42 protein-coding genes and 2 tRNA genes are annotated in these 56,763 nt (G+C 72.0%); 15 read left to right on the forward strand and 29 right to left on the reverse strand.

Annotation, left to right across the window (positions count from 1 at the left end; all coding sequences use genetic code 11):
• From IBX62_02205 to IBX62_02240, 8 genes are all read right to left on the reverse strand, one after another.
• Positions 1 to 399, reverse strand: a 399-nt coding sequence (locus IBX62_02205) for a hypothetical protein (protein ID MBE0475894.1), incomplete at its 3' end; no start/stop codon positions are given.
• 21 nt (positions 400 to 420) lie between these two features.
• A complete protein-coding gene (locus tag IBX62_02210; protein MBE0475895.1) occupies positions 421 to 978 on the reverse strand; it encodes a VanZ family protein in 558 nt (185 codons plus the stop codon).
• Positions 979 to 1,015: 37 nt separating this feature from the next.
• Positions 1,016 to 7,984 (reverse strand): RHS repeat protein, encoded by a 6,969-nt coding sequence (locus IBX62_02215; GenBank protein ID MBE0475896.1) that lies wholly within the window; start codon positions 7,982 to 7,984, stop codon positions 1,016 to 1,018.
• 107 nt (positions 7,985 to 8,091) lie between these two features.
• A complete protein-coding gene (locus tag IBX62_02220) occupies positions 8,092 to 9,024 on the reverse strand; it encodes an amidohydrolase family protein (protein ID MBE0475897.1) in 933 nt (310 codons plus the stop codon).
• Positions 9,025 to 9,036: 12 nt separating this feature from the next.
• Positions 9,037 to 9,387 carry a PspC domain-containing protein gene (locus IBX62_02225; protein ID MBE0475898.1) on the reverse strand — a complete coding sequence of 117 codons (351 nt, stop codon included), beginning with the start codon at positions 9,385 to 9,387 and terminating at the stop codon, positions 9,037 to 9,039.
• A gap of 187 nt (positions 9,388 to 9,574) precedes the next feature.
• A complete protein-coding gene (locus tag IBX62_02230) occupies positions 9,575 to 10,504 on the reverse strand; it encodes a hypothetical protein (protein ID MBE0475899.1) in 930 nt (309 codons plus the stop codon).
• Positions 10,505 to 10,509: 5 nt separating this feature from the next.
• A complete protein-coding gene (locus tag IBX62_02235; GenBank protein MBE0475900.1) occupies positions 10,510 to 11,031 on the reverse strand; it encodes a PspC domain-containing protein in 522 nt (173 codons plus the stop codon).
• Positions 11,032 to 11,099: 68 nt separating this feature from the next.
• Positions 11,100 to 12,443 carry an HlyC/CorC family transporter gene (locus IBX62_02240; protein ID MBE0475901.1) on the reverse strand — a complete coding sequence of 448 codons (1,344 nt, stop codon included), beginning with the start codon at positions 12,441 to 12,443 and terminating at the stop codon, positions 11,100 to 11,102.
• A 151-nt stretch (positions 12,444 to 12,594) separates the two neighbouring features.
• On the opposite strand from IBX62_02240, the gene IBX62_02245 reads away from it, so the two are divergent.
• Complete coding sequence (locus tag IBX62_02245; protein MBE0475902.1) at positions 12,595 to 14,565, forward strand: HEAT repeat domain-containing protein; 1,971 nt, start codon at positions 12,595 to 12,597, stop codon at positions 14,563 to 14,565.
• Positions 14,562 to 15,881: an HD domain-containing protein gene (locus tag IBX62_02250; GenBank protein MBE0475903.1), complete on the forward strand. Its 1,320-nt coding sequence runs from the start codon at positions 14,562 to 14,564 to the stop codon at positions 15,879 to 15,881. Before IBX62_02245 ends, IBX62_02250 begins: the two co-directional genes overlap by 4 nt.
• A gap of 3 nt (positions 15,882 to 15,884) precedes the next feature.
• On the opposite strand, the gene IBX62_02255 is transcribed toward IBX62_02250, so the two are convergent.
• From IBX62_02255 to IBX62_02295, 9 genes are all read right to left on the reverse strand, one after another.
• Positions 15,885 to 16,700 carry a glycosyltransferase family 2 protein gene (locus IBX62_02255; protein MBE0475904.1) on the reverse strand — a complete coding sequence of 272 codons (816 nt, stop codon included), beginning with the start codon at positions 16,698 to 16,700 and terminating at the stop codon, positions 15,885 to 15,887.
• Entirely contained in the window at positions 16,697 to 18,310 is a 1,614-nt protein-coding gene (locus tag IBX62_02260) for a bifunctional heptose 7-phosphate kinase/heptose 1-phosphate adenyltransferase (protein MBE0475905.1), read from the reverse strand. The genes IBX62_02255 and IBX62_02260 overlap by 4 nt, the downstream gene beginning before the upstream one ends.
• Before the next feature lie 27 nt (positions 18,311 to 18,337).
• Positions 18,338 to 19,048: an SDR family oxidoreductase gene (locus IBX62_02265; protein ID MBE0475906.1), complete on the reverse strand. Its 711-nt coding sequence runs from the start codon at positions 19,046 to 19,048 to the stop codon at positions 18,338 to 18,340.
• Positions 19,049 to 19,089: 41 nt separating this feature from the next.
• The gene (locus IBX62_02270) at positions 19,090 to 20,082 is read right to left on the reverse strand and encodes a glycosyltransferase family 4 protein (GenBank protein ID MBE0475907.1); all 993 of its coding nucleotides are present in this window, start codon (positions 20,080 to 20,082) and stop codon (positions 19,090 to 19,092) included.
• Between the two features lie 71 nt (positions 20,083 to 20,153).
• Positions 20,154 to 21,269, reverse strand: coding sequence for a glycosyltransferase family 9 protein (locus IBX62_02275; GenBank protein ID MBE0475908.1), 1,116 nt, complete (start codon positions 21,267 to 21,269; stop codon positions 20,154 to 20,156).
• Entirely contained in the window at positions 21,259 to 22,380 is a 1,122-nt protein-coding gene (locus tag IBX62_02280; protein ID MBE0475909.1) for a glycosyltransferase family 9 protein, read from the reverse strand. Before IBX62_02280 ends, IBX62_02275 begins: the two co-directional genes overlap by 11 nt.
• A gap of 195 nt (positions 22,381 to 22,575) precedes the next feature.
• Positions 22,576 to 22,932: a hypothetical protein gene (locus tag IBX62_02285; protein MBE0475910.1), complete on the reverse strand. Its 357-nt coding sequence runs from the start codon at positions 22,930 to 22,932 to the stop codon at positions 22,576 to 22,578.
• Between the two features lie 305 nt (positions 22,933 to 23,237).
• Positions 23,238 to 23,651 carry a hypothetical protein gene (locus tag IBX62_02290; protein ID MBE0475911.1) on the reverse strand — a complete coding sequence of 138 codons (414 nt, stop codon included), beginning with the start codon at positions 23,649 to 23,651 and terminating at the stop codon, positions 23,238 to 23,240.
• A gap of 106 nt (positions 23,652 to 23,757) precedes the next feature.
• The gene (locus IBX62_02295; protein MBE0475912.1) at positions 23,758 to 24,465 is read right to left on the reverse strand and encodes an FAD-dependent oxidoreductase; all 708 of its coding nucleotides are present in this window, start codon (positions 24,463 to 24,465) and stop codon (positions 23,758 to 23,760) included.
• Between the two features lie 267 nt (positions 24,466 to 24,732).
• On the opposite strand from IBX62_02295, the gene IBX62_02300 reads away from it, so the two are divergent.
• From IBX62_02300 to IBX62_02320, 5 genes are all read left to right on the forward strand, one after another.
• Positions 24,733 to 26,043 (forward strand): alkyl hydroperoxide reductase, encoded by a 1,311-nt coding sequence (locus IBX62_02300; GenBank protein MBE0475913.1) that lies wholly within the window; start codon positions 24,733 to 24,735, stop codon positions 26,041 to 26,043.
• A 151-nt stretch (positions 26,044 to 26,194) separates the two neighbouring features.
• Entirely contained in the window at positions 26,195 to 28,144 is a 1,950-nt protein-coding gene (locus IBX62_02305; protein ID MBE0475914.1) for a glycosyltransferase, read from the forward strand.
• Complete coding sequence (locus tag IBX62_02310) at positions 28,125 to 28,691, forward strand: HAD family hydrolase (GenBank protein MBE0475915.1); 567 nt, start codon at positions 28,125 to 28,127, stop codon at positions 28,689 to 28,691. The genes IBX62_02305 and IBX62_02310 overlap by 20 nt, the downstream gene beginning before the upstream one ends.
• Positions 28,684 to 30,168, forward strand: a complete 1,485-nt coding sequence (gene rfaE2 / locus IBX62_02315; GenBank protein MBE0475916.1) for a D-glycero-beta-D-manno-heptose 1-phosphate adenylyltransferase — start codon at positions 28,684 to 28,686, stop codon at positions 30,166 to 30,168. The genes IBX62_02310 and rfaE2 overlap by 8 nt, the downstream gene beginning before the upstream one ends.
• Positions 30,169 to 30,198: 30 nt before the next feature.
• Positions 30,199 to 31,311 (forward strand): glycosyltransferase family 9 protein, encoded by a 1,113-nt coding sequence (locus IBX62_02320; protein MBE0475917.1) that lies wholly within the window; start codon positions 30,199 to 30,201, stop codon positions 31,309 to 31,311.
• 42 nt (positions 31,312 to 31,353) lie between these two features.
• Here the strand turns inward: IBX62_02320 and IBX62_02325 are convergent, their stop codons facing one another.
• Complete coding sequence (locus tag IBX62_02325; protein ID MBE0475918.1) at positions 31,354 to 32,784, reverse strand: cell wall-binding repeat-containing protein; 1,431 nt, start codon at positions 32,782 to 32,784, stop codon at positions 31,354 to 31,356.
• Between the two features lie 158 nt (positions 32,785 to 32,942).
• Entirely contained in the window at positions 32,943 to 33,950 is a 1,008-nt protein-coding gene (locus IBX62_02330; protein MBE0475919.1) for a hypothetical protein, read from the reverse strand.
• Positions 33,951 to 34,140: 190 nt separating this feature from the next.
• Here IBX62_02330 and IBX62_02335 point away from each other — a divergent pair, with 190 nt between their 5' ends.
• Positions 34,141 to 36,411: a cell wall-binding repeat-containing protein gene (locus IBX62_02335; GenBank protein MBE0475920.1), complete on the forward strand. Its 2,271-nt coding sequence runs from the start codon at positions 34,141 to 34,143 to the stop codon at positions 36,409 to 36,411.
• A gap of 43 nt (positions 36,412 to 36,454) precedes the next feature.
• On the opposite strand, the gene IBX62_02340 is transcribed toward IBX62_02335, so the two are convergent.
• Positions 36,455 to 36,832, reverse strand: a complete 378-nt coding sequence (locus IBX62_02340) for a tautomerase family protein (GenBank protein MBE0475921.1) — start codon at positions 36,830 to 36,832, stop codon at positions 36,455 to 36,457.
• Positions 36,833 to 36,946: 114 nt separating this feature from the next.
• Here IBX62_02340 and IBX62_02345 point away from each other — a divergent pair, with 114 nt between their 5' ends.
• Entirely contained in the window at positions 36,947 to 37,228 is a 282-nt protein-coding gene (locus IBX62_02345) for an acylphosphatase (GenBank protein MBE0475922.1), read from the forward strand.
• Between the two features lie 86 nt (positions 37,229 to 37,314).
• A complete protein-coding gene (locus IBX62_02350; GenBank protein ID MBE0475923.1) occupies positions 37,315 to 37,980 on the forward strand; it encodes a hemolysin III family protein in 666 nt (221 codons plus the stop codon).
• A 51-nt stretch (positions 37,981 to 38,031) separates the two neighbouring features.
• Here IBX62_02350 and IBX62_02355 read toward each other — a convergent pair whose 3' ends face one another.
• From IBX62_02355 to IBX62_02380, 6 genes are all read right to left on the reverse strand, one after another.
• The gene (locus IBX62_02355; protein ID MBE0475924.1) at positions 38,032 to 39,138 is read right to left on the reverse strand and encodes a CapA family protein; all 1,107 of its coding nucleotides are present in this window, start codon (positions 39,136 to 39,138) and stop codon (positions 38,032 to 38,034) included.
• A gap of 64 nt (positions 39,139 to 39,202) precedes the next feature.
• A complete protein-coding gene (locus IBX62_02360) occupies positions 39,203 to 40,006 on the reverse strand; it encodes an ABC transporter permease subunit (GenBank protein MBE0475925.1) in 804 nt (267 codons plus the stop codon).
• On the reverse strand, positions 40,006 to 40,914 hold the full coding sequence (locus tag IBX62_02365; GenBank protein MBE0475926.1) for an ABC transporter ATP-binding protein: 909 nt from the start codon (positions 40,912 to 40,914) through the stop codon (positions 40,006 to 40,008). The genes IBX62_02360 and IBX62_02365 overlap by 1 nt, the downstream gene beginning before the upstream one ends.
• 117 nt (positions 40,915 to 41,031) lie before the next feature.
• Positions 41,032 to 41,107, reverse strand: a tRNA-Ala gene (locus IBX62_02370).
• A gap of 565 nt (positions 41,108 to 41,672) precedes the next feature.
• A complete protein-coding gene (locus IBX62_02375) occupies positions 41,673 to 41,888 on the reverse strand; it encodes a thioredoxin family protein (GenBank protein ID MBE0475927.1) in 216 nt (71 codons plus the stop codon).
• 27 nt (positions 41,889 to 41,915) lie between these two features.
• On the reverse strand, positions 41,916 to 42,380 hold the full coding sequence (locus tag IBX62_02380; protein MBE0475928.1) for a rhodanese-like domain-containing protein: 465 nt from the start codon (positions 42,378 to 42,380) through the stop codon (positions 41,916 to 41,918).
• 263 nt (positions 42,381 to 42,643) lie between these two features.
• On the opposite strand from IBX62_02380, the gene IBX62_02385 reads away from it, so the two are divergent.
• From IBX62_02385 to IBX62_02400, 4 genes are all read left to right on the forward strand, one after another.
• Positions 42,644 to 51,463: a hypothetical protein gene (locus IBX62_02385; GenBank protein ID MBE0475929.1), complete on the forward strand. Its 8,820-nt coding sequence runs from the start codon at positions 42,644 to 42,646 to the stop codon at positions 51,461 to 51,463.
• Positions 51,464 to 51,538: 75 nt separating this feature from the next.
• Positions 51,539 to 52,699 carry an RtcB family protein gene (locus tag IBX62_02390; GenBank protein MBE0475930.1) on the forward strand — a complete coding sequence of 387 codons (1,161 nt, stop codon included), beginning with the start codon at positions 51,539 to 51,541 and terminating at the stop codon, positions 52,697 to 52,699.
• A gap of 194 nt (positions 52,700 to 52,893) precedes the next feature.
• On the forward strand, positions 52,894 to 54,150 hold the full coding sequence (locus IBX62_02395; GenBank protein ID MBE0475931.1) for a DEAD/DEAH box helicase: 1,257 nt from the start codon (positions 52,894 to 52,896) through the stop codon (positions 54,148 to 54,150).
• Positions 54,151 to 54,275: 125 nt separating this feature from the next.
• The gene (locus IBX62_02400) at positions 54,276 to 54,467 is read left to right on the forward strand and encodes a hypothetical protein (protein ID MBE0475932.1); all 192 of its coding nucleotides are present in this window, start codon (positions 54,276 to 54,278) and stop codon (positions 54,465 to 54,467) included.
• Between the two features lie 58 nt (positions 54,468 to 54,525).
• On the opposite strand, the gene IBX62_02405 is transcribed toward IBX62_02400, so the two are convergent.
• A tRNA-Ile gene (locus tag IBX62_02405) sits at positions 54,526 to 54,602 on the reverse strand.
• 70 nt (positions 54,603 to 54,672) lie between these two features.
• Positions 54,673 to 55,068: a YjbQ family protein gene (locus tag IBX62_02410; protein ID MBE0475933.1), complete on the reverse strand. Its 396-nt coding sequence runs from the start codon at positions 55,066 to 55,068 to the stop codon at positions 54,673 to 54,675.
• Between the two features lie 91 nt (positions 55,069 to 55,159).
• Between IBX62_02410 and IBX62_02415 the strand changes: the two genes are divergently transcribed.
• On the forward strand, positions 55,160 to 55,669 hold the full coding sequence (locus tag IBX62_02415) for a bifunctional nuclease family protein (protein ID MBE0475934.1): 510 nt from the start codon (positions 55,160 to 55,162) through the stop codon (positions 55,667 to 55,669).
• Between the two features lie 45 nt (positions 55,670 to 55,714).
• Here the strand turns inward: IBX62_02415 and IBX62_02420 are convergent.
• Positions 55,715 to 56,763: ABC transporter permease (locus IBX62_02420; protein ID MBE0475935.1), on the reverse strand; the 1,049-nt coding region annotated here is incomplete at its 5' end.

The raw sequence follows: 56,763 nt of genomic DNA on the forward strand, positions 1-56,763 counted from the left end.
TCCGTCGTCGGTGTAGGTGTAGGTGCCCTCAAGCGTGCTGCTCGGGTAGGCCAGGGGCAGTGACTCGGCCGTCTTGTTCCCCGAGTCCCCGTACGTGTAGAGCGCACCATCGCCTGACCACCCGAGACCTGTCTGCGTGGCCATCCGTCCGGCCGCGTCGTAGGTCGTGCCGGCGCTGGGAAGCCGTGAGATGGTGGTGCTGAGCGGTCGGCCTTGCGCGTCACGGCTGCCCGTGACCCTACTGAAGCCCAGCGTCCCTGCGCTTACCTGCCTGCTCGTCTCAAGATTGCGGACGTCGTAGTCGATCTGGCTTGAGGTGCCGAAGTAGGAGATGTTGGCCTGCTGGAGTCGCTCCGTGTTTCCTGCAGTCTCCGAACGGAAGACCAGGTGCTTGCTCACCACCCCGACAGTCTCCGAGGTCTAGCTAGTCGGCTCATTCCCTCCAGCTCGCAAAGGACCCAGCCTCAACCACACCACAAAGCCGAGCGCGATGCCGGCGAGTCCGAGCACAACATCGTCAACGTCAGCACCCTTCCCATACGTTCGCCCACCAATCAGCAAGACGTACTGCGTCACTTCTGCTCCTATCACGCATGCGGCACCGATGGTCAAGACACGCGGCCACGTGACACTATCACGCGAAGTAGCTGGTAGCAGCAATCCCAACGGGAAGAACAGCAGCAGCTTCTTCGCAAGAAGCGTAAGCGATGGCGCGGACGGAGGTAGGTCCTGAAGGAGAGCCGCTATCGTGTGCAGCGGAATCAAGTTCGGGTCTGTCGGCTCTCCTTGGAACAGGCTATGTGCGGTTAGGGCAAGAGGCGTGAACACGATGCCGAGGAGGACCAGTATGTAGACAACGAGCAGCTGCCCCAGCAGGAATGACCGCCAGTCGTGGCGTCGTGCCAGGCCTAGGACAAGGAATGGAGAATACACCAGCGCATAGAGGAATGGTGATTCCCAGGGAGGTGTGAGTGTCATGCGCTCTCCATCCGTGCAACGACGCTGTCAGGAGCAATCACCGTTTGCTACCGAACTCAACATCCATTCTGACTGAGTACTTGCCCACACTCTTACCACCATTGTAATAGTAACCCCAGCTGGTGGAATACCGGAAGCGATACGTTCCACCGCCAACATTATTCCACTGCAGATAGTGCCTCGAGCCTCCACCAGCAGGTATACGATTGAATCCACCCATGGATTGGGCACCCCACCATCGCTTCTTCTCCAGCATAACGCTGAAGTCGCGAGCGTACGTGCGCACATTTGTAATACGCATGTAAACGTGTGGCCCGGAGTACTTGCGCCAAGCACCCACAGTTGACGTGAAACTGAAGCCCTTCTGTGAGTACAACCCAGTGGGATCGACCCCCCCTACCGGATTCCCGCCGCAGTACTGGTAGGCGCTCTCCTCGCCGTCGTCTTTCGCCGGGTCCTTGCTCAGGAACTGGTAGGTCGCCGGGTCGTAGTAGCGGGCCGAGAGGTAGTACAGCCCCGTGCCGCCATCGTAGCAGTAGCCCGCGTAGCGAAGGACCTGCCGAAACGCTATCGCGGCAGCAAGTGCGGCCGAGGTGATCTCAGTGGTCGTGCGCGTCCGCGTCCCGGCCGCAATCGGGTTGCCCCAAGCGTCGTAGCGGTACGTCGCGAAGGGCGCTCCGTTCGAATCGAGCAGCTCGACGACGTCTCCTCGGTCGGTGGTGATCAGGTAGAAGAGCGTGGGAGCGGCGTCGCTGGCCTCGTAGATGCCGGCGATCGGCCTGGCGGCCTCGTCGTAGAAGTAGGTCAGCGAGTACGTGCTCTCGTCCGAGCGCGCCGCGTCGAGCCGCAGCAGCGACAGGCCGTCGTAGGTGTAGCGAAGCGTCGTGGTGAGGCTACCTTCCGTCACGACCGCCGAGATCCGCTGACCTTGCGCGTCGTAGGCATACGTCGCCTCCATTGCGCGGTTCGGGTCGCTGTAGTGCCGAAGCCGATCTGCGCCCGTGAACGTGAAGGTCACACTCGTCTCGCCGCTTGCGCGCTGGGATGTCCTCACACCGGTGGCCCGGTCGTAGCCGAAGGTCGTCGTGCCCGTCTGGGAGAGCCTGCCGGCCGCATCGTAGGCAAGCGTCGTCGTGGCCTCGCCGGCCCTTCGGTACTGAGAGAGCGAGCCGGAGGCGTCATGCGCATACGTCGTCGTCGCCCCGTCGATGGTCGCCGAGTTGAGCCGGCCCTCGCCGGTGTAGCCGTACGCGCCCGTGAAGGTGGTGTCGGGATACGCGAGCACAAGCGACTCGGCGGTCTTGCGCCCGGCCGCGCCGTACGTGTAGAGCGCCCCTGCACCCGCCCAGCCCAGCCCGGTCTGGGCGGTCATCCTGCCCGCAGCGTCGTAGGCAGTGCTGGCAGCCGGCAGGCCGGCGATCGTCGTTCGTGTCGGGCGGCCCTGCGCATCGCGGATGCCGACGGTGCACGTGAAGCCGAGAGTCCCGCTACTCACCTGGCGGTTCGCCTCGAGCCCGCGGGTGCTGTAGGCGATCTCACTACTCGCCCCGAAGTACGAGATGCTCGCGTGCTGGAGTCGCTCGGTGTTGCCGGAGGACTCCGAGCGGTAGACCAGGTGCTTGGCAACGGCGCCTACGGTCTCGGAGGTCTCGAGCACCCGCGAGTACTCGTCGTAGCGCGTGCGGACGTCCTTGATGATCTCCTGGCCTCGCGTGTGCCACGTGCGGGTGGCCCGCAAGAAGGCGTCGTAGTCGTGATGGGCGGCCCCGTCCGGTCCCGTCTGGGTCGTCAGGCGGCCGGCGCCGTCATAGTCGAACTCCGTCACCTTGCCGGCGACGTCGGTTCGCGTCGTACGCCCCGCGCCGTCATAGGCAGTCTTCGTGGTGAGCCCGTCGGCATCCGTTCGCGAGAGCTCCCAGCCGGCTGTGTTGAGCACACGCGTCGAGCCGCCTGCCCCGCCGATGCCCGCTGCGACCTGGTGTCCCGCCAGGTCGTACGTGTACGTCGTGGCAGCGCCCTTCTCGTCGACCGACTCGACCAGGCGCCCGCCGAGGTCGTAGATGAAGCGCTTGGTCACCTCGCCGTCGCCCGCAGGGCGCGTCTCAGAGATCCGGTTGCCGTCTGCGTCGTAGGCATACGTCACCCACGTCCCGTCCGGCTCGTCGACGCGCAACACGTCTCCGGTCGGCGAGTAGGTCGTGGATGTGCCGACGGTGTTCCCCGGCTCGATCCGCAGTGTCTCGCGGCCCTCGGCATCGTAGGTCAGCCGCAGCTTGTTCTGCTCGATGTGGTCCAGGTCGCGGCTGCGCGAGGAGGTGAGGCGCCCCGAGTAGTCGTAGGTGAAGCGCTCGTTGGCATCCTCCCAGCTGGCCCTGTCGTCACGGTAGTAGGTGATGCGCCACGGATTCCCGGAGGGGTAGGTGTCGACCTGCTCCATGGGCCCGATGTCGCCTTGCGCGTCGAGGACTCCCTGATAGAAGGTCCGCCCCCTAGCGTCGCGTACCGCCCAGGTGCGGTTCGCGACCTCGCTCCCCGCGGTCGTGCTCGTCTCGTACGTCCAGCCCGCACGATAGTAGGAGTGGTGCATGACCGTGCCGGTCACGACCTCCGAGGAGCGCAGTCGTCCGGAGATCGTGTAGACGCTGCGCTTGGTCACCCAGCGCCCCGAGGCATCCTTCTCCGAGAGCTGGTTGCCGAACGCGTCATAGCTCCTCGCGCTCACCAGGTCCGTCACCGGCCCGCCGACAGAGAGCTCGACGTCTCGGTGGGTGGTGGTCTGCGCTTCCCCGTTCAGGGCGAAGTCGGAGTAGTCGGTCACCGCCCAGGTGGTCGGGTCGATCTTGACGCGCTGCTGGGTCACCGTCCCCGACGCGTTGTGGCTGTACTCCGTGACCGCACGATCGCCGGCCGCGTTGAGCACGCGCTCTTCGCGAATGAGGTTGCCGGATGTGTACGTGTAGTAGGTCTTGGCGCCGCGCGGCGAGGTCTCTTCGACCACGCGGTCGTTCTCGTAGCCGTAGCGTGTCGTCCTGCCTTGCCCGTCGGTCTCGGCGAGCACGTTGCCCCGAGCATCGTAGGTGCGGGAGAGAACGTTGCCCTCCGGCCAGCGCTCACCCACGACGTTGCCGGAGGAATCGTAGGTATACGTCCAGGTCCCGGTGTTCTCAGGGTTCGTGCGCGATGCCACGGTCCCGGTCGGGTTCCAGGTGTAGCGCGCGCCGTCTTCTGGCGGGTTGGCCCCGTTCTGCCCGTCGATGTAGAAGACGGCCGACCGCCCCGAGTACGAGACCCAGCCGTCCGCCCCCGGCGAGAAGAAGCCGTAGTAGCTCGGCGGAACCCAGGAGCGCAGCTGGCCCGTCCAGTAGTAGTCGAGCCCCCAGGTGGCCGCCAGGCTCTGACCGATGTTGAAGTAGTCGAAGTGCGGCTGCGCGTCTCCGACGTAGTCCGGCATGGTGATGAGTCGCAGCCGGCCTGCATCGCCTTCTCCCGATCCGTACGTGTAGACGATCTCGTGGTCGTCTTCGGTGCCGGGGAAGTAGTGGGCGGTCGCTGTGGCCGGGGCGTAGGAGTACGTGACGGTGCGCGTGCCATCGGACGTAGCGTAGGTGGCGGAAGCGATCCTCTCCCCGTCGAAGACCACGACGATCCGCTGGCCGTTGGCTGCCCAGATGGAAAGCTCGCCTGAGACTGATCTGTCGTAGACGACAGTGTTGCCGTTGTGGTCGGAGTCGGCCACGAGTCGCCCGGCGGCATCGAAGAGCACCGAATCGCCACCCTTGAAGCTGAGGCGGTAGCCCAGCTCGGCCCCGACGAACTCGCGGGTGAGGTCGGCTACGAAGCCGTCGGGCCCGTGGTAGGTGCCGTCTCGCAGGTAGAACCGGTGCCGCTCCCCGCGCTCGTCGACGAAGGTCGTCGTCGAGGTCTCGATGGCCTGCTCGAAGTTGAAGCGCCACCCGGGGCCGAAGGTGCTCGCGGCAAGGGCGGTCGAGTCGTAGAAGCGGCTGAGTGCGGCGGGAGGACCCCAGGAGGCGATCGAGAGGTCCGTGATCGAAAGGGTCGCCGCCGCCCGGTTGAGAACCGCTTCGGCGTGGTGGCCGAGCATGTCGTCGACCATCGTGGCGGTCACGAGCCGCTGCTCGTCGTTCACGCCGATCGTGCGGTCGTCCAGACGCACGAGCGCCTCAGGCGCACCCGCGACAGCCGCTTCCCCGAACTCGTTGTAGGGCACGACGCGAAACGCGTAGGCGGCTGTCGCGTCCATGCTCTCGCCCGCGGTCTTGGCGTAGAGTGGCCGAGGATCGTCGCGCAGGCCCACGCCGTCACCGCTCCTGAACGGGTTCGCCGTGGTGCCGTCGGCCAGAGCGGCGATCTGCGTATCCGTCGGGAAGAAGTGCGCGCCGGCGCTCGACCAGGACTGAGAGTCGGTGTCGCCGACCTTTCGGTATGTGTTGCCATCGAAGAGGTAGACGCTGTAGCCATCCGCTCCGGCGCACGGGTCCCAGGCGAGATCGACGTGGCCCCTGCCTTCGCTGGCGCTGTCGTTCTTCACGTCGTTGAGGCCGTCGCCGTTCGTGTCGGCTTCGCTGAACCAGTCATCCCCTGCCGTTGCGGTAGCCAGGACCGCCGGGGGGGGCGACGGGAGCGTGGGCGTGAAGCTCCCGGATGCGGACCACGTGCTCCACACTGTCGCCCCGAAGGGGCTGCTCCCGGCTCGGACCCGGACGTGGTAGGTCGTGCCGGAGACCCAGCCGCCCGGGGGAGTAGGCAGACTGCACTCTGTTGCCGTGCCCGTGCCGGAAGTCGTTGTAATCGGGGTTCCGCCGGCCGTGAGCGCGACTTCGGCCTGGTATGCGACTTGTGCATCCGGGCCGGAGTACGTCCAGCTGGCGCCCGGCAGCGCCGTGACGGAACCGCTGGTTGGCGAGGTGAGCGTCACGACCGGCTGTGTGAGACGGAAGCTGCCCCAGGACGTCCAGGACGACCACACCGGGGATGTGGCGAACGTCCCGGTGTGATCGCCCGCCGCCCTCATCCGCGCGTAGTAGGTGGTGGCGACCTCCCAGCCGGAAGGGGGTGCAGGGAGATTGCACTGAGTGGCGGTACCTGTGCCCGAGCTAGTCGCGATCGGCGCGCCGCCGGGAGAGAGCGCAACCTCGATCTGGTACTGCAGTTGCGGCAGGGAGCTGGAGTACGTCCAGGCCGCATTCGGCAGGGAAGTCACGTCGCCGCTCGTCGGCGAGGTGCGCGTCACCGTGGGCGGCGGCGGCAGCGCCGGCGTGAAGTCGCCGGCCGACGTCCAGGCCGACCACAGGCGCGGCACCTGGGTGGACGGAGAGCTGGCGGCGCGCATGCGCACGTAGTAGGTCGTGCCGACCACCCAGCCTCCCGATGGGGTCGGCAGGTTGCACTCTGTTGCCGTGCCCGTGCCGGAGGTCGTCGCGACCGGGGCGCCGCCGGGAGAGAGCGCGACTTCGACCTGGTATTCGACTTGAGGGTTGCCCTGGGCCTCTGAGTAGGTCCAGCGTGCCTTCGGGAGGCTCGTCACGTTCCCGCTCGTGGGGGAGGTACGGGTAACGACCGGTGTCGGCGCGTAGTCGATCGCGAACGAGGGGCGACCGCTGCTGTAGTTGTCGGAGCGGAAGGAGACGTGACCTCCGTCCGTTATCGCCAGGTGGACCGTGCAGTAGCTCGCGGAGAGGGAGTTGTCCTGCCAGTAGCGAACGATCTCCGTTACGTCGAATTGCTTCCAGCCCGTGCCGCAGTACTCGTACGGGCTCGCACCGGTGTTCGTGAAGTTCGGGCGGGTGTTCCACGTCACCGTGCCGATGTTGACCGACGTGGTGCATCGCCGTGCGAGGACATAGCCGGCCCCCTTGACGCTGTAGACCAAGTACCTCAAGCGCGAGGCGACCACCTTGTAGCCGTCTGCCTTCTTTGCGGCCATGTCAGAGACCAGCGTGGAGCCGGGTTGCACGAGCCCGTACTCGGTCCAGTACTCGGCCGGGTCGTGGTTGTTCGTCCACACGTAGATGTGGCTCGAGTAGTTGGTGTTCTGGTAGCCGCCGCGGCTGGACACGTAGGTGTCGAGCGGTGTTGCCGACTCCGTCACGACAGAGGGGTCGATCATGACCGGATAGACGCGCTCTGGAGCGGAGAGCCACTCCTTGTCACAGACGACATCGAGCTGCCAGACAGGTGCCGAGCCCGAGAGCTCGTAGCGGACCGGGCCGAAGTCGGGCATCCCGCCCTCGGTCGTCTCGGACGAGTCGTACATGTAGGGAGCCGGGATGGTGAAGACAGGCGTCGTCTCGGCAGAGGCGAGAAGCGAGATCGAGCCGTCGGCCTCAGAGCGCGGCGTGAGTCCCTCGAGACGCAGGTCGAAGCCGAAGACGCTGCCGGAGTCGGGCTCGTGCACCACGATCGTCTCTTTGAGGCCGTCGGCGCGCGACTCGTAGGCCAGATCCGCACCCGCGAAGGCGTTCGGATAGACGCGCTCGGTCGCTTCGGTCGAGCGGGCGACCACTGTGGCGGTGGCCGGTTCCGCCTCCCCCGCCCGGCCGGCCGGCGCCGGGCGCAGGGACACCTTCGCGCGCCCCTTCTCGATGCTCACCCAATCGCCGGTGAGCACGTCGGGCAGCTGGACGGAGAAGCTGTTCGCCTTGTTCGTCGCGACGCGCCGCCCGGCGACCCTGGCGCCGGCAAGCGTCGCATCGACCGGCTCGAACTCGCCGGTGGCGGGGTTGCGGTAGTGGATGGGGGCCGCGAAGTACTCGGCGCGGATCATCCCGTTGTCGAGCAGGAACTCGCGGCTGGTCTCGGTGCGGTTCTCGACGAGCTCGCGGAGGACCTCAGGCTCCGCTGCTGCCGCGCTCGAACCGCCTTCGCCGGCGCCGCTTTCGGCCCGAGAAGCAAGGGCCGGTGCCGCGTTCGCGAACACCGGCCCCAGCGCGAGAACGGCCGAGAGCATGAACCGTAACGTGGATGTTGCGAGAGTCCTCCCCCTCATCGTCCCCTCCCCCGTCGATCCCTTCCCCAGGGTCACTATGAACAGGGGGGGGATGTCAAGACCTGACATCCACCCATCCCCGCCGCCGACCCCTCCGCCGCGCGCCCCTACGGCACGAGCGGCTCGTCCAGGCGGAAGATGCGCACGGCGTTACCCCGCAGCACGAGGTCCAGGCCGCGCGCCGGCAGGCCGAGCTCCTGCAGCGTGCGGACCTGCTGGTGCTTGATCCAGGCGCGGTAGGGCCGCATGGTCCCCGAGTCGGTGCCGAAGAGCACGCGCTCCGGACCGAGGGCCGTGAGCGTGCGGCGGAAGACGTCCGCCAGCGTCAGCTCCTCCGGGACGAAGTCCATCCAGTTGTTCGTGCCCGAGGAGTCCACGCAGACGTTGCGGCACTGGTAGGCCAGCCGGAGAACGTCGTCCAGCCAGCCCGCGCCGAAGTGCGCGATCACGAACGTGATCTCGGGGAAGTCGCGCGCTACCGGCGAGAGGTCCAGCGGACTGGCGTAGCGAAGGTCGCCGCTGGGGTCGACGGTCACGCCGTAGTGGATCGTGACGGCGGCTCCCAGCTCGGCGGCTCGCTCGAAGAACGGGCGGCACGCGGGGTCGGACAGGTGGTAGCAGCGGTTGACGGGCAGCAGCTTGACGCCGCGGAAACCGGCCGCCGTCTCGCGCTCCAGCAGCCCAGGGGCCTCCGGCGAGCGGGGGTCGAGGTTGGCCAGCGCGTGCACGTGGCCGCGCGCCGCGACGAGGAAGTCGCGCGTCCACTGCGAGTCCGGCACGACGGACACGACCACGGCCTTGGCGACGCCCGCGCCGGACAGCCGCCGGACGAAGTCCTCGGCCATCTCCCCGGGCGTGAGCCCGGGCAGACTGTCCCCGCGCCGCCCGAACCTGCGCTCGCGCACGGCACGCGTGAAGCGCGGGTCCACGTCGGGGTGCTTCTCGACGTACTCCTCGAAGAGCCCCTGCGCGAAGAGGTGGACATGACCGTCGACGACGTCGCCGGGGCGCGTCGCAGGAGCCGGCGTGATCCGGGTCATCCTCCGTCCGCCCTATCCCGGCGGGCGTGTCGGGGGCGCGGCGGGCGCCCGCGGCGCTCCGGCCTCCGGTTCGAGCGGCACGATGATCGCCGCCACGATGTAGGCCAGCACGACGGGCAGGGGCGTGAAGATCGCGACCGCCACCGTGACGAGGCGCAACACCGTGGGGTCCGTGCCGAGGTAGGATGCGAGGCCGCCCATGACTCCCGCGACCATCTTCTGGTCGCGGGAGCGGTAGAGCCGCTGCCCCCGGGCAGGCGCGCGAAAGCCGCCGCGACGGGAGTAGTAGAGGATGGCCGCGCCCAGGATGATCAGGGCGATCGGCCCGGAGATCTCGCGGCCGACGCTCCATACGCGGCGCATCGGCCCGAGCCAAGGCAGGAACGTGACGTTCGTCAGCGCCGCCAGCCCCAGCGCCACGAGCACCAGCCCGACGATGAGCCCCACCTTGTCCTCTGTCTTGCGCTCCTCTCCCAACGCCTCCTCCTCTCGCTCGCGCGGCCTGCCCGAGCCCGTCGCGGCCTCAGTCGTGCCCGCGGGCGTCGCGGCCTCAGTACGTCTCGACCCTCAGGCTCCCGATGCCCGACTCCACCACGATGTCCCACGAACGCACGGCCCCGTCGTAACCGGGAGTCGCCCACGTCCCGTCGCCGGCCCGCTCGAAGCGCCCGGGCAGGTCCCTGCTGCCGATACCGCTGCTGATCCGCACGCGTCCCTCGGCTCCTCTCGGGACTCGCAGGGTCAGCGACGCGATGCCCGACCCCGCCCTCACGCGCGAGCCGCGCGCCACCGGCTCGCCGAGCGTGATCGTGCCGTTGCCGACGCCCGATTCGACCTCGAACCCCTCGAGGGCGAGGTCCGACAGGTCGGCCTCCAGCTCGCCGACCCCCGCATCGACCTTCACCGTCCAGGTGACCTCCTCGCTGAGCAGCAGGTCGAACCGCGCCCCCCTGCCGGGGCCGAGGAAGACCCTCGGCCCCCTCGCCGCGCGCACGGTCACCACCGCGCTCGAGCCCTCCTCGGAGACATCCACCGTGGTCTCGCCGTACGGCGAGCGCCCGTCCCAGGAGACCAGCCGGCCGGCGCGGCCGGAGCCGATCGTGAAACGGCCGACCGGCGCCTCGACGCGCGCCTCGGCCGAGACGAGCCCTTCGGCCGTGCCCGCCGAGCCGGAGGACTCGACCGCCTCGCGCCCGGCGAGGTCGACCCCGAAGGTGCCGGGCCAGCCGTCGGCGGGCATGAGGAAGACCGCGTAGGCCAGCCCGCCGATGAACACCACGCTGGAGAGCACCCGCACCCACGTGCTGCCGAGGCTCTTGCCGACGAGGTCGATCCCCGCTGCCACCAGCAGCAGCGGCCAGAGCGAGATGATGTTCAGCCACACCGACCACGGCAGGGCGCCGGTGGTGTTGGCGAGGAAGACGAGGCCCACCGCCACCAGCGAGAGGCCGTCGAAGACCTGCTTGACCCTCGGCTCCACGGCCGCTACCTCCTCCGCCGGAACATGATCCAGATGCCGGCGGCTATCAGGATGAGCGGCCACAGCCCGAGGATGTCGAAGCCGATGAAGCGCTGGAGCAGGAAGACGACGCCCAGCGCGATGAGCACGAGGCCGGCCGTGGTCCCTCCCCGTCTCGTTGGGCCTTCCGGCTGCGGTCCCTGCGAGCCGCGGGGTGGCGGCGCCGGCGGGGGCGCGCTCTTGAACGGGTCGGGGGCCGGCGGCCGCCCGAAGTCGCCCGGCTCGGGCATGTCGCCCGGGCCCATCCTCTCCTCGGCCATGCGGACCTCCGTCTCCGCGCCCGCGGGGCGCTCGCCTGCGGCGGGCTCCTCGGGCACCACGATGGCCATGACGATGTACGCCGCGACCACGGCGAGGTTGCCGACCAGCGCCAGCAGGACGATGCCGACGCGGATCAGCACCGGGTCCACCCCCAGGTACTCGCCGAGGCCGCCCGCCACCCCGGCGATCACCCTGTCGCCGCGGCTCCGGTAAAGCGTCCGATCCATGCGCGTCCTCCTCGTATCTTCCCCGGCTGCCGGGCCCCGGCGGCCGGTCCGCCCCGTCCGCAGCGCCCCTAGCCGGGCGAGGGCGCCTCGGCGCCGCCCCCCCGGCGCGGAGGCGGCTCCGGTCCTACCCGTCGCACGCGCAGCCGCGAGATGCGCCGCCTCCGGACGGACTGCACCTCGAAGAGGAAGTCGCCGGCACGGACGGACTCCCCGGGCACCGGGATGTGACCGAGCTCGGCGAGCACCCAACCGGCGACCGTCTCGTACTCCTCGGACTCCGGCACCGGCAGTCCGAGGCTCTCGCCGGCCTCCTCCACGGACAGGCGCGCGTCGATCACCCATTCCTCGGTGCCGAGCTGGGTGATGACGCGGCGCTCGATGTCGAACTCGTCGGCGATCTCGCCGATGACCTCCTCCACGATGTCCTCGATCGTCAACAGCCCCGCGGTGCCGCCGTACTCGTCGACCACGATGGCCATGTGGTTGCGCAGCGTCTGCATGTCGGACAGGAGCTCGAGGATCCGCTTGGTCTCGGGGACGAACAGCGGCGGCCGGACGTGCGAGGCGGCCGGCTCGTCCATCTCGCCCGCCGCCACCGGTCCCACGAGGTCCTTCAGCAGCACGACGCCGACGATGGTGTCCTGGTCCTCGTGGAAGACGGGCAGCCGCGAGAAGCCCGAGGCGCGGAAGGCATCCACCGCCTCGGCGACGGTGGTCGTGTCCTCGAGCATCATCATGTCGACGCGCGGGACCATGATCTCGCGCGCCACGGTGTCGCCGAGCTCGAAGATCTCGTGGATCATCCGCTTCTCTTCCTCGAGCAGCGTGCCCTGCTCGGTGACGAGCAGCTTGATCTCCTCCTCGGAGACGCCGGGTCTGCCTTCCCCGGGTGTGACGCCGAGGAGGCGCGCGACGACGTCGGTCGAGCGGGCCAGCAGCCAGGTGAGGGGCGCCGCGACGCGCGAGACCAGGTCGATGGAGCGGGCGACGCGCTGCGCGACGGCGTCGGCCTTCTGGAGCCCGAGGCGCTTCGGCGCCAGCTCGCCGAGCACGAGCGTGAGGTACGAGATGAGCAGGGTGACCAGCACGACGGCCAGACCGCCCGCGATGTCGCTGACGTACGGGATGCCCAGCGCCCGCAGCCGGCCGGCGAGCGGGCGCGCCAGGCTGACCGCTGCGGTCGCCGATGCCAGGAAGCCCACCAGCGTGATGCCGATCTGGATCGACGCGAGCATCTTGGACGGGTCCTCGGTCAGCCCCAGAGCGACGCCCGCGCCGCGCGAGCCCTTGGACGCGGCGTCTTTCAGCTGCGCGCGCCGCGCGCTGATGAGCGCGATCTCCGCTGCCGCGAAGTAGCCGTTCAGAACGATCAGGCCCAGGATGAGCAGGACCTCGCCGACGTATGCGCTCATGCCACTAGATTACCAGTACGCGCGACGCGTAACCCGTGGCGGCGCGCGCCCTCCGAACCGCAGGTAGGGCTTCAGCCCCACGGCCGGGGCGGCCGATACACCTATTCGGAGCGTCCACGCGCCTCGCCCTGGCGCGCCCGTTGGGAGGGACATGACGGACTTCGACGCCGCGCGCGGGCTGGAGGCGATCGTCAGGACCGTGGCGACGGCCGCCAAGACATTGCGCCTCTACCCCCCGTCGAGCCCGATGCCGCGCCAGTCGGCCGAGGGCGCCGCGACCGCGCTGGCGGCGTTCCTCGCCGGAGAGCCGGTGCTCTCGCTCGCGGTGGCCCGCGACGGCCTCACCCGCGCGGGCGAGGCCGTGGCGCCGGGCTCCACGGGGACGGCCGACTTCGCCGACCTGCTCCGCTCACACGGCATCGCCGAGATCGACTTCCTGCCCGGCTGCAGCACCGAGGAGCTGCTCGCCTTCCTCACCGCCGTGACGCGGGCCCCCGAGGAGCTGCGCGCGGAGGGCGGGCTGGCCGCGGTGATGACGGCCGAGGGCGTGGAGGGCGTGCGCGTCACCGACGTCGCCCTCACCGTCGCCGAGGACGTCTCGCCCGAGGAGGTCGGGGACGTGGACGAGTTCCTCCGGCAGCTCGCCTCGGACCCCGACAAGCTGACGGCGTGGATCTCCGCGGCCGCGAAGGGCGACCCCGCGGCGCTCGCGGAGGGGCTCGCCGAGCTGTACGAGACGGCCGGCGGGGAGAGCGGAGCGCTGCCCGAGGCCCTGGCGCGCGCCTTCTCGAAGCTGGACGCCGAAGGCAAGGACGCGCTGCTCGGCGTCGCCATGGGGGAGGGCGTGGTGCGCCGGCTCGCCGAGCGCGCGTTCGGCCTCGTCGGCACGGAGGAGATCGCCGGGGCGCTGTGCTCCGGCCTCTTCGGCCAGAACATGCTCTCGCTGTCCAGCGCGTTGACCCGCTTGCCGCTCGCCGACCGGATGCGATCGGTCTTCGCCGAGGTCCAGCAGGCGCTGGAGGCCTACGGCCGCGGGGGCAAGGAGGCCGCCTTCCTGGAGCATATGGTGCAGGTGCGGACCGACCAGACGCCCGAGCCGCCGCTGGCGGACGCGGAAGCGTACCGCGAGACCATCCGTCGCGCGGACGTGGCATCCGAGGAGCTGGGCCGCGTCCGGGGCGAGGCCGCGGACGGCCGAGAGGTCACGAGACGCTCCGTCACCACGATGCTGACCCTCCTCGACCAGCAGCGCGATTTCGAGCTGTTCTGCCGGGCGGCCGACGCGCTCGCGCTCACGGTGCCGACCCTGCTCGGACAGGGGGACCTCCGGACCGCCTCGCGCGTGCTCGGCGAGATGGTCAAGCGCCAGTCCGCCGAAGTGCAGCCGTGGCCCGGCCTGGACGAGCGGCTGCGAGCCTCCATCGCCAAGGCGTTCACCGGCCCGGCGATGCGCGGTCTGCTCGAGACCGTCGCCGCCTCGCCGGAGCTCGCCGCCGACGCGGCTGAGCTCGTCCGCCTCGGGGGCGACGCCTCGGCGGAGCGGATCGGCGAGGAGGGCGTGGGCCTCAAGGAGGAGGGGCTGGCCGCTGCCGAGACGCTCATCGGCCGGCGTCTCGTGGACCAGCTCGTCGCGATCGCGCCGCGTGCCCAGTGGTATCAGGTGGGGCCGGTCGTCCGCCGCCTCGCGCAGGAGCCCGACGGGCGGGCCCGCGACGCGCTTCTCGCGCTCATGAGGCGCCCCGACGAGCAGTCGCGCCGCGAGGCAGCCGGCGGGCTGGCCGGAGCGGGACCCGACGCGGCGGGACTGCTGGCCGAGATGCTCTCGGACGCGAGCCTCGAAGTCGCGATGGCCGCGGCCCGCTCGCTGGCCAAGTGCGGCGGAGCGGCGGCGGTCCGCTCGCTCGAGACGCGCCTCGCCGCGCTCGACGTCGACGGCAAGGACTTCCTGCTCGCACGGGAGCTGATCGCGGCGCTGGCGCGCATCCCCGGCGGGGAAGCCGCCTCGGCGCTGCGCAAGCTCGCGTCGCGCAAGGCGCTCATCAAGCGCGGGCATTTCGCCGAGGTCCGGCAGCTCGCCGCCCAGGCGATCGAGCTGCAGGCCAAGACGGGAGGTGCCGCGTGAGCGAGCACGCCGTGCGGGTCGTCTCCGCCCTGTCGGCCGCCAGGCGGGCCGTGCAGCTGTACCCCCCGTCGCACCCCAAGTTCGCCGAGGCGACCGCCGGCCTCGTCGGCGTCGTCCGCGACGCGACGTCCTCGGGCCCGTTCGTGCTCAACCTCCACCAGGGCCGACTCTACGTGCGGAGCGTCGTGCTGCCCGACGACGGCCCGGCGGTCTCCTCCATGGCCGAGGCGTTCGAGGCGCGCGAGCTCGAGAGCCTCACCCTGCACCCGGGCTTCGGCGAGCCCGACGCGCTCGCGCTCACCGAGGTGCTCTCCCTGCGCCCCGCCCCCGAGCTGGACCTGGAGGCCGAGCTGGCCTCGCGCGGCGCGGCGAACGTGAGCGTGGCCAGGCTCGCGGACGAGGACGCCGAGGCGCGGGAGGAGCGCGACCGGCTGCGCCGGCAGGACCGGGCCCTCTACCGGCAGCTCGTCGGCGTCCTGCGCACGGTCTCCGCCGAGCTCGGCCGGGGAGCCTCGCCCGACCTCGCCAATGCCGGCATGCTCGTCTCGAACATCCTCGGGAGGCTTTCCGAGGACGAGGCCGCCGTCCTCGCCCTCGCGACGATGAACGGGCACGGCGAGACCGATCTCTTCCACTCGGTGAACGTGATGATCTACGCCCTCACGCTGGGCGGCGCCCTGGGCCTTCCCGACGAGGGGCTGACCTCGCTGGGGATCAGCGCGCTGCTGCACGACATCGGCAAGGCGGCCTTCGACCGCACCGACCCCGAGCAGGCCGCCCGGAGCCGGCTGCTGCACCCCGGCGTCGGCGCGGAGGTCCTCGCGCGCATGCCCGAGGAGGACAAGGCGCCGATGCTCGTGGCCTACGAGCACCACATGGCTCCCGACGGCTCCGGCTGGCCGGATCGCGGGGCCGGCTACGTCCCGCACCCCTTCAGCCGCATGGTCGCCGTCGCCGACCGCTACGAGCACCTCACGAAGCCGAACGGAGGCACGGAGGCCGTGACGCCGGACCGTGCGGTCATGCAGCTCATCGCGGAAGCGGGGCACACCGTGGACTCGCTCTTCGCGCGCCTGTTCGTCCGGGCGCTGGGGATCTTCCCCGTGGGGTGCCTGGTGCGCCTATCCGATCACTCGGCCGGCGTCGTGTGCGGAGCCGGGCCCGATCCGCTCAACCCGAGGGTCCGGCTCCTGTTCGACCCCGACGGAGCGCAGCTTGCCGAGCCGCCCGAGGTCGAGCTCGCCGAGGAGGACCGCACGATCGTGGAGGTCGTGCATCCGGACAGCCTCGACCTGAACGTATCGGAGCATCTGTAGCGCTCAGGCCTCCAGGCCCAGCGCGTGCGGCGCGTCGACGTCGCGCCTGGGGATCGTCGTGGGAAGCTCCTGGTGGTAGACGCCCGAGGGCATCAGCCCGCAGCCGCCGTACCGCTCCATCACGCGCATCTGGGCCAGCACGTCCTCCCCCGCGTGATGCCTCGGCAGCTCCCTCCAGAACGAGAAGCCGCCGACGGTCTCGAGCTTGGCGCGGTCGTACAGGACGCATCCGCCCACCCACGCTACGCGGTAGAGCCGCGGCTGCTCGAACGTCACCCCGAGCCGCCGCTGCACGTGGTAGAGGTTGGCGGCGTTGTGCAGGAGGTGCCGCCGCCACGCGCGGGTGCTGGGATCCACCCGTTCGGGCCGGACGGGGCCGTCCCAGAACTCGACCTCCTGCTCGTGCGGGCGCTCGTCGCCGCGGTGGCTGAGCCCGATCACCGCGCAGCCGACGAAACCGCATCCCTCCTCGGCCAGCGCGGAGGACATGGCGGCGACCACCTCCGGCTCCAGCAGCACGTCGTCGTCGAGGAACAGCACCGCCGGCGCGCCGGCGCGCGAGAGCAGGAAGTCGCGCTGCTCGGCCACGCCGAGGCGCGGCCTGTGGGCGTGCGTCTCGACCTCGTGCCCCCGCGCGTGCAGGACCCGCAGGGCCGTGGCGCACTCGCCGTGCGAGAAGACCTCGTCGTCCTCGCTCTGGTCCGCGACGACGACGCGGAAGCCGCCTGCGGTCTGCCCCACGAGGCTCGTCAGCGCGACCGCCAGGGCCGCCGGGCGTCCGACGGTCGGGATCAGCACGTCGAGCCCATGACCGCTCACGGCCGGCCCTCCTTCCGTGAGGAGTCCACGATCCGCTCGATGAGGCCACTCGTCGAGCGGTCGTCGACCAGCGGCAGGATCACGAGCTCTATCCCGAGCGCATGGGCCACGGCGGCCTCCGGCACCGTCTCGGCCAGGTAGTCGCCGCCCTTGGCGAACACGTCGGGCCGCAGCTCGGCCAGCAGCGCGTCGGCGGTGTCCTCCCCGAACGGGACGACCGCGTCCACCGAGGAGAGCGCGGAGAGCACGTGCACGCGCTCGGGCAGGGGGTTGACCGGCCGGGACGGCCCCTTGATGCGGCAGACCGACTCGTCGGTGTTCACGCCCACGACGAGCACGTCCCCCAGGCGCCTGGCCTGGTCGAGGTACGCGATATGACCGCCGTGCAGGATGTCGAAGCAGCCGTTGGTGAACACCACGCGACGGCCGCGCTCGCGCTCGGCGGCGAGCCTGGCCGCCAGCCGGGCCGGATCGGGCTCGTACTTCTCGCTGCCCGCGAGCGCGTCGCGGAGCTCCTCGGCCGTGCACGGGGCCGTGCCGGGCTTGCGGACGGCGACCCCGGCCGCCGCGCCGGCCAGCCGGGCGGCGCTCGAGACGTCCCCGCCGGCGGCGCAGCTCAGCGTCGCGGCCGCGAGGAACGTGTCGCCGGCGCCCGAGGGATGGGCGTGGTCCACCGCCACCGGCGGCAGCTCGAGCACGGCGCCGTCCCGCTGCAGCAGCAGCGCGCCCTCCGAATCCAGCGTCACGACGACCGCCTCGGCCCCGGTGCGCGCCAGGAGCACGGGCGCCAGGGGCGCCAGGGCGGCGGCCCGGTGGCCGGGACGCGCGCTCACGTGCTCGCCCGCCCGCTCCAGCCGCTCGACCGCCTCGGCCCCGGTGCGCGCCAGGAGCACGGGCGCCAGGGGCGCCAGGGCGGCGGCGCGGCGGCCGGGACGCGCGCTCACGTGCTCGCCCGCCCGCTCCAGCAGCGCGACCGCCTCCTCGAAGTTGGGCTTCGCCAGGGTCGGCGCGAGAGAAGCGTGCGCGTCGGGCCGCTTGGCGTCCACGGCCAGCACCGGTCGCGCGCGCCCCTCCTCGGCGCGCAGGCGGGCCAGCATCCGCGCGACGCCGGCGGAGACCACGCCGCAGGCGTAGTCGGAAACGACGACGGCCGCGCACCGGCTGTACGCGCCCTCGAGCCGCTCCGCGACCGCGCGTTGCGCCTCGCCGTCGGGGGCGGAGGTCGTCCCCTGGTCGATGCGCGCGAGCATCTGGCCGTCGGCCATCAGCCGCCGCTTGGCCGGCGTGGCGCGCCCGCGATCCACGACGAGGCCATGCGACGGCACGCCCGCCGCGTCGAGACAGCGACGCAGCGCGCCCGCGGCGTCGTCCTCGCCGACGACGGACAGCAGCGTCACCCTCGCCCCGAGCGCCGCGAGGTTGGCCGCCGCGTTGGCCGCGCCACCGGGCGCGTCCGCCTCGCCCGTGAGCGCCACGACCGGCACCGGCGCCTCACGGCACAGGCGCTCGGTACGCCCCTTCAGGTAGCCGTCGAGGATCACGTCGCCGACGACGACGACCTCCAGGCCCTCGAACTCCTCGAGGAGACCCAGCGCGTCCCTGCGCCACATGACGGCCCTCCCTCGTCGCGCCTTCGCCTACGGCCAGGACGTCTCCGTGCGCGGCATCACCATCAGCTCGGGCACGCAGCACTCCTCGGGCTGGGTGAGCACGAAGCGCACCGCGGCGGCCACGTTCTCCGGGTCCTGGAGGGTCGCCAGCGGGATGTCCGGGAACCTCTCGAGCAGGAACGGGGTGCGCATCCCGCCCGACACGATGGCGCTCACCTTGATGTTGTCCCCGCGTCCCTCCGCGTGCAGGGAGTGCGACAGGCCCAGCAGGCCCCATTTGGTCGCATGGTAGGCGCACGCGTTGGCCCAGCACCGCTTCGACGCCGTGGACGCGATGTTGACGATGTCGCCGCCACCTCGCGCGCGCATCAGCGGGAACGCCGCCTTGGACGCCGCGAACGGGGCGCGCAGGTTCACCGCGAGCACGGCGTCGAACTCCGCCTGCGACAGCTCGTCGATGGGCTTGGTGACGTCGACCGCCGCGTCGTTGACGAGGATGTCGAGGCCGCCGCGCTCGTCGGCCACCTGCCGCAGGCCCGCGGCGACGGCGCCGGCGTCCCTCACGTCCAGCGGCAGGGTCGTCACCCCCGGCCGGGCGGGATCGCCGGCGGCACGGGAGTGCAGCTTGTCCGCCGAGACGACGTCGCAACCCTCCTCGGCGAGCATCCGGCAGATCGCGTCGCCCAGCCCGCGCGCTCCGCCGGTCACCACGGCCACCTTGCCTGCCATCTCCCTCATCGGTCCTCCTTCCCGCACGACGGCGGAGCCGGCTCCGTCCGTCACACGGCCACCGGCCGCCGCTCGGCCACCTCGCTCAGCAGCTCGCCCCACTCCCGCGCGAACCGCTCGATCCCCCAGCGCCGGCACGCCGCACGCCGGGCCCCCTCGCCGAGGCGCCGCGCGTACAGCGGGTCGTCGATCAGGCCCCGCATCCGGGAGACGAGGCGCGAGACGTCCGTGTCCACGTACCCCGACACGCCGTTGCGTACCGCCACCGCCATCTCGGTGGTGGCCAGCCCGACGACGGGCACGCCGCACTGCATCGCCTCCAGCACCGCCAACCCGAGGCTCGTGTAGCGGATGGGGTTGAACAGGAAGCGGTAGTGAGCCATGAGGCGCGGCAGCTCCTCGTGTGAGACCTCCCCGAGGCCCCCCAGAGGCACCGATCCCATGCCGGCGAGGTCCAGCGGCACCTCGGCGCGCACGCGGTCCAGGACGTCGGCGCCGAGCCTGCGCCCCCGGGAGGCTATGTCGTTCACCACGACCAGGCCGCGGGGGATCTCGCCGGTGTAGCGGACGGCGGGCGGGACCTTGACGCCGTGCTCGACCACGCGGGTCCGGCACTCGCCGCAGTCCCACATCAGGTCGTTGAAGTGGGTCACGTGGACGACGAGCACCTCGGGATCGTCCACCCAGTGCCGCGTGTCCGTGGGGTGCTCCCTGGGCGGATCGTGCTCGAGGTAGACGCCCGGCAGGCGGCGCTGCTGGGGCGAGAGGATCTCGTACCGGTCCTCGGTCCAGTTGCGCCTCGACTGGTACAGCACGCAGTCCAGCTCCAGGGAGGGCGCCTCCTCGGCCGGAACCTCGTGCACGTTGTCCGGCCAGGGAAGCCCGTCCGAGCGCCCTCCGTACCCCTCGGGCCGCCCGGGCTTCACGGGGACGTGGAACTCGGCGGGCGCATGCGCCAGGTAGTACAGGTAGCTGCCGTGCACGTGCCAGGTGAGCACGTGCGGGCGGTAGGCCCGCCGTCGTCCGAAGCGCGTCGCCGTCATGCCGTTCCCTCCGTTCGAGGCGCCCTTACGGCGCCGTCGGTCCGTCACTGTGCCGTCGCCCTTCGCGCCGCTCAGACGGTCGTCGCGGCCGCGGCGTCCTCCCTCGGTGCCCGCCCGGTCGCCCGGCCTCTCGCTTCGCCGGCGGCCGCCAGCCGCGCGGCCTCCTCGGCGACCTCCGCCGGCGGGATCGCCAGGCACGCCTTGTCCCGGGGGCACTCGTAGGCGTAGCACGGCGAGCAGGCCGTCTCGCGGGTGAGCACGGCCGAGGGGACCGAGCGGGGCGCCCACTGCCCCGGCAGGTCGGTCCCCGAGAACACCGCGACCACGGGCGTGCCCACGGCGTCCGCCAGGTGCAGCGCGGCCGAGTCGTTCGCCACCACCGCCGACGCCTCGGCGAGCAGGGCCGCGAGCTCGGGGACGCCCGTCTCGCCCGCGACCGGCGCGGCGCCCGGCGTCGCGCCGGCGACCTTCCCGACGAGCTCACTCTCCCGCTCGCTCCCCACCACCGCCACGCCGCGCCCGCCTGCGGCGATCAGCCGAACGGCCTCTGCGAAGGACGTGGCGGGGTAGCGGCGCGCCGAGCAGCCGGCGCCGGGCGCCGCCGCCACGAAGCCGCCCCCGATGCCGCGCTCGTCCAGGAGCGCGCGCGCACGCCTCCGGGCCTCGGGCGGGACACGTACCTCGAGCGGGCGGCTCGGCGCCGCGAGACCGAGCCCGCGCAAGAGATCCAGGTTGCGCTCCACCTGGTGCGTCTCGTCGGCAGGGGGCGTCACGGGGTGCGTGACGACCGCGCCGGCGAACTCCCGCGAGTGCGCCGCCCGCACCGGGATCCCCGCGAGGTAGCACGCGTACGCCGGCGGGAGCGGGGATTGCGAGAAGCTGGTGAAGACGATCGCGGCGTCGTAGCGCCCCGCCGAGACGTGCCTGATGAGCCGCTTGTCGCCGGACGCGTCGTCCGCGAGCCGGCCGGACACATCCTGCCAGGAGACCCTGGCGACGAGCACGTCGTCGACCCAGGGCAGCAGGGGCGCCGCCTGCGCGCCGGCGGGCGAGCACAGCAGCGTCAGGTGTGCGGCGCCCGCGGCCTTCACCGCCCGCAGCGCGGGCCCGAGCATCACCACGTCGCCGATGTTGTCCAGCCGCACGGCGAGCACGCGGCGCGCGGCCGAGAACGGTTCACGCCACATGTGGCCTCCCGCGCGGCCGGTCCGACAGCGCGTCACGCACCTCGGCGAGGACGGCCCGAACGGGTACCCGGCCCGGCGGCCGCGGCCGGTCCGCGAGGATCGGACAAGGCAGCCCTCCACACGCGGCGGGCAGCTCCGGGTCTCGCTCCGGGACGGTCTCGTCCCGCGGTCGGGCCTCGTCCCGCGGGAGCACCGCGCGAACGGAGCCCGCGGGTGCCCACCTGCGCGGGTCCGAGGCCCCTGTGTACACGACGACCGTGGGCGCTTCGACGGCGGCGGCGAGATGCGCGACGCCGGTGTCGTTGCACACGACGAGGCGTGCCCCCTGCAGCACGGCGGCCAGCACGCCCAGCGAGGTGGACGCGCACAGGTCGGCCACGGGTACGCGTGCCGCCCCGACGACGGCTTCGCACGCGGGTGCCTCCTCCGCGGTGCCCGTGAGCGCGACACCCACGCCCGCTGCGACGACCTCCTCGGCCACGCGCACGAAGCCCTCCGGCGCCCACCTGCGCTCCGCCGCCGCCGCGCCGGGGTGCAGGCACGCGTACCCGCCCGGACCCAAGCCCGCGGCCTCGAGCAGCCGCCTCGCCTCTTCGCGGTCGGATCGCGCCACGGGGTACCGCACGCGCTCTCCGGTCCCGCCCTCCGCGCCGCTCACGAGCCGGACCCAGCGGCTCACCTCGGGGAGCCCGGGGTCGTACGGCGCCAGGCCGGGATGCGCCGGCGCGCAGGGCATGCGATACCCCAGCACCTCCCTCGCCCCGAGCTCCAGAAGGAACCCGTTCATCGCGCTGCCGTTCCCGTGCATCTGCACCGCGAGGTCGAACCGCCGCTCGCGCGCGTCGCGCAGGAACCGCTCCAGGTCCTCCCGGTTCAGCGGGACCTCGGGGATCCCGGGGTAGCCGGGGAACGGGAGCAGCTCGTCGATCAGGGGCGCGAACGCCTCCACCAGGCCTGAGACCGACGGCAGCCCGATCAGCGTCAGGCGGGCGCCGGGCGCCGCCCGGCGCAGCGCGCGCAGCGCGGGGACGGCGCACAGGAAGTCCCCGACGCCGGGCAGCGCGCGCACGACCACCACCGAGCGCGGTTCCGCTCCGCGGACGCCATCCACCGTCGTCCCCCCCGCCCCGGCGGTCACCGCCGGTCCGGCTCGGCCAGAGCAGGGGTCTTCCTACCCCCGCCTCCGGCGTCGCTAAACGGCGCGGGGAAGACGCTCGACGGCGCGCCGCGCAGGCCCTGCGGTGCGGCGGCGGCGGGTGCGCGAGGACGTGGCGGCCACCGCCCGGAGGCGGCGGACGCGGCGCGGTCAGGCGTTCGTGCTCGGGTTGATCTTGTGCAGCACCAGCGCGATGAGCGCGAGCCTGCGGCCGCGCTCCTGACACGCCTCGACGAACTGGGCGATGGTCTCCTTCATCTCCGCCGACGGACGGTACTTCACCAGACCGCCGGCGCACTGGAGGATCTTCGCCGCGCACAGCGCCTCGACCTCGGGGTCGAGCTCCTCCACGCGGCGGCCGAGACGGGACGCCAATCCCTCGAGGTCGAGGACCGCATCCGGATTGCGGTGGTAGAAGACCAGTATGTCCCAGGTCAGCAGCGACCGGACGTACCGGTCGACGAATCGCATGACCGAGGGTCCTAGGACACCCTCCAGGTCGTACACCCTAGACCCTTCCCCATCGGAGACCTGATCCACGGGCAGTTCCCGACCCGTACGCGGAACGCCGAGGCAGGGAGGCCCGTTCCCGCCGAGTCCGCCGCCGCGGCTGCAATGAGTTTAGCCTACCAGCATCTTCCTCTACGCGCGTGTAGCGCCCGGCGGCCGCGTCTCGTGCGCGAACGGTCGCACGCCCTGACGACCGGGCGCCATCCTGCGTTCGGCGGCAAGACCCCCACGACGCAGTCTTGCCTATTCCGCCCTTTGCCGGGGCGATACGTGCGCGTTCCCAGACGGGGCGCTCCTCCGGGTCACCGGACCGGAGCGCCCTCTTGCAGACCGCAGATCACCTGCATGCGCGAGGCCAGCATGAACAGCAGCGCGGCGACCAGCATCGGGCCGATCAGCACGGCCAGCACGGTGATCCACACGCCCGTCTCCCATCCGGCGACGAGACCCCACCCCACCACGACGGCCGCGCCCAGCGCCAGCAACAGGGCGGCGAGGCGTTCGTAGAACCAGCCGACGAGGAACGCCCCGACCGTGACGGCCAGCGGCAGCAGCGCCGTCCCCACCGCTTCGACGATGCCCCCGCCCTCGTACGCCCACGTGGCGCCGAACGTGGCGACCACCCAGAACGCCCCGCCCCCCAGGATGAAGAGGCGCGCCAGCACGCGCTCCACGTTCATTCGGTCGTAGCTGCAGGTCCTGGCGAGAAGCTGCATCCGTCCCCTCCTTCGCGCGGACAGCGCAGCCGCGGGGCGGCGGCGATCCCTGGCCTGTATATACCCTGGAAGGGCTGTCCAGCGGTCCCTTCCGCCCGCCGCGGCCTCAGTACCCGCTGAACCGCTCGACCAGCCGGCGGTCCTCGGGCACGGCGAGCTCGTCGAGCACCGCCGTCATCGCGTCCGCCATCGCCGGCGGCCCCGCGACCACGAAGCGCAGGCCGTCGTCCATCCGGACGTGCCGTCGGACCATTGCGGCGGTGATGAACCCGCTCTCGCCGGCCCACCCCGACGGAGGCCGCTCGTACGCGAGCACCAGACGGCACCAGCCCTCGCCGGCCATCCCCTCGAGCTCCTCCAGGAAGGGCACGCAGACGTCGTCCACGTTGCCGTAGAGGAGGACCGCGTCCAGCCCCCCTCCCCCTCGCGAGGCCGCGTCGCGCAGGATGCTGCGGGCGGGCGTCACGCCCACGCCTCCGACCAGGAAGGCGACGCGCCGGGTGCCTTCCGGCAGGACCGTACTCCCCCGTGCCCCCGAGACCTCCGCCGGATCCCCGGCCGCCATCGAAGCCAGGGCCCGCTTGAACGGCGACCCGCTGAGCCGCGTCGTGACCTCCAGGTAAGGGTCGGCGGGGGCCTGTGAGAGCGTGAACGGCTTGCTCTGCGGTCCCTCGGCCGTTCGCAGCCTCAGGAGCGCGTACTGCCCCGGAGCGAACGCGTACCCGGGAGGCTTGGCGAACCGGAACGACGCCACCCGCTCGCCGCACGACGACGAATCCAGCAGTGCGGTACCGGACCATGCTCTCGGCTCCAAGCCGGGCTCCTCCCCACGCCGCGGCACCCGCCGCGCAACGGGAAGATACCCGGCGACCTGCGGGAGGGGCCACGGGCGGGCGGCGGACCGCCGCCGGGCGAAGGCTGGGGGTCGCGATGCGTCTGGGGACCGAGCCGGTGAGGGCGACGGACTTCCCCGAAGGGCTCGACTGGCTGGGGGTACGGAGGCCGATCGCGCTGGCGGACCTCGCCGGCCGCTTCGCGCTGCTGGACTTCTGGACCTTCGGTTGAATCAACTGCATGCAACGTGCTCCCGCGGGTACGGGAGCTGCACGAGCGCTTCCCCGGGATCCTGACCGTGATCGGCGTGCACGCCGGTAAGTTCCGCGCGGAGCGCGCCACGCCGCTGATCGAGACAGCCCGCCGACGCCTGGGCGTGGAGCACCCGGTGGTGAACGACCGCCGCTTCCGCATCTGGCGCGCCTACGGGGTGACGGCATGGCCGACGGTGGCGGTCGTCGGCCCGGACGGCCGGCTCCTGGGCAGGATCGCCGGCGAGTTCGACGTCGGCGCGCTCGCCGAGGAGATCTCCGGCGCCGCGGACGCGTACCGCGCCGACGGCCTGCTGCGCCCGGGACCCGAGCCGTTCGAGACGGTGCCGTCGCCGGCCGAGGAAGGCGCGCTGCGCTTCCCGTCGCGTGCGCTGGTCTCCGGCGGCCGGCTCTTCGTGTCCGACGCCGGGCACCGCCGCGTCCTCGAGGCGGAGGCGCGGCGGGGACCGGGCCGGCTCGCGGCGCGCGTCGTGCGCGTATGGGGCGACGGGCGGCGCGGCTTCGCCGACGGCGCGGCCGGCGAGGCGCGCTTCGCCGAGCCGCAGGGGCTCGCGGCCACGGACGGGGCGGTGTTCGTGGCCGACAGGGCGAACCACGCGATCCGGCGGCTCGACCTCGCCTCCGGAGAGGTCCGCACCGTCGCGGGGACGGGAGCGCTCGCGGCGGGACGGCTCGAGGAAGGCGACGCGCGGACGCCGCTCCGCTCCCCCTGGGGGCTGCTCGCCGAGGACGGGACGCTGCTGTGCTCGATGGCCGGCAGCCACCAGCTGTGCCGCCTCCGCCCGCACGCCGGCGCGTGGTCGCTCTCCGTCGAGGCGGGCACCGGCGCCGAGGACATCCGCGACGGCCCGGCGCGGCTGGCCGCTCTCGCGCAACCGACCGGGCTGGCGGCGGGGACCGGCGGGGAGGTCCACGTCGCGGACTGCGAGTCCTCCTCGGTCCGCGCCCTCGGGGGCGGCGGTGTGCGGACGCTCGTCGGCACCGGGCTGTTCGACTTCGGCGACAGGGACGGGCCGGCCGGCGAGGCGCTGCTCCAGCATGCGGAGGACGTGGCGTTCCATCGGGGGGCGGTCGTCGCCGCCGACACCTACAACGACAAGCTCAAGCGGATCGATCCGGCGAGCGGGGAGACGCGCAGCCTCCCGGGCGAGGTCGCGGGCGGCTTGAGCGGGCCACGCGGGGTCGCGTCGCTGGGCGAGACGCTCCTCGTGACCGACACCGACGCCCACCGCCTCGTCGAGGTCGCGCCCGACGGCTCTCTCGCCGGCGTGCCGATCGAGCTGTGAGCACGGATGTGCGGCCGAGCGGGCCTCGCGCCGGTCCCAGTGTTTGGTGTTCTTCTGCGCCTGGGAAGGAATCCGAACGCTCCGGGGGCAGCCTGCCCCGGGTGTCGGCCTCGTCCGGGCCGTGGGCACCGGAGGGGCCTGGGGAGGACTCATGCGAAAGGTCGCGCTGGTCAGCGAGCACGCCTCTCCGCTCGGAGCACTGGGCGGGGTCGACAGCGGCGGACAGAACGTCTACGTCGCCCAGCTCGCCGCGCATCTCGCCCGCCTGGGGTGGACCGTCGACGTGTTCACCAGGGCGGACGCCGTCGGGCTGCCGGAGACCACGGAAGCCGCGCCCGGCGTGCGCGTCGTCCACGTCCCCGCCGGCCCGGCCCGGTTCGTGCGCAAGGAGGACATGCTGCCCTACATGGGCGAGTTCTCCGACTTCTTCGAGGGCTACGCGCGGCGGGAGCGCTACGCTCTGCTGCACGCGAACTTCTTCATGTCCGCCCTGGTCGCGGCCGAGGTCAAGCGGCGCACCGCGACGCCGTTCGTCGTGACCTTCCACGCCCTGGGCGAGGTCCGCCGGATGCACCAGGGCAACGCCGACGGCTTCCCCGAGGAACGTCTGGCGATCGAGCGTCGCGCCGTCGCCGAAGCCGACCGCGTGATCGCGGAGTGCCCGCAGGACCTCGAGGACCTCGTCGGGCTCTACGGCGCCGATCCCTCTCGGACGCCCGTCGTGCCCTGCGGCTTCGATCCGGGAGAGCTGTGGCCGGTCGACAGGGTGGAGGCGAGGCTGCGGCTGGGCCTGGACAGCGATCGCGCGATGGTGCTCCAGCTCGGCCGGATGGTGCCGAGGAAGGGCGTGGACACCGTCGTCCGGGCGCTGGCGCACCTGCGCGGCGCCCACGGTGTCGAGGCGGACCTGGTCGTCGTCGGCGGGGAGTCCTCCGAGCCCGACCCGCGCGTCACCCCGGAGATCGGGAGGCTGCTGGGGATCGCGGACGAGTGCGGGGTGGGCGACCTCGTGCGTTTCGCCGGCTCCAAGCCTCGCGACGAGCTGCGCTACTTCTACGGGGCGGCGGACGTCTTCGTCACCGTCCCTTGGTACGAGCCGTTCGGCATAACGCCGCTGGAGGCCATGGCGTGCGCCAAGCCGGTCGTGGGCTCGGCGGTCGGAGGGATCAAGCACACCGTGGTCGACGGCGAGACCGGCTTCCTCGTGCCGCCGAAGGAGCCAGAAGCCCTCGCCGCGCGGCTGGCGGCCCTGCTCGCCGAGCCCCGGGTCGCCAGGCGCTTCGGCGAGGCAGGGCGCAAGCGGGCGCTCCGGCTGTTCACATGGGAAGTGGCGGCGCGGCAGCTCGACGAGGTCTACCGGGAGGTGGCCGAGTCCGCCGCCGCGGTCCCGCTGGCGGCGCCGAAGACCGCCGACCCTCGCGACGCAGTGGCCCGCTCCATCGACGGGGCGCTGGCGGCGCTGGACGCCTCGCGCGGCGCGGCGACCGAGGACGCTGCCCGAGTCGCCGGCGCGCTGCGCGAGTGCCTCGAGCGCGGAGGCAAGCTGCTGGTGTGCGGCAACGGCGGCAGCGCCGCCGACACGCAGCACTTCGTCGCCGAGCTCGTCTGCCTGTTCCGCCGCCGCGACCGGCGCCCGATGCGGGCGATCGCCCTGACCGCCGACGCCGCCGTGATGACCGCCTGGTCCAACGACGCAGGCTTCGAGGAGGTGTTCGCCCGGCAGGTCGAGGCGTTGGGCGAACCCGGCGACGCGCTGCTCGCCATCAGCACCAGCGGACGCTCCGCGAACGTGACGCGAGCCCTCCGGACCGCACGGCTGCTCGGCATGAGCTGCCTGGCGCTCCTCGGGGGGGACGGCGGGGAGGCGCTGCGGGACACCGACGCCGCCGTCGTGGTCCCCTCGCACGACACGCCTCGCGTCCAGGAGGTGCACATCACGCTCCTGCACGCCATCGCCGAGGTGCTCGAGGAGGCCGCGGCAGCCGTCGGTGAGGAGGGCGAGACCGTCGGCCCGAAGGTCGTCCCGGTGCACGCGGCGGCGGCCGGGCACGGGACGAGCCGGCTGCGGACATGGGACGGCAGTGCGAGCGGTCTTCCTTGACAAGGACGGGACGCTCGTCGAGGACGCGCCCTACAGCGCCGAGCCCGGCGGGATGAGGCTCGCTCAGGGCGCCGGGGACGCGCTGGCGCGACTCGCGGGTGCGGGCTACGCGCTCGTGGTCGTCTCGAACCAGTCCGGCGTGGCGCGCGGCTTCTTCGCTCCCTCGGCCCTGCGCCCGATGCGGGTCCGGCTCGAGGAGCTCGTCGCCGAGGCCGGCGTCTCCCTGCTCGACGTGGCGTTCTGCCCCCACCACCCGGAGGGGACGGTGCGGGAGTACGCGAGGGTGTGCGGGTGCCGCAAGCCTGCTCCGGGCATGCTGCTCGGCGTCGCCGAGCGGCACGGCATAGACCTGGAGGGATCGTGGATGGTCGGCGACATACTCGACGACGTGGAGGCCGGCAGGCGCGCGGGCTGCCGCACGGTGCTGCTGTGCAACGGCGGCGAGACCGAATGGCGGTTCGACCGGTGGCGCCTGCCCGACGCGTTCGCGCTCGACCTCGGGCGCGCCGCCCGGGCGGTCCTCGGCGAGGAGGGGCGGCATGGATAGGCTCGGCACGCTGACGGCGTCCTTCGCGGGCCTGCGCGTCCTCGTGGTCGGCGACGCGATGCTCGACCGCTACCTGAGCGGCGCGGCCCACCGCCTGTGCCCGGAGGCGCCGGTGCCGGTCGTCGACGTGACCGAGCGCCGCGAGGCGCCCGGCGGCGCCGCCAACACCGCGCTGAACGCCGCCGCCCTCGGCGCGGGGGTCTCGCTCGTGGCGCTGCTCGGCGGCGACGCCGAGGGCGCACGGCTGGCGTCGGCCCTCTCCGCGGCCGGCGTCGACCTCGGCCCCTGCGTGGGGGTCGAGGGCCGCAGCACGCTCGTCAAGCAGCGGGTCGCCGCGGGCGGCCAGGTACTGCTGCGGCTGGACGAGGGCGACGTCCTCGCGCCCGACGAGGCGGCACAGGACCGCGTGGGCGAGATGATCGGCGAGGCCTGGGACGGCCACGACGCCGTGGTGGTCTCGGACTACGCCTACGGCGCGGTGACGCCCGCGGTGATCGCCGCCCTGGGCCGCGTGCAGCGGCGCTCGCCGAAGGTCCTCGTCGCGGACTCCAAGCACCTGACCGGCTACCGGCACGTCGGGGTGAGCGCGGTGAAGCCCAACTACGCCGGCGCGGTCAGTCTGCTCGGCGAGGAGGCCGGCTCCGACGGCGCTTCCCGGGCCGACGCTCTGGCGGCGCGCGGGGAGCGCATGCTCGCGCTGTCCGGCGCCCGGATCGCCGCCGTCACGCTGGACGCCGAGGGGGCGATCGTCTTCGAGCGCGACCGCGCCCCCTACCGCACGTACGCGCGCACTGCGTCGTCGGCGGGTCCCTCCGGCGCCGGGGACACCTACACGTGCGCGTTCGCCCTGGCGCTCGCCGCGGGCGCTGACACCCCGGAAGCGGCCGAGATCGCGCAGGCGGCGGCGTCGGTCGTCGTCGCGCAGCCCGGGACGAGCACCTGCCGTGCCGAGGAGCTGGCCGCCGCTATCGGAGGACTGGGCAAAGCGGCGGGCTGCGCGGAGGAGGCGGCGCGCCGGCTGGAGCCCCTGCGCGCGTCGGGCGGGCGCGTCGTGCTCACCAACGGCTGCTTCGACATCCTGCACCGCGGGCACGTGACGTACCTGAGCCAGGCCAAGTCGCTCGGGGACGTGCTCGTCGTGGGCGTCAACTGCGACGAGGGCGTCCGCCGGCTCAAGGGCCCCGGGCGGCCCGTCAACCAGCTCGAGGACAGGATGCACGTGCTGGAGGCGCTGTCCTGTGTGGACCTGGTCGTGCCCTTCGCCGAGGACACGCCGCACGCGCTCATCTCGGCGGTGCGCCCGGACGTCTTCGTGAAGGGCGGCGACTACACGCTCGAGCGCCTCCCCGAGGCCGAGCTCGTCCGCACCCTGGGCGGGGAGGTGCGGCTGCTCCCCTGCGTGCAGGACCGCTCGACCTCGGGACTGATCGACCGGATCCGGACCGAGGAGCCGCGGCGCACCTCGGACGGCCGGTGAGGGCCACCGCGAGAGGAGAGAGGAGAGGGCATGGGTGACGCGGCGTGGGACGCGGCGCGAGAAGTGCTGTGCGTACGGCTGGACACGATCGGCGACGTCCTGATGTCCACGCCTGCCCTCCGGGCGCTGAAGCGCTCCGCGCCGGGACGCCGCGTGACGCTGCTGACCTCCTCGGCCGCGGAGGGAGCCGCCCGTCTCGTGCCCGAGGTCGACGACGTGATCGCGTACGACCCCCCCTGGATGAAGGCCACCCCCCCGAGGAGCGACAGCGGGCCCGAGTTCGCTCAGGCCCAGGAGTTGCGGCAGCGCGGATTCGACGCCGCGGTCGTCTTCACGGTCTTCAGCCAGAACCCCCTGCCCTCGGCGATGCTGTGCCACCTCGCCGACATCCCGCTGCGGCTCGCGCACTGCCGGGAGAACCCCTACCAGCTCCTCACGCACTGGGTGCGAGAGACCGAGCCCGAACACGGCGTGCGCCACGAGGTGCGCCGCCAGCTCGACCTGGTGTCCGCCGTGGGTGCCCGGACGGCGGACGAGCGCCTCTCGCTCCGGGTGCCGCCGGAGGCGGCACGGCGCGTAGGCGCGTTGCTCGCCCGCTGCGGCATCGGCCCCGGGGAGCGGCTGGCGGTGCTGCACCCGGGTGCCACGGCGCCGTCGCGCCGTTGGCCGGCCGCGCGGTTCGGCGCGGTAGCCTCCCGTCTCGCGGCGGAGGAGGGCGCGGCGATCGCCTTCAGCGGGACGCCGGAGGAGGCGCCGCTGGTCGCGGCGGCCGTCGCCGCGTGCGAGGCGCCCGCCGCGGACCTGACCGGACGGCTCGGCATCGAGGAGCTGGCCGCTCTCGTGGCGCACGCGGACGTGCTGGTCACCAACAACACCGGGCCCGCGCACCTCGCCGCCGCCGCGGGCACGCCGGTGGTCGACCTCTACGCGCTGACGAACCCGCAGCACGCCCCCTGGATGGTGCCGAGCAGGGTCCTGAACGACGCCGTCCCTTGCGCGTGCTGCTATTCGAGCACGTGCCGCTCGGGTCATCACCGCTGCCTTCTGGGCGTATCGGCGGACCGCGCCGCCGAAGCCGCCGCCGAACTGCTCGACGCGGCCGCCCCGTCCGAGGACGACACGGGAGGGTGCGCGCGGGCCTGAGGTCCGGCTCGCCCGGCCAGCGGTCCAGGCGGGCGAAGCGGGCTAGCGGATGATCGTCCTCAGCGTGCCGAGGACGGGCTCGTCCACGGCGGGCGGCCCGCCGTAGACCTGCACGCAGCGTAACGACGGGCCCAGGTCGCTCACCGCGCGGCCGGTCACCTGCGGGAGGTCGTGGCGGCGAGTCAGCAGGACCACCCCGGAGCGGCCTCCGGCCGCCACTCCCCCGCACAGCGCATCGGGGAAGTCGCCTCCGGTCGCCACCCCCACGAACGCGTCCCCCGCCGACCCCATGAACCTGCCGAGGACCGATGCTCGCACGGCGGTCTCGTACCTGTCGCTGCCGCCGGCCCGGACGACCATGGCGTGCCCCGCGATCCACCGCTCCGCCCCCTCGGAGACGGCCGGGGGCCCGCCGGCGATAACGATCCTCGTGAAGTGACCCCGGGATATCGCGTTGCGGGTCACCTTAGGCAGCGAGGTCGGCTTGACGAGCAGGATGGGCGAGCGGGAACCGTATGCGAACGGCGAGACGGCCAAGGCGTCGGGGAAGGTGTCTCCGCGAGCCACGAACCCGAGGGACCTCGGTCCTTCGCGCCGCTCGAGCTCCTTGGCGACCAGCACGGCCGTCTCGTAACGGTCGGACCCCCCGATCCGCTGTGTGCTCAACCCCGCCTGGCGCACGGCCTTGGCTACGCCCTCGGACACCGCTGGGGGACCGCCCGCGATGACCGCCTTCTTCGCCCCCAGTCGAAGCATCTCGTCGCGGGCGACCGCCGGAAGCCTGTCGCGTCTCGTCAACAGCAGGGGACAGCGGTACGAGCCGGCGAGCCCGGAGGCGGCCAGGGCGTCGGCGAAGCCCTCCCCGGTCGCGATGATGACCGTGTCGGCCTCCGAGAAGTTGGCCTTGCTGATGATGACGGAGGTCTCGTACCGGTCCCTGCCGCCGAGGCGCGTCAGAGTAGGTCCCGCTTGCGGCACCACGGACGTGCGAACGGTGACGGAGCGACGCCGAAGGAGGCTCTCGGCCGGTTCCGGCGCCGCCGGCTCGACCGACCCGTTCAGCTTCGGCGCGCCGAGGTCGACCTTCAGTTCCAGGCTGCCGCGCCAGTCCACGCCGCCTTCGGCTCCCACGACGGCGAGGTGCAGCGTCCTTCGGCCCTCCGGCACGACGATCTCCGGATCGGCCTCCGCCCACTCGCCGACGTCGGCGTCCCATCGGTGCAGCACCCGCCTCCCCGGCGCGACCACGCGGACCCTGGTGGGCGTGCGCCGCCAGGCGAACCAGGAATCGGCGAGCGGCGGCTCGACGAGCACGAGCGGAGCGGCGGGCGCACCTCCCGTCCCCGGGGGCGGCGCCGAGGGCGTGAGCGCGGCCGGGATGAAGCCGCCGGCGACCCCGGGCTGGTATGCGAGCGCGCGCGAGCCGGATCGCGACGACGCGAGAGCGGCGACGCATAGGACGAGGAGCGCCACGCCTCTCGCCCCACCATGCCTGCCGATGAACGGGCGCACGCGGAAGTCCCCTCTCCGTGCCGACGCTGCTATCTCGGTCGGCACGGCGCGCTGCCGCCAGCAGGCGGAGACGGATGGATCCCGACGAACGGTCGCCACCCGAGGATGAACGGTGGTCCTCAGCGCTTCCCGAAGAAGCCCTCCAGCGCCTCGGCACGCAGGTCGTCCGCCCTGCGCAAGTGGGCGATCGCCTCGTCCCCGAGCCCGGCCAGCCGGTCCTCGGCCCAGCCGGCGTCCGCGACGTCGGAGGGCGGGCGCATGCGGAGGAGCTCCTCGCGCAGCTTCTCCGAGCGGGTGACGAGGTCGTTGTACTCGCTCACCTTTCCCGCCCCTCCCAGACGCGCCATCCGCGTGACGAGAGCGGCCTCCTCGCGCTCCTTCACCACGTAGGCGACGGCCTCGTCGAAACCGGACTCGGGCTCGGATCCGTGAGCGGACCGGTACGCCGCCTCGGCGTCTCGGAAGGACTCCTCGGCGGCCTTGGCCTTGCGCTCGGACGCCCGCCACTTCCCCGCGTTCACCAACTGGATCGCCTCGTTGACCTCGCGCTGTCCCTCCGATCCGGCCGTGCGCGCGCTCGCGACCCTATCGATCAGCGCGCCTACGCGGCCGGTCTCGGCCAGCATCTCGCCGAGGCCCTCCACGCCGAGGCGCGCCTCATCCAGCGAGCGCGCGTACGTGTCGCGCGCGGCCCCCGGTCGGGCGCGCCCGATCGCCCGCTCCGCGGCGTCGAGCTCGGCTCGCGCCCGGTCCAGATCCACCGTCGCCGAGGCGGCGACCGAAGCCAGCTTCGGGCCGACAGGCTGGTCCGAGACCAGTTCCGTCGCCTCGAAGACGGTCTGGACGGCCTCCACCGCGGCGATCGCCGCGTCGTATCGCTCCTCGGCGGAGCGGACCGCGCGCTCGTCGCGCGCCTGGCTCGTGAGGCGCATCCCCGCGGTGGCGGCGCCCGCGCCCAGGGCCACGAGAGCCACGGCGACCAGCGCGAGCCGCAGCAGGCCCCAGCCCCCGGTCCCGGGCGGTTCCGCCGCGGCGTGAGGGGTCTCGACCACGCCGCCTGGCGCCGCGTCCGGCGCCGCCTGCTGGACGGGCGGCTGCTGTCCCGCCGGCGTGTCGTGTCCGTCCATCCCTCTCCTCGCTGATCGGTGAGCAGGCGCTAAGCCCGGGCTCGTACACGGTCGATTGTAGTGGATGGGACGACACCGCCAGCAAAGGACGGGCCCGGCCGCGAGAACGGCAGACGGCTTGCTTCCGTGCAGGGAGGCCCACCGGCAGGACGAACCACTGCAGCAGAGGAACTCCCGAACGGAGCGACACTTGAAGGACCACACCCCCCGCGCCCCGCGCCGTCCGTCCCTGACCACCGCCCTCCTCGTCTGCGCGACCGCCCTGGGCGCCGCGCTCGCCGGGCCGCCGGCGGCCTCCGCGCTGCTCCTCGAGATGTCGGTCGAGGAGATGAGCGCGACCGCCTCGCGGATCGTGCTCGGCGAGGTGAACTCGGTCGGCTCCCGGATGGACGCCGACGAGGGCGTCTCCACCGAGTCCCGCGTCCGCGTCCTGCGCACGCTGAAAGGGCGGCCCGCCGGCGAGCTCCGCGTCTCGTATCCCGGGGGCTCCCTCGGACCGCTCACGGTGGTGGTGCCCGACGCGCCGTCGCTCGCCCCGGGGATGCGCGCGCTGTTCTTCCTCGATGACGCGGGGCGCCCGATCGGCTGGCGAGAGAGCGTGCTGGAGGTCCGCCGAGGAGAGGTCCCGCGCGAGCGCCAGAGCCTCGCGCACGTCGAGACGAGGATACGAGCCGCCGCCGCGCTCCCGCCGGAGGCCGTCCCCGACGCGCCGACCGCCCCGGCGCTGCTCGATTCCGCCGTCGAGGCAGCCGCCGGCCCGAGCATCGGCTCGGTCTCCCCCGCCTCCGCCTCGGCCGGGACCGGTTCCGTGGTGGTCATCACCGGCTCGGGGTTCGGCGGCCAGGCGGGTTCGGTGGGGTTCTTCTACCGCTCCGGCCAGCCGGAGATCCACGGCAAGGTCGTCTCCTGGAGCGATACCCGCATCGAGGTCGTCGTCCCGGTCGGCTACGTGAACGGCTACCCGGGCTCGGCCGGCAGCGGCCCGCTCACGGTGCGGACGGCCGGTGGCGAGTCCGCCACCAAGGACTTCCGCGTCACCTTCGGCTTCGGCGGCAACCGCTGGCCGGGGGGCCGGGTCGCTTACAGGGTGAACGCGAACGGCCCCGTTCCGGGCACCAAGGCGGCCGTCGACGCCGCCGCCGCCACGTGGAGCGCGGCGGGCAACCTCCTGATGGTCAACGAAGGGGCGACCTCGGTCACGAAGCCGCAGGCCGGCGACGGCAACACCGTCTCCTGGGCCGACCTGCCCGCCGGGGTCCTCGGCCAGGCGTCGCTGCGCTTCTACAACGGCCAGATGCTCGAGACCGACTTCGCGTTCAACCGGGTCTTCACCTCCTGGGGCGACGGCTCGCCGGGGACCATCGACCTCCAGTCGGTCGCCCTGCACGAGATGGGGCACTGGATCGACCTTCGCGACCTGTACGGGGCGAACGACGCGGGCAAGGTGATGCGGGGGGTCATCGGCACCGGCGTGCGCCGCCGCGTGCTGACTGCCGACGACGCCGCCGGCCCGAGGTACGCCTACGGCGCGCCGCCGGCGACGGTGCCCATCAAGCGCCTCTCCGGCGCGGACCGCTACGCCACCTCGGCGGCCGTCTCGCGTTCGGCGTTCCCCGCCGCGCCCGCCGTCGTGCTGGCCACCGGCCAGGACTTCCCCGACGCTCTCGCCGCCTCGGGCCTCGCCGGAAGCTACGGCGGCCCACTGTTGCTCACGCGGCGCGGAGACCTGCCCTCGGAGGTGCGCTCGGAGATCGTGCGCCTGAAGGCGAGCCGCGTGATCGTCGTGGGTGGCGCTTCCGCCGTCAGCGCCACGGTGGCCCGCACGGCCGCCGCCATCCCGGGGGTCACCGTGGAGCGCGTCGCCGGGGCCGACCGCTACGAGACGGCAGCCGCGGTCGCGAGGCGCATCGCGTCGCGCGAGGGCGGCATCGGCGAGGCGTTCCTGGTGCGCGGCGACTCCTTCGCCGATGCGCTGGCCGTGGCGCCCTACGCCTACTCGCAGCGCATCCCCGTCCTGCTCGCCTCGCAGACCGGCCTTCCCTCCGCCTCGCGCAACGTTCTCGCGTCGGCGGGCACCGGCACGGTCGTCGTCGCCGGGAGCACGTCGGCGGTGCCGAGGACGGCCGTCAGCGCGCTCTCGGCCTCGACGGTGCGGGTCGCCGGAGCGAACCGTTACGAGACCGCGTCCGCGATGGTGGGCTACGCGGTGTCACGGGGTTGGACCGAACCCGGCAGCGTCGCGGTGGCCACGGGCACGAGCTTCCCCGATGCGCTGGGCGGCGGGGCGGCTGTCGGGTCGGCCGGCGGAGGGGTGCTGCTCACGGCGCCGGCGTCGCTGTCCTCCCCGGCGGCCAGGCGCCTGACCGCCTCCAAGCGGACGCTCGAGAGGGTGACCGTGCTGGGCAGCACGAAGGCGGTGTCCTCGGCGGTCGTCTCGCAGATATCGCTCGCGTTGCGATAGCGGACGGCCCGCGGACCGGCACCGCCCGGAGCCGGCAGGGGGCCTACGCGCTGTGGGGCCCGGGCTCCTCGGGCACCTCGCCGCAGATGCCGAAGCACTCCCGGTGCGGTTCGTTCACCACGATCATCACGTCGTCGGCCGACACACCCGGCGACAGCGCGAGACTGTGGACGATGCGCTCGTAGAGGTCGCGCTTGACCGCGCCGTCGCGGGGCAGCATCGAGATCTCGATCAGCGTGAGCCGGTCGGACTTGGTCTCCGGGACGTCGAGGTCGGACGGCTCGTACTCCGCGATGCGTTGCATGATCCGCTCGTCGGGCACGCCCAGGGCCTCCACGAGCGCGCGCCTCACCCCGTGCAGGAGCGCCCGCCGGTACTGCCCCGTCTTGCCGGCCTGGATCTCGATCCTGACGAAGGGCACGCGTTCCTCCGCTCGCGCACGCGCCGCACGCGATCGCAGTGCGGCCACGGTCCTCCGCCAGTATACGCCGAGGGGTGGTAGGGTACCGTCCAGAGCAGCGAGGAGGGAGGGCCGATGGAGGACGGACGGGCGCGGGCGCGTGTGCTCGTGGACGGCGTCGTCCAAGGCGTCTTCTTCCGGGCGGAGACGCGACGCGCCGCCGCCGGCCTCGGCGTGGACGGCTGGGTGCGCAACCTGCCCGACGGCCGGGTCGAGGCGGTGTTCGAGGGCGATCCCGAGGCCGTTCGCCGCGCCGTTCGCTGGGCGCACGCAGGGCCCCCGCGCGCGGTGGTCGAGCGCGTGGAGGTCGCCTGGGAGAAGCCCGAGGGCCTCTTAGGGTTCGAGGTGCGCCATTAGGAACGCGCCGATCCGCGGCGGGAGGGGATAGAATGGCTCCTACGGAACGGCCGGCGGGAAGGACGGTGCGGGTGAGCAGGCTGGCGATGGAGACCGCGGGCTCGGGCAGGCTCCGCAGGCAGTACTCGCTCGGCGAGGAGGTCGCGCACTCCGTGACCCACGGTGTCGGCGCGCTCTTCGGCGTCGCGGCGCTCACGCTCCTCGTGGCCTTCGCCGCGCTGTTCGGCGACGGCCGCGCGCTCGCCGGAGGTATCGTCTTCGGGGTCGCCCTCGTGCTGGAGTACACCTTCTCCTGCCTGTACCACTCCTTCCCCTGGCCGAGGACCAAGCACGTCTTCAAGGTGCTCGACCACGCCGGCATCTACCTGCTCATCGCCGGGACCTACACGCCTTTCACGCTCGTGACGCTGTCCGGGACGCGGGGCTGGCTGCTCTTCGCCGTGGTCTGGGCGCTGGCCGCCGCCGGCATCGCGGCCGAGGCGTTCTGGGTCTATCGCCCGAAATGGCTCTCCGCCGCCGGCTACCTGGCGATGGGCTGGGTCGTGCTCGGCACGCTGGGCCCGCTCACCTCCGCGCTGCCTCGCCCGGGGTTGTGGCTGCTGGTCGCCGGAGGGCTCGCCTACACGCTGGGCACCGTCTTCTACGTGATGAAGCGCGTGCCCTACGCGCACATGGTCTGGCACCTGTTCGTGCTCGGGGGCAGCGCCTGCCACTTCGTCGCAGTGCTGCTGTACGTGACGCCGGCGAGGTAGCCCCGCACGGCCGCGCCGCGAGCGCTCGCGCTGGCCCGCGCGGCGCCCACCTCACCAGCGGAGCGCCAGGGCGCCCTCCGGTGTCGACTCCACCCCGGTGCCGAGCGCGCGGCCCTCCCGGTCCAGGCGCCCCCGCAGCCACTCGGCCTCCTCCCCGTTCGCGCGCTCCAGCCGGAAGCGGCGGGAACGGAACGGCACCGTCTCCAGGCGCGCGAGGCGCCCCGAAGGCGCATCGAGCGTGACGAAGTACGCCAGCACGAGGTCGGCCCTGTACTCCTCGTAGCCGGAGATCCCCTCGTAGTCGTTGACGAAGTCGCCGCACCCGTACAGGATCGGCCGCCCGCGGTGGACCTCGATCCCCTTGGGATGGTGCGACGAGTGGCCGTGCACGACGTCGGCGGCCGCGGCATCGACGAGCCGGCGCGCGAACGCGCGCTGCTCCTCCGGGATCGCGTACCCCCAGTTGCCGCCCCAGTGGACCGACACGACCACGACGTCGCCGGGCGCGCGATGCCGGCGGATCTCCTCGGCCGCCCTGTCCGCGACGCTCTCGGAGAGAGCCGGCAGGAGGCGGACCCCCGCTCGGCCGGGCGCCGCCGCCCAGTGTCCCGGGATGCCGCTGTCCGGCGAGGCCAGGCCGAAGACGAGCACGCGAGCCCCGTCCGGTGCGGCCAGCACGGCCGGCGCGGCGGCCTCCTCGAGGTCACGCCCCGCTCCGGCGGTGGCGATGCCGGCGCCCCGCAACGTCTCCAGCGTCTCCAGCAGTCCCCGGACGCCCCAGTCCAGCACGTGGTTGTTCGCCAGCACGCAGCAGTCGATCCCGGCGGCGATCAGGCAGGGCGCGTTGGCGGGGTGCATCCGGTAGTTGATGCCTTTCGGCTCGGCGTCCTCGCTGGTGGTGACGCTCGTCTCCAGGTTCACGGCGCGCCGGTCGGGCGTCCGTGCTTCCAGCTCCGCCAAGGCGTCGCCCCAGATGTACGGGAAGTCGACGGGACCGGGGATGGGTCCGTGGGCGCGCTCCGCCAGCTCCACGTACCCCAGCGCCGAGGACATGTACGGCTCGCGGATCGCAGGCTCCGAGGGGTGCGGGAGCACCTGGTCGATCCCGCGTCCGGTCATGACGTCGCCGCAGAGGAACAGCGTCACCGCGTCGCTCATCGGGACCGCCCTCCCCGGACTCCGGCTCGTCCGCCGCCCTTCACCCGAGGGGCCCGACGCCGCCCTACACCACGTCGCGCCTCCGGAATGCGTACATCCCCACTGCTGAGAACAGCACCGTCGCGACGCCGAACACCAGCAACGCGCTACGCGCGAGCTCGAGGTCGTCGATCACCTCGGCGGGCCGCCAGTAGTGGAACAGCGAGAAGTCCTTCAGCCACTCGGCCCTCTCCGTGAGGTTGCCCAGAAGGTCGGCGAGGTACATCGCGATCAGCACGCCGAGCGTGATCGCGGTCGTGCGCCCCTTGCCCGAGGACGCCGCCGAGACGGCGAACGCGAAGCTGCCGATGGCCAGCGTGACCAGCGTGCCCGCCACGAACAGCAAGCCCATCGCGTCCAGCGGCACGTCCACGCCGTGCAGCAGCCCCGGCAGGTAGATCGTGGCCACCGTGACGAGGTTGAGCACGATCGCGTAGACGACCATGCCGAGGTAGCTGGTGAGCACGACGCTCGTTCGCGAGACCGGCTGCGCCAGCGTGACCTCCATCGTCCCGTCCTCGACCGCCCCGCCGAGCGCCCCGGCGATGAACGTGATGACCGCCGCCCCGACGATGAAGACCCAGATGAGGCTCAGGTACTCGATGCCGAGGAACCCGCCCAGCGTCGTGAACTCCAGCCCCGCGCCGCCGAACGCCGCCAGGAGCTCCTCGGTGAAGACGCTCTCCACCGCTTCGATGTACTGGGGGTTCTGCTCGATCAGCGGGAAGAAGGCGACGATCATCCAGCCGTAGGCCGCCAGGCCGACGGAGTACCAGAACAGCGAGACGCGCCGCAGCTGCAGCGACGCTCTCAGGATCGTCCAGTCCATCACTGGCCCGCCTCTCCCTCGATGTGGCCGTAGTACTGCAGGAAGATCTCCTCGAGAGAGGCGTGCTCTATCTGGATGTCGCGGATGGGCTTCTGCAGGAGTCTGCGCAGGGCCGCGTCGATGTCGGTGGCAATCGTCGCCCGGACGACGTTGTCCCCGAGGCGCTCGAGGCTCGTCGTCCCGGGGACGTCCCGGAGCATGTCCTCGGTTACGGGATCGGCGTAGGTGACCACCGCGGTACGCAGCGCCTTGTCCAGCAGCGTCCCGACCGACTCCTCGGCCACGACCCTTCCCGCACGGATGATCGCGACGCGCTCGCACACGCGCTCGACCTCGGAGAGGATGTGGCTCGAGAGGAAGAGCGTCGCGCCGCGGGATGTGCGTTCCTCGATGATGTCGAAGACGACCTGCTGGTTGAGCGGATCCAGCCCGCTCGTGGGCTCGTCGAGGATGAGCAGCTCGGGGTCGTGCATGAGCGCGATCACCAGCGCGAGCTTCTGCTTGTTGCCCTTGGACAGCTCCTTGACCTTGCGGCTCGGGTCGTACTGCAGGCGCTGGCAGAGCTCCTTGGTCGAGGGGCCGGGCCGCCCGCGCAGCCCGGAGACGTAGTCGATCATCCACTGCCCGGTCCGCTTCTCGAACAGCGCGACGTCGCCTGCCACGTAGCCGATCCGCCGGCGCAGGTCGCTCCCGTCGATGCCGACCTGCCTGTCGAAGAGGTACGCGGTGCCGCGCGTGGGCCGCAGCATCGAGAGCAGGCATCGGATCGTGGTGGTCTTGCCGGCGCCGTTGGGCCCCAGGAAGCCGTAGACCTGCCCGGGGCGGACCTCGAAGGTGAGGTCCTCGATCCCCCGGTTCTTGCCGTAGTACTTCGTGAGACCCTCGCACCGGACGACGGTCGAGCCCACGCGCACCCCCTCCTCCGTCCCGGTGGTGTGTGCCTCGAGCGCCGAAAGCGTCCCACATCCGGCGGCTCGCGACACGGAAGGGGCCGGCGGGTGGCCCCGCCGGCCCGTCGTCGCCTATGGTGGAGACGAAGGGGCTCGAACCCTCGACCTCAGGCTTGCAAAGCCCGCGCTCTCCCAACTGAGCTACGTCCCCGTATGCGGCTAAGGATTGTACCACGCGGGCCGGTCAGGGAGGCCGCTCGTCCCGCCGCCCCTCCTCTCCCCCGGACGTCGAGAAGGGGCGGCCCGACGGGCTCACCCCCCGCGTACTCGCACGGCGACGGTTCCTCGGCACAGGCGAGAACCGGGACGGCCTTCGCACCGCTCGAGGTTCCCCTCTGAAGGGAGATGCTCCGGAGCTGTCGGCCGCATCCAAACCTGGCGGCCTCACCCCGGCGATACCCCAGGAGCTTATGCCCGATCCCCCGGCGGCCCGTCTCGTCTGTCTCCACACGTTCCCCTCGTGCGGATCTCGGACCGATTCAGGACATGCCGACTCTCACATGCGCCGGCCGGAGGTCTTCATCTGCCGTCCCGGTCGAGTCTCGTCTTGCTGGTCTGCGTCCACCTAGATAGACTCACCTCGCTACGGCTCGACGACAGGTCGCCGCTGCGGGCCGAGCGCCCGCGGGCGGCTCACTCCTGATTATACCCCCCCGAGGACCCCGGGGCACCTCCGGCCGACGGCCGGCTCCGGCTGTCGCCGCCCGCCCAGGACCCTACTCGAGCGCGTCGAGCCTTCCGCGCAGATCCCGCTCGGCCATCCCTCCGACCACCTGCGCGGAGATGCTCTCGTCCGCGTTCACGAAGACGAACGTCGGCACGTACTGCACGCCGAGCTCGCCCGCCAGCTCGCCCGCCTCTCCCCCCGGCCCGTCGATGTCGTAGACCCGGAACTCGACCTTGCCCTCGTACTCCTTGCGCAGCCTATCCACGATAGGCTTCATCTCGATGCACGTCGGTCAACCGTCGGAGGTGAACTCGACGAGCACCGGCAGGCCGTCCGTCTCGATCGCGCCCGCTCCCCGCTGCGCCGTGTCCGTGGTCAGCTCGCCGTCCCAGCCCGAGATACCGCGCTCGTGGTTGTACAGGCGCCTGAAGCCCATGCGCCGCAGCTGCTCCATGGCGGTCGAGGACCGGGCCCCCGTGGCGCAGTACAGCACGATGTCCTGATCGCGGTCCCAGTCGCGCGCGGCCTCCGCCACCCGCTCGGGCGGGACGAGCTCGGCCCCGGCGATGTGCCCCATCGCGAACTCGCCCGGGCTGCGCACGTCGACCAGCCGTGCGCCTCCGGTGACGAGCTCGCGCAGCCGGTCGTTGCCGATGTTCTCGGCCGCCCCGGGGGCCGGGCGGGTCAACGCGTAACCGAGCCCGACGAGCAGGATGCCGACGGCGGTCGTCCAGATGATCGCTCTCGATGGCTTCATTCGCTCTCCCTCGCGACTCGTCCGCGCCTCGTTCCTGTATACCCCGCGGGGTATCTTCAGGCAAGCGGTGCGCCGAGGAGCGCCGCGCAAGCGGCTTCGCGCGGCTCACCGCGGCCCCCACCAGTGATGGGAAGAAAGTAGTGTCACAATAGAGGACGTCACGCGTACAGCAAGCGACCGACCAAGACACGGGGTGCCGCGTCGGCCCGAAGACCGTCACGCGAGGGGGGCGCGCGCCGGCACGGAGAGGGCGAGACCGACCCGTGATCGCTCCGAGTGGACCGCGGAACGCCGAACGACCCGCCTCCCGGGTCGCGTTCGAGGTTCGCGCCGACGAGCCCTTCCGCGGCGAACTCCTCTCGGCCCTGCGCCTCGCCGAGCGCGCCTCGGCGCTCGCCGCGGGACAGCGGCATACGACCGCCGCCGCCCCGAAGACCACGCCGCTCATCGCGCTGCTGAACGCCGCCGACGAGCGGCTGCGTGAGGACAACGCCTACCTCCACGAGGCGGCGCGGGAGTACGGCACCGTCTCGCCCGCGGCGGAGTGGCTGCTCGACAACCACTACCTCGTGGACGATCAGATCGCCACGGCTCGCGCCGACCTGCCGCCGGGCTTCGGCAAGGAGCTGCCGAGACTGACCGCGGGAGCTCTCGCCGGCTTCCCCCGCATCTACGAGGCGATCGTCTACCTCGTCGCGCACACTGACAGTCGCATCGACGAGGAGTACCTGGTCCGCTACGTCATGGGCTTCCAGGACGCCTCGGCGCTCTCCATCGGCGAGGTGTGGGCGGTGCCGATCATGCTGCGCGTCGCCCTCGTCGAGAACGTCCGCCGGCTGTCGGGCCGCGTCGTCCGCGCCGCCGCGAACGAGCGCGCCGCCGACGTCTGGGCGAACCGCCTCATCGTCGCGACGCAGGACGACCCCGACGCCGTCCCGGGTCTCCTCGGCCGGCTGGACGCGGAGTGGCCCGAGGCCGACCCGGCGTTCATGGCTCGGCTCGCGCAGCGCCTCGGCGGACAGGAAGCGGGTGTGGCGCAGGTCGGCGAGTGGCTCGAGAAGCGCCTCGCCGCCGCGGGCATCCGCCTGGAGCGCGTGGTCTTCGTGCAGCAGCAGGCCCAGGCCGCCGACCAGGTGTCGATCGCCAACTCGATCACCTCGATGCGCTTCCTCGAGGCCTTCGACTGGAAGTCGTTCTTCGAGCGCACGAGCCTCGTCGAGCAGATCCTGCGGGAGGACCCCGCCGAGATCTACGACAAGATGGACTTCGCGAGCCGCGACCGGTACCGGCACGCGCTCGAGGAGATGGCGAAGCGCTGCCCCCTCACCGAGATCGGCGTAGCGGAGGCCGCGGTGAGCTGGGCGGGCCAGGCGCTGGCCGAGGAGGCGGCGGACACGGTCCGGGGCCACGTGGGCTACTACCTGATCAGCGGAGGCCGATACGGGTTCGAGCGCAGCGTGGGCTACCGGCGGAGCGTGCGGGAGCGGCTGTACCGGGGACCGCTGCGGCGCGGCGGTCTGGTCTACTCGGGCCTGGCGGTCTCCGTCACGGCCGCGCTGACGGCGCTGCTGGGCTGGTACTCACGGTTCGCAGGGGTGGGCGACTGGCAGTCCGGCCTGCTGATGCTGCTGGCCCTGATCCCCCTGTCCGACCTGTCGCTCAACGTCGTCAACCGGATGGCGACGTCCGTGTGGCCGCCACGCACGCTCCCCAAGATCGACTACCGGCGCCCGCTCTCGGACGCGCACCGGACGCTCGTGGTCGTGCCGGCGCTCCTGACCTCGGCCAAGGCGACTCAGTCGGTCATCGACAACCTGGAGGTCGTCTTCCTCGCCAACGCCGACCCGAACGTGCACCTGGCGCTGCTGGGCGACCTGAGGGGCGCCTCGGAGGAGGTCATGCCCGGCGACCAGGACGTCATCTCCGCGGCGGTGCAAGGCATCGACAAGCTCAACCAACGCTACGGGGACGAGGTGGGCTACGAGCCGTTCCACCTGTTCGTGCGCGGGCGCGTGTACTCCGAGACCGAGGGTGCCTGGCTGGGGTGGGAACGCAAGCGCGGATCGCTCGTGGAGCTGAACCGGCGCCTGCGCGGGGAGTCCGACACGACGTTCACGCACGAGCTCGGCGACGCCGCGTTCCTGCCCGGCGTGACCTTCGTCATCACGCTGGACGCCGACACCGTCCTGCCCCGGGACGGCGCGCGCCGCCTGGTGGGCACGATCGCGCACCCGCTCAACCGCGCCGTGGTCGACTTCGAGCGGCGGTGGGTGAGGCGCGGCTACGGCCTGGTCCAGCCGCGGGTGGGCATGTCGCTTCCCGCCGCCAACCGGACCTTCTTCGCGTGGCTGTACTCGGGGGTCACCGGCATCGACCCGTACTCGGGCGCGGTCTCGGACACGTACCAGGACGTCTTCGGCGAGGGCAGCTTCACCGGCAAGGGGGTCTACGAGGTCGACGTCTTCAACGCAGTGCTGGCGGGACGCATACCCGAGGCAACGCTTCTCAGTCACGACCTGCTGGAGGGCAACTTCCTGCGAACCGCGCTCGCAAGCGACGTCGAGGTGCTGGACGACTACCCCTCGACCTACCCCAGTCACGCCGCGCGGCTCCACCGCTGGGTGCGGGGTGACTGGCAGACGCTCCCCTGGCTCGGGCTGCGCGTGCCCGCCGCCGACGGCAGGTACGTGCCCAACCAGCTCTCGGCGCTGCACCGCTGGAAGCTGGTGGACAACCTCCGCAGGAGCCTGGTGGCGCCGACCCTGCTGCTGCTCATCGTCTCGGCGTGGCTCCTCCTGCCGGAGCCGGACCTCGTCTGGCCGGCGTTCATCCTGTCGGTCATCCTCTTCCCGGCGTGGTTCAACCTCGCGGACTCGACGGTGTTCCGCGCGCTGTCGGCGAACTTCGGAGTCCTGTTCGAGTCGGCGTGGGAGGACCTCAAGCGCGACGTCGCGCGCTCCACCATCGAGCTCGCCCTCCTGCCGCACCAGGCGTACCTGATGACCGACGCCGTCGTCCGATCGCTCTACCGCGTCTACGTGAGCCGGCGTTACCTGCTCGAATGGACGACCGCCGCCGACGTCGAGCGCGCGCTCGGTCGCGACCTTGCCGGCTACCTCCGCCGCATCGGGCCCGCCTCGGTGATCGCCGTCGGCCTCGCGCTGCCCGGGGCGCTGCGCTCGGCGCTCCACTTCGCGGTCACGCTGCCGTTGCTCGTACTGTGGCTGGCCGCGCCCGTGATCGCGTGGCGGATCTCGCAGCCGCTCGTGCGCGAGCGCCGGGAGTTGACCGAGTCCGACCGCTTCGCGCTGCGTCGCGTCGCGCGCAAGACGTGGCGGTTCTTCGAGGACTTCGTCACGCCCGAGGACCATTGGCTGACTCCGGACAACTTCCAGGAGGACCCCAAGGGCGAGGTCGCCCGCCGCACCTCTCCCACGAACATGGGCCTGCAGCTGCTCTCCACGCTGTCCGCCTACGACCTGGGCTACCTCCCGCTGGGGGAGCTGGTCGACCGCGTCTCCCGTACGCTGTCCACGCTCGCCGGGATGGAGCGCTTCCGGGGCCACTTCTACAACTGGTACGACACGACGACCCTGCAGCCGCTGCGCCCCGGCTACATCTCGACGGTGGACAGCGGGAACCTCGCCGGCAACCTCATCGTCCTGCGGGTGGGCCTGCTCGAGGCCTCGGAGAGCCCCCTGGTCGGCCCCGCCTCGCTGGCCGGCCTCGCGGACACGGTGCACCTGGCCATAGAGGACCTCCTCGCCGCGCACGACAGGATCGGCCCCATCGACGCTCAGGCCGCCCTGCGCGAGATGCTCGACGAGCTCCTTCGCCGCCTGACGCTGGAGGAGGCACCCCGTAACCTGGGCGGCTGGCGCTCGCTGTCGCGACGTCTCCTGGACGCCACCGCCGAACTGCGCCCGCTGGTCGCACGGCTCGCGCAGGAGGGGCCGCCCGAGGCCGACGGCGCCTCGAGGCTCGAGGCGGCGCGCGACTCGGTGCTCGCGGTGCACCGCGAGGTCGTCGCGCTGGCCGCGACGATCCAGGGCTACGCGCCCTGGGCAGAGCTGCTCGACCGCATCCCCACCCCCGTGCGGGGCACGGGGGACCCGGTGCTGCGCCCCCTCGTGGACTTCACGCCGAGCCTCGTCGGCCTCGCGGAGGGGCTGACCGACGTGCTGCGCGCGTTGGACATGATGGCCGCGCACCCGCTGGGCTCCACCGAGCCCGAGCGCGCGGAGGTCTCGTCGTGGGCCGCGGGCCTGGCGGGCGGCGTCCGGAAGAACCGCGGCGCGTGCGTCACCTTGCTGGCCCAGCTCCGGCTGCAGGCCGACATAGCGCGCGAGATGTGGGAGCACACCGACTTCCGCATGCTGTACGACAGCTCGCGCCAGCTCTTCTCCATCGGCTTCAACACGGCCGAGGGGCGGCTCGACAACTCGTACTACGACATGCTCGCCTCCGAGTGCCGCCTTGCGAGCTTCCTGGCGGTGGCGAAGGGCGACGTGCCACAGGAGCACTGGTTCCGGCTGGGCCGCGGCATCACCTCGACGCCCGGAGGCAGGGCCCTTCTCTCATGGAGCGCCTCGATGTTCGAGTACCTGATGCCGTTGCTGGTGATGAAGAGCTGGCCCGAGACGCTGCTGGACATGACGTACTACTCCGTCGTGAAGCGGCAGATCCAGTACGGGCGCCAGCGCGGGGTGCCCTGGGGCGTCTCGGAGTCGGCGTTCAACGCCAAGGACGTCGACCTCACCTATCAGTACCAGGCCTTCGGAGTACCCGGGCTCGGGCTCAAGCGAGGGCTCTCCGAAGACGTGGTCGTGGCGCCCTACGCGAGCGCGCTCGCACTGCCGATCGAGCCTCGGGCCGCGGTGGACAACCTCGCCGCGCTGGCCAAGCGCGGCGCCGAGGGGCGGTTCGGGTACTACGAGGCGATCGACTACACCCCGGGCCGCGTGCCTGCGGGAACCGAGCGCGCGGTGGTCAAGGCGTACTTCGCCCACCACCAGGGGATGAGCCTGGTGGCGATGGGCAACGAGCTAACCGGCTATGCGATGCGGGAACGGTTCCACCTGGACCCGGTGGTGCAGTCGGCCGAGCTGCTGCTCCAGGAGCGGGTCCCGCGCAGGATCCAGCTCGCGCAGCCCCACGTCGAAGAGGTCCGCTACGTCCGGTCCGTGCGCGAGCTCCCGCCCCCGCTGGCGCGCTCCTACCCTCTGGCGGGCACGCCGGTCCCCGCGACGCACTTCCTCTCCAACGGGCGCTACTCCGTGATGGTCACCAACGGCGGCGGCGGTTACAGCCGCTGCGACGGTGTCGCGATCACCCGCTACCGCGAGGACGTCACGCGCGACTGCTGGGGTCAGTTCATCTACATCCGGGACGACGACACGGGCGAGCTGTGGTCCGCCGCCTACCAGCCCGTGGGCGCCGAGCCGGACGACTACCACGTGACGTTCTCCATCGACAAGGCGGAGTACCGGCGCACCGACGGGCGGATCGACACGCACACCGAGGTGATCGTCTCACCGGAGGAGGACGTGGAGGTCCGCCGCATCACGATCACGAACCACGGCCGCGAGGTGAGGCACCTGCGCGCAGTGAGCTACTTCGAGCTGGCCCTCGCCCCGCAGGGCGCCGACCAGGCACACAAGGCCTTCTCCAACCTGTTCGTGGAGACCGAGGCCCTCGACGACCTTCGCGCGCTCCTGTTCACGCGCCGCCCGCGCTCCTCGGAGGAGGGGCGGATGTGGGGACTCCACGTGCTCGCGTGCGACCGCCCGGAGGAGTGTGAGTGGTCGTACGAGACCGACCGCGCGGTGTTCCTCGGCCGGCTGCGCGGGACGTGGGCGCCCGAGGCGATGGAGCGGCGCGAGCCGCTCTCGCGTACCGTGGGCGCGGTGCTCGACCCGGTGTGCGCCGTCGAGCAGCGGGTCGTGATCCCGCCGGGCGAGACAGCGCACCTCGCGTTCGCCACGGGCATGGCGGGGTCGCGCGAGCGCGCGGTGGAGCTGGCGGAGCGGTACCGGGACATCCGTACCGCTCAGCGCGCTGCCGACCTGGCCTGGACCGCGGGGCAGATAGAGCTGCGCGACCTTGGCATCTCCGCCGAGGAGGCGGTGGCCTTCCAGCGGCTCGCTTCCCGCCTGCTGCTCACGGACCCGTACTCCCGCCTGAAGGTCAAGACGCCCACCGAGAACCGGCTCCAGATGTCGGGGCTGTGGACGCTGGGTATCTCCGGCGACCTGCCCATCCTGCTCGTCCGGGTGGAACGTCTGGAGGAGACGCAGATAGTGCGGCAGGCGCTGCTGGCCCACCAGTACTGGCGTCACAAGGGGCTCGTCGCCGACCTCGTGATCCTGAACGCGCGGCCCTCCGGGTACGCCGACGAGCTCGACGACCGGCTGAGGCTGCTGGTGCGAACGGGTCATGCGCTCCAGCTCGTGGACAAGCCGGGCGGCGTGTTCCTGCGACGCGCCGACCAGATGGCCCCCGACGTTCTGAACCTGCTGCTCTCCGTCGCGCGCGCGACGCTGGCTGGCGACGGAGGGCCCCTCGAGCTCCAGCTCGAGCAGCGGGCCAAGCGCCCCGAGGCGCCCGACCGGCTGGTGCCCAAGGAGCGGCCCCGGTCGTACCCCTCGCTGCCCTTCGAGCGCCAGGCTCTCGCGTTCGACAACGGCTTCGGCGGCTTCGACCTCGAGCGCGGGGAGTACGTGGTCGTGCACGAGCCAGGTGATGCGACGCCGGCCCCGTGGGTCAACGTCGTCGCGCGCCCGGGCTTCGGCACCCTCGTCTCGGAGGCCGGCATCGGTTGCACGTGGGCCGAGAACAGCCACGAGAACCGCATCACCACGTGGAACAACGATGCCGTGTCGGACGGCACCGGCGAGAGCTTCTACGTGCGGGACGAGGAGACTGGCGAGTTCTGGTCGCCGACGCCGCTGCCCGTGCCCGACCCCTCGCCCTGCATCGTGCGGCACGGGCGCGGCTACACGCGTTTCGAGCGCCGCACCCACGGCATCGAGCACGAGCTCACCTGGTTCGTCGACGCCGAGGACCCCGTGCGCGTCGCGCGGCTGCGGCTGACCAACCTCTTCGGCGTTCATCGGAGGTTGTCGGTGACGCACCTCGTGGAGTGGGTGCTCGGCTCCTCTCGCTCCGCGGCGCAGCAACGCGTCGTCACCGGCTTCGACGAGGAGACGGCGATGCTCACGGCGCACAACTGGTTCAATGCCGACTTCCCCGGCCGGGTCGCTTTCCTGGCCTGCGACCGCGAGCTCCACTCCTTCACCGCGAGCCGGACCGAGTTCCTGGGGCGCAACCGCCATCCGGGCTCGCCCGCGGCGATGCGGCGCAAGGGCCTCGGCGGCGTCACCGGCCGGTTCCACGACAACTGCGGGGCGCTCATGACCGTCGTCGAACTCGAACCCGGCGCGAGCGCGGAGGTCTCGTTCTTCCTCGGGCAGGCCGACGACGAGGCGCGCTGCCGGGAGATCGTCCGGCGGATGAGGCGCCCGGCCGCCGTCGCGCGGTCGCTCGCCGCCGTCGGAGCCTTCTGGGACGAGCTGCTCGGCGCCGTCCGCGTACAGACGCCGGACGCGGCCCTGGACGCGCTGCTGAACGGGCCGCTCCTGTACCAGGTGCTCTCATGCCGGGTATGGGGGCGCACCGCGTTGTACCAGTCCTCGGGGGCCTTCGGCTTCCGCGACCAGCTCCAGGACGTGCTGTCGGTACTGTGGACGCGCCCGGAGCTCGCCCGGGCTCACGTCGTCGAGGCCTGCCGCCACCAGTTCGAGCGCGGCGACGTCATGCACTGGTGGCAGCCGTCCTCGGGCAGGGGCGTGCGGACCAGGTTCGTGGACGACCGCCACTGGCTCCCGCTGACGGTCGCCGAGTACGTGAAGGCAACAGGGGACACCGGCGTCCTGGACGAGGAGGCGCACTTCATCCTCGGCCAGGAGGTCCCCGAGGGGCGCGAGGACGTCTACACGGTCCCCGAGATCGGCGAGACGGGCAGCGTGTACGAGCACTGCGTGCGGGCGCTGGACACGGGCTTCGGCGTCGGCCCGCACGGCCTGCCGCTGATGGGCGGCGGCGACTGGAACGACGGGATGAACCGGGTAGGCGTGGGCGGAAGCGGCGAGAGCGTGTGGATGGCCTGGTTCCTCAACACGGTGATGAGCCGCTTCGCGCCGATCTGCGAGTCACGCGGCGACCACGAGCGCGCCGAACGGTATCGCGCGTTCGCGGAGGGGGTCGCGAAGGCCGCCGAGGAGCAGGCCTGGGACGGCGCGTGGTACCGCCGCGCGTACTTCGACGACGGCACGCCGTTGGGCACGCGGGGCGCCGAGGAGTGCCGCATCGACGCGATAGCCCAGGCGTGGGCGGTGATCTCCGGTGCCGCCGACGGGCAGCGCGCGATGCGGGCGATGGAGTCCGTCGAGCAGAAGCTCGTCCGATGGGACGACGGCCTGGTACAGCTGCTCGACCCGCCGTTCGACCGCATGCCTCACGACCCGGGCTACATCAAGGGCTACGTGCCCGGCGTGCGCGAGAACGGCGGCCAGTACACCCACGCGGCAGTGTGGACGGTGCTCGCGTACCTGCTGATGGGCGAGGGGGACGAGGCGCTCGCGCTGCTCGACCTGATCAACCCGGTGAACCACACCGGGACGCGGGAGGACTGCGAGCGCTACCGCGTCGAGCCCTACGCGCTCGCCGCCGACGTCTACGCGGTGGCGCCGCACGTCGGCAGGGGAGGGTGGACGTGGTACACGGGCTCGGCGAGCTGGTTCTACCGGGTGGCGGTCCACGACCTCCTCGGCCTCGACCTGCTCGCCGAGGACGGGACGCGGTACATGATCGTGGACCCGTGCATACCCAAGTCGTGGCCGGGCTTCGGGATGACGTACCGCTGGCGCGGCACTACCTACCGCATCGAGGTCGCCAACCCCCGCGGCGTCAACAGGGGCGTCGCGCGCGTCGAGGTGGACGGGGCCGTTGTCCCCGAGCACCGGGTGCCCTTGCGCGAGGGCGACGGCGAGCACCACGTCGTGGTGACGCTGCTCGGCGGGTAGTCCGCCCCGGCCGTCCTCCCGGCCGGCGGATGTGGGTAGTGTCCCGTGAAGAGCGCCGACGACGGGAGGCCGCGAATGCGCACGTTCACCGAGGAGCGCATCCCCATACTGTCGTGGCTCGACGACCTCTCGGGCACCACGCTCGCGCAGACGCGCCACCTGGCGGCCCTGCCGTTCGCCTACCACCACGTCGCGATCATGCCTGACGCTCACGAGGGCTACGGCATGCCCATCGGCGGCGTGTTCGCGGCGCTGGGGCACGTCGTCCCCAACGCGGTGGGGCTCGACATCGGCTGCGGGGTGCGGGCGTGGCGTACCGGGGTGGGAGCCGAGGAGTTCGCTCCCTACCGCCACCAGGTCCTCAACGACATCCAGCGCAACGTGCCCGTCGGCTTCGAGTGGCGCAAGCGCCCCTCCCGCGCCGCCGCGGACCTCTTCTCCTCCGCACCGGAGGCACCCGCGCTCCACGCCCAGCTCGACCGGGCGCGCCGGCAGCTCGGCACGATGGGGGGCGGCAACCACTTCCTGGAGGTGCAGCGCGACGACGAGGGCAACGTGTGGGCGATGGTGCACTCCGGCAGCCGAAACGTGGGCAAGCAGATGGCCGAGCACTACAACCGCGTCGCCAAGGAGCTGCAACGCGGAGTCACCGACCCGATCCCCGAGGGTTGGGACCTCGCCCCGCTGCCGGCGGAGTCGCCCGAGGGGCGCGAGTACCTGGCGGTCATGCGCTGGTGCCTGCGCTTCGCCGAGGAGAACCGCGCGGCGATGCAGCGCTGCGTGCACGAGGCCTTCGAGCGCCGCGTACCGGGCTATGCGCCGGAGGATCATGTCGACGTGCACCACAACTACGCCTCGCTCGAGACGCACTTCGGCCGTGAGGTGTACCTGCACCGCAAGGGCGCCGTGCGCGCCGTGGGCACAGTGATCGTCCCCGGCTCGATGGGCACCTCGTCCTACGTCGGCCGCGGTCTCGCGAACCCGGATGCGTTCGAGAGCTGTGCGCACGGTGCGGGACGGGCGATGAGCCGTGGCGAGGCCAAGCGGCGCATGCCGGTGGAGTCGGTGGTGCGCGAGATGCGCGAGCTCGACGTGGAGCTCTTCAAGGTGCGCAAGCGCGACGTCGCGGAGGAGGCCCCGCGCGCCTACAAGGACATCGATGACGTGATGGCCGCGCAGTCCGATCTCGTCGAGCCGGGCACCCGGCTCACGCCGCTGGGCGTGGTCAAGGGCTGAGGGGACCAGGCGGGATCACCGCAGGCGATGGCGGGGCGATTCGCGTTCTCGCAGCTTGGCACCTATAATGCTCCACGTGTAGAGAAGTTCAGAGGTTGAGGACCTTACGCTGCCCGCTCCTGTCCGGAGCCCGAGCCGCACGCGGGTCCTCGGGAGATCGCGGCGCGGGGGCGCGCCGCCGGACAAGGAGAATCATGTTCGAAGGACTCGGCCTTTCGCCGCGGCTTCTTTCCGCCGTGGCGGCGATGGGCTACACGCGACCCACCCCCATCCAGGAGATAGCCATACCCGAGGTCCTGGCCGGCCGCGACGTCCTGGGCTGCGCCCAGACGGGCACCGGCAAGACCGCGGCGTTCGTGCTGCCCCTCCTGCAGCTGCTCGACGGAGGGAACGGCAACGGCGGCCGCGGCCGGGAGGCGAAGCGGCGCGTGCGTGCGCTCGTCGTCACGCCCACTCGCGAGCTGGCGGCCCAGATCGACGACGTCGCGCGAGGTGTCGCCGAGCACACCGGCCATCGCATCGCGGTCATCTACGGCGGCGTCGGCTACGACAAGCAGCTCAAAGCGCTCCGCGACGGCGTCGACGTGCTCGTGGCCACACCCGGGAGGCTGCTCGACCTGAAGGATCGGGGCGAGGCGGACCTGTCCTCGGTACGGATCCTCGTGCTGGACGAGGCCGACCGGATGCTGGACATGGGCTTCTGGCCCGACGTGCGGCGCATCGTCTCGTCGCTTCCCGTGAAGCGCCAGAACCTGCTGTTCAGCGCGACGATGTCGCCCGAGGTGCTGCGGGTGATCGCCAAGACGCTGAACGAGCCGGTCCGCGTGGACGTCGCGCCGGCCTACACGCCCGTCGAGCAGGTCGACCAGAAGGTCTACCCGGTGGCGACCATGCAGAAGACTGCCCTGCTCATCAAGCTGCTCGAGGCCGAGCACCTGGAGCGCGTGCTGGTCTTCACGCGCACCAAGGAGCGCGCGGACCGCCTGCACACCGCACTGAAGCGCAGCGGGGTCGCGAACGAGGTCATCCACGGCGACCGCCGCCAGAAGCACCGCGACCAGGCCGTCGAAGGCTTCCGGGACGGCAGGATCCGCGTGCTCGTGGCCACCGACGTGATGGCGCGCGGCATCGACATCGACGGCATCAGCCACGTGGTCAACTACGACATGCCCGACTCGGTGGAGGACTACGTGCATCGCATCGGGCGCACTGCCCGCGCCGGCGCCGAGGGCAACGCGATCTCGCTGCTCGGCCCAGAGGAGACGGCGCTGCTCCGCGAGATCGAGGCGCGGATGAGGCGCACCGTCGAATGCGTCGACGTCCCGGGCTTCGCCTACCACGAGGACCGTATCGTGCCCCGCGCCGACCGCAACGCCGCCAAGTCCCGCAACCTCGCCTTCGGCGGCCGCGTGATGGGCCGTCCCCGCAGCCGGAGGATCGGCAGGCGCTAGGCGGGGACGGCGCGCGCCGGGTCGCGGCGTTCCTGGGAATACCCCTTCAGCGGCGCCGTACGGCGAGGAGGGGGTGGTGCGCGTGGCGCCGTGGGAGGCGTGAGCCAGGAGGGGGTGGTGCGCGGATGATCGACTCCGAGAAGTGGCCGTTCGAGGCGATCGACTACGACGTGATCTTCTGCTCGCATTGCGAGAACACGTTCTTCCCCGCCGAAGCCGAGCCCGTCGGCGAGCGGTCGGCCGCCTGCCCGCACTGCGGCTCGGGACCGCTGGACTGGCGGGACTGGAACGAGGTACGCGCCCGTCGCGCGAACTAGCGGCGGCCGTGCGAAGGCCCCGGCGCGAGCCGCGCCGGGGCCCCTGGATGTCCTCGGATGGTGGGCCCGACTGGATTCGAACCAGTGACCTCACGGTTATCAGCCGTGCGCTCTAACCGACTGAGCTACGGGCCCGCTGGGGAAAGCTCGGATACCATATCGTGCGACCTGGGGCGAGTCAAGCAAGCCGCAGGCGCCGCCGGCGCTACTTCCCGAGGGTCTGGACGAAGACCTGCCGGCGGCGCGGCCCGTCGAATTCGCACAGGTAGACGCCCTGCCACGTGCCGAGCGCGAGTCCCCCGCCGGACACCGGCACGGTGACCGACGAGCCGACGAGGGAGGCCTTCACGTGGCCGTCCGCGTTGCCCTCGACATGGTGCCAGCCCCCCTCGCGCGGGACGAGCCGGCGAAGGCCGTCGAGCAGGTCGCGGGTCACGCTCGGGTCCGCGTTCTCGTTGACGGTGACGCCGGCGGTGGTGTGCGGCACGTACACGAGCGCCCACCCTTCGGCTACCCCGTCCGCGCGAACCTCCTGCGCCACCCGCTCGGTGACGTCCACCATCTGTTCGCGCTCCGAAGTCCGCACGTCGAAACGGCGCATCGGCCCCTCCCCTCGCCTGAAGGCGGCGTGTGCATCACGTATATTAGTGGAACAATGAGATGCGTCGCCGAGCGCACGGGGGTGCTTGCTCATGATCCGGGCGCGGATCGCGAGCCTGAGCGTCGACTCCATATCCAACCAGCCCGTCGTTATCCTCAAGCCGCTCGAGGAGGAGGGCGGCGTGGCCGACGACCGCCTCGTGCCCATCTGGATCGGTCAGGCCGAAGCGACCGCGATCCTGCTCGCGCTGCAGGGCGCGGAGCCTCCTCGGCCGATGACGCACGACCTGCTGCGCAACGTGATCGAGGACCTCGGCTTCGTGGTGCTGCGCGTGGAGATCACGCGGCTTGAGGAGGGCACCTTCTACGCCGCGCTCGTGCTGCGCGGGGAAGAGCGCGAGGTCGTCATGGACGCGCGGCCCTCGGACTGCATCGCGCTTGCCGTGCGCGTGAACTGCCCGCTGTTCATCGCAGAGCAGGTGCTCGAGGAGGCCGGCGTCATCCCCGAGTTCGCCGAGGAGGAGACATCCGAGGAGGAGGAGCTCGAGCGGTTCCGCGACTTCCTCGAGAACGTGGACCCGAGCGACTTCATGTCGTCGTAGCGCGCGCCCGCCCGCGAGCGTGCCCGCAAGGTCCTCGGCGTGCTCCTACTCGTACCGTAGCGCGGCGATCGGATCGAGCCTGCTCGCCCGGTAGGCCGGGTACACTCCGAAGAAGACCCCTACGCCGGCGGAGAACACGAACGCGAGCGTGATCGCCCACCAGGTGGTCAGCGTCGGCACCCACCTCGCGAGTACCGACGCGCCCGCCGCGCCGACCGCGATCCCGATGATGCCGCCGAGCACGGACAGTACCACCGCCTCGATCACGAACTGGCTCAGGATGTCGTAGGTGCGCGCGCCGACGGCCTTGCGGATGCCGATCTCCCGCGTGCGCTCCGAGACGCTGACCAGCATGATGTTCATGATCCCGATGCCCCCCACGAGCAGCGAGATGCCCGCGATCCCGGCCAGCATGAACGTGAGCGTGCCGAGGAGCTGCTGGAATATGCCGAGGGTCTGCTCCTGGCTGAAGACCGAGAACTCCTCACCGAACCGCGGCTCCAGCGCACGGCGGATCCGGTCCCTGACCCTGTCGACGTCCTGGGCGTCGCCGGCCTTGACGATGATGGCCGAGATGTCGTTCGTGCCGAGCAGGCGCTGGGCGGTGGTCACCGGCATGTATATGACGTTGTCCTGGTCGCCGCCGAACGAGCCGCCCTGGGGCTCGTAGAAGCCCAGCACCGTGAACCGCTGGCCGTTGACGCTGATCGTCTTGCCGACGGGCTCGGCGTTGGGGAAGAGCCGGCGGCGCACCGTGGAGCCCAGCAGCACCACCCTCGCCGAGGCGAGCACCTCGCTGCGCAGGTAGACCCGGCCCTCCTCCAGGTCGGCGTTGCTGAACACCTCGCGGCTCTGCTCCGTGCCCGCGGCGATCGCGGTGCGCATCGAGCGGTTCCCGCTCTTGACGGTGGCCGGTCCCTGGATGATCGGCACCACCGCGTCGACGCCGGTGAGACGCCTGCGAAGGTAGTCGGCGTCGTCGAGGCTGAACTGCTTGAGGATCGCAAGGTCGCCCCCGCCGCCGCCGCCGAAGCCCTCCTCGTAGTTGCCGGGGAAGACGAAGAGCAGGTTGGAGCCGAGCCCCTCGATCTGGC

Source organism: Coriobacteriia bacterium, assembly GCA_014859305.1.
Classification (GTDB): domain Bacteria; phylum Actinomycetota; class Coriobacteriia; order Anaerosomatales; family Kmv31; genus Kmv31.

Excerpts from the sequence above, each read along its gene's own strand:
- IBX62_02210 (MBE0475895.1), bottom strand. The coding sequence starts at position 978 with ATGACACTCACACCTCCCTGGGAATCACCATTCCTCTATGCGCTGGTG.
- IBX62_02215 (MBE0475896.1), bottom strand. The coding sequence starts at position 7,984 with ATGAGGGGGAGGACTCTCGCAACATCCACGTTACGGTTCATGCTCTCG.
- IBX62_02220 (MBE0475897.1), bottom strand. The coding sequence starts at position 9,024 with ATGACCCGGATCACGCCGGCTCCTGCGACGCGCCCCGGCGACGTCGTC.
- IBX62_02225 (MBE0475898.1), bottom strand. The coding sequence starts at position 9,387 with ATGCGCCGCGTATGGAGCGTCGGCCGCGAGATCTCCGGGCCGATCGCC.
- IBX62_02235 (MBE0475900.1), bottom strand. The coding sequence starts at position 11,031 with ATGGATCGGACGCTTTACCGGAGCCGCGGCGACAGGGTGATCGCCGGG.
- IBX62_02240 (MBE0475901.1), bottom strand. The coding sequence starts at position 12,443 with ATGAGCGCATACGTCGGCGAGGTCCTGCTCATCCTGGGCCTGATCGTT.
- IBX62_02245 (MBE0475902.1), top strand. The coding sequence starts at position 12,595 with ATGACGGACTTCGACGCCGCGCGCGGGCTGGAGGCGATCGTCAGGACC.
- IBX62_02260 (MBE0475905.1), bottom strand. The coding sequence starts at position 18,310 with ATGTGGCGCAGGGACGCGCTGGGTCTCCTCGAGGAGTTCGAGGGCCTG.
- IBX62_02265 (MBE0475906.1), bottom strand. The coding sequence starts at position 19,048 with ATGAGGGAGATGGCAGGCAAGGTGGCCGTGGTGACCGGCGGAGCGCGC.
- IBX62_02270 (MBE0475907.1), bottom strand. The coding sequence starts at position 20,082 with ATGACGGCGACGCGCTTCGGACGACGGCGGGCCTACCGCCCGCACGTG.
- IBX62_02275 (MBE0475908.1), bottom strand. The coding sequence starts at position 21,269 with ATGTGGCGTGAACCGTTCTCGGCCGCGCGCCGCGTGCTCGCCGTGCGG.
- IBX62_02290 (MBE0475911.1), bottom strand. The coding sequence starts at position 23,651 with ATGCAGCTTCTCGCCAGGACCTGCAGCTACGACCGAATGAACGTGGAG.
- IBX62_02305 (MBE0475914.1), top strand. The coding sequence starts at position 26,195 with ATGCGAAAGGTCGCGCTGGTCAGCGAGCACGCCTCTCCGCTCGGAGCA.
- rfaE2 (MBE0475916.1), top strand. The coding sequence starts at position 28,684 with ATGGATAGGCTCGGCACGCTGACGGCGTCCTTCGCGGGCCTGCGCGTC.
- IBX62_02320 (MBE0475917.1), top strand. The coding sequence starts at position 30,199 with ATGGGTGACGCGGCGTGGGACGCGGCGCGAGAAGTGCTGTGCGTACGG.
- IBX62_02330 (MBE0475919.1), bottom strand. The coding sequence starts at position 33,950 with ATGGACGGACACGACACGCCGGCGGGACAGCAGCCGCCCGTCCAGCAG.
- IBX62_02345 (MBE0475922.1), top strand. The coding sequence starts at position 36,947 with ATGGAGGACGGACGGGCGCGGGCGCGTGTGCTCGTGGACGGCGTCGTC.
- IBX62_02350 (MBE0475923.1), top strand. The coding sequence starts at position 37,315 with ATGGAGACCGCGGGCTCGGGCAGGCTCCGCAGGCAGTACTCGCTCGGC.
- IBX62_02355 (MBE0475924.1), bottom strand. The coding sequence starts at position 39,138 with ATGAGCGACGCGGTGACGCTGTTCCTCTGCGGCGACGTCATGACCGGA.
- IBX62_02360 (MBE0475925.1), bottom strand. The coding sequence starts at position 40,006 with ATGGACTGGACGATCCTGAGAGCGTCGCTGCAGCTGCGGCGCGTCTCG.
- IBX62_02380 (MBE0475928.1), bottom strand. The coding sequence starts at position 42,380 with ATGAAGCCATCGAGAGCGATCATCTGGACGACCGCCGTCGGCATCCTG.
- IBX62_02390 (MBE0475930.1), top strand. The coding sequence starts at position 51,539 with ATGCGCACGTTCACCGAGGAGCGCATCCCCATACTGTCGTGGCTCGAC.
- IBX62_02395 (MBE0475931.1), top strand. The coding sequence starts at position 52,894 with ATGTTCGAAGGACTCGGCCTTTCGCCGCGGCTTCTTTCCGCCGTGGCG.
- IBX62_02400 (MBE0475932.1), top strand. The coding sequence starts at position 54,276 with ATGATCGACTCCGAGAAGTGGCCGTTCGAGGCGATCGACTACGACGTG.
- IBX62_02410 (MBE0475933.1), bottom strand. The coding sequence starts at position 55,068 with ATGCGCCGTTTCGACGTGCGGACTTCGGAGCGCGAACAGATGGTGGAC.
- IBX62_02415 (MBE0475934.1), top strand. The coding sequence starts at position 55,160 with ATGATCCGGGCGCGGATCGCGAGCCTGAGCGTCGACTCCATATCCAAC.